The sequence below is a fragment of the Streptomyces sp. NPDC058257 genome, assembly GCF_042881845.1.
GTDB lineage: Bacteria > Actinomycetota > Actinomycetes > Streptomycetales > Streptomycetaceae > Streptomyces.
The window spans coordinates 1-57,671 of sequence record NZ_JBHVXJ010000032.1; the positions used below are offsets into that span (position 1 = coordinate 1).

Genomic DNA, 57,671 nt, shown 5'->3' on the forward strand with positions numbered 1-57,671 from the left:
GTTGTGGGTTTGTGGAGGAGCTGACGTTGGAGGCTCCGCTGGTTCTGCCTGTGCAGGGTGGTGTGCAGCTCCAGGTCACCGTGGGCGCCGAGGACGAGACCGGCCGCTGCTCATTGAGCATTCACTCGCGTGACGCGCAGGACTCCGAGGGGGCGTGGACCCGCCACGCCGAGGGAGCACTGTCCGCCGCTCAGGGCGGGGAACCGGTAGACCTGACCGAGTGGCCGCCGCCGGGCGCGGAGCTGATCGAGGCTACGTCCACCCTCTACGAGCGGCTCGCCGAGACGGGCTATGGCTACGGTCCCGTGTTCCAGGGGCTGCGGGCCGCGTGGCGGCGCGGCGACGAGATCTACGCCGACGTACGGCTGGGAGAGGAGCAGCGCGAGGACGCGGCTGCCTTCGCTCTGCACCCCGCCCTGCTCGACGCCGCCCTGCACTCCACGATGCTGCTGCCGGAGCGAGAGGACGGGACGGGACAGGGGCTCGGGCTGCCCTTCGCATGGAGCGGTGTGTCCTTGTACCGCGCGGGTGCGTCGGCGGTCCGGGTGCGCCTGGCCAGGGTCGGGTCGGACGCCGTCTCGCTGACGCTTGCCGACGCCGCCGGGCAGGCGGTGGCTTCTGTGCAGTCGCTGGTGTCCCGCCCGGTCGCGGCCGGCCAACTCGGCGGTGGTGCGGCGGCCGGGGACTCCCTGTTCCGCGTCGAGTGGTCATCGCTGCCCGGGAGTTCGGCGGCGCCGGACACAGCTACCGCACTGTCCGGGATTGAGGTGCTGGCCCTGACGGGTGGTGACGCCGAAGGATCCGTACCCGTATCGCCACCCGTACGTGCGGAAGCGGTGTCCGCCTTGCTCGCCGACGCTCTGAGCTCGGTGCAGGAGTTCCTGGCCGATGAGCGGCGTGAGGCGTCGCGGCTCGCTGTGGTGACGCGGGGTGCGGTGGCCACGGCCGATGGTGCGGCGGTGGATCCGGTGGGTGCGGCCGTCTGGGGTCTGGTGCGTTCGGCGCAGGTGGAGAATCCGGGCCGGTTCGTGCTGGTCGACGTGGACCCGGCCGCCGCTGAGACGGACGTGAACGATGCGGTGATTGCCGGGGTGTTGGCGTCCGGTGAGCCGGAGGTCGCGGTGCGGGAGGGTGTGGTGTGGGTGCCGCGTCTGGTCCGGGTCGCGGTGCCGGAGGCGGCTGTCGAGGAGGGCGGCTGGGGCGAGGGTACGGTCCTGGTGACCGGTGCTCTGGGTGGCCTGGGGCGGATCGTGAGCCGTCATCTGGCCGAGCGTCATGGTGTACGGGATCTGCTGCTCGTATCGCGACGTGGTGAGCAGTCACCCGGTGCGGACGAACTCCGTACGGAGATCGAGAAGCTGGGGACCGGGGTGCGTATCGCGGCGTGCGATGCCGCCGATCGCGAGGCGCTGGCCTCCCTCATCGCGGAGGTCGGCTCGGATCTGACGGCGGTCGTGCACGTGGCGGGTGTTCTGGACGATGGTGTGGTCACCTCGCTCACCCCTGAGCGGCTCGACACGGTCCTGCGTCCGAAGGTCGGCGCGGCCCTCAATCTCCATGAGCTGACGTCCGGACTCGATCTCTCCGCCTTCGTCCTCTTCTCCTCCGCAGCGGGTGTCCTGGGCAGCGCGGGGCAGGCCAACTACGCGGCGGCCAACGTCTTCCTGGACGCACTGGCCCAGCACCGCAGGGCGCAGGGCCTTCCCGCGACCTCGCTCGCCTGGGGCCTGTGGGCACAGGAGAGCGACATGACCGGGAAGCTGGACACCGGGGACTTGGGCCGGATGGCCAGGGGCGGGGTCGCGCCGCTCACGTCGGAGGAGGGGCTCGCGCTCCTCGACACCGCGGTTGGGTCCGTCGAGGAGTTGCCCGCAGTCCTCGTGCCGCTGCGCCTGGATGCCGCGTCGCTGCGCGCTGGCGCCGGTGCGGACGGGCTGCAGCCCGTGTTCTCGAAGCTGGTCCGCACGCCGGTGCGCCGGGCCGGGCGGGCTCTCGGACAGGCGGGGAACGGGAGCGCGGCGAGCGACGGGCCAACCCTCGCGCAGCGCCTCGCCGACCTCAGTGACGAGGAGCGGCAGCGCACCCTTCTCGAATTGGTCCGCGGGAATGTCGCCATGGTTCTCGGGCATTCCGGAGCCGAAGCGGTCGGCGCCACTCGTGGATTCCTGGAATTGGGAGTCGACTCGCTTACGGCCGTGGAACTCCGCAATCAGCTGAACTCCCTTTCAGGGCTGCGACTTCCGGCTACCCTCATCTTCGACTACCCCTCGCCGGCAGCGCTCGCCGCCCATCTGGACGAGAGTCTGCCGCGTGAGGGTGCCGGGGCGGCCGGTGGTGCGATGGGGCCGCGCGGCGGGGGTGTCGCCGCCGAGCTCGACGGACTGGAAGCGGCCCTGGTCGCAGGCCCATTGGGTGGTGAAGACAGGGCAGCCGTACGGAACAGGCTGCGTACGCTGCTCGGCAGGCTTGAGGGTGAGGAGCAGGGTTCCGTGGCCGCGGTCTCCATCGTGGAACAGCTCGAAGAAGCCGATGACGACGACATGTTCGACTTCATCGACAATGAACTCGGTCTTTCCTGAGGTGTAATTCCTGAGGGGTTCCATAGGGGGAGGGTAGGGGTTGTTGGCCCTACCCTCCCTATCTACAGTGATCCCTGGATATCGTGCAGAAACGAAAATGGGCGCGATTGGGTTCTGCTCATTTGAAGGAGTCGCACCGAATGGCGAACGAGCAGAAGCTCCGTGACTACCTCAAGCGAGTTACCGCGGACCTCCACCAGACGCGGCAGCGGCTGCAGGAGGCCGAGTCGGCGGACCAGGAGCCGATCGCCCTCGTCGCGATGAGCTGCCGCTACCCCGGTGGGGTCGGCAGCCCGGAGGATCTGTGGAAGCTCGTCGCCGAGGGCGGCGACGCCATTTCCCCCTTCCCGGACGACCGTGGCTGGGACGAAGACCTTCACGACTCCGACCCGGACCGCCCTGGCAAGAGCTACGCGCGCGAGGGCGGATTTCTGCACGACGCCGCGGAGTTCGACCCCGCATTCTTCGGTATCAGCCCCCGCGAGGCCCTCGCCATCGACCCGCAGCAGCGGCTGCTCCTGGAGACCACCTGGGAGGCGTTCGAGCGGGCGGGCATCGACCCGCTGTCGGCACGCGGCACCCGCACGGGTGTCTTCGTCGGCGTCATGTACGGCGACTACGGCAACCGTATCCTCAGCAACCCGGAGGGCCTGGAGGAGTTCGAGGGCTACCTCGGCAACGGCAGCGCGGGCAGCATCGCGTCCGGCCGGGTGTCCTACACCTTCGGCCTCGAAGGCCCCGCGGTGACGATCGACACCGCGTGCTCGTCGTCGCTGGTCGCCCTGCACCTGGCTGCGCAGGCGCTGCGGCAGGGCGAGTGCACGATGGCCCTCGCCGGCGGTGTGACGGTGATGTCGACACCGGACACCTTCGTGGAGTTCAGCCGTCAGCGCGGCCTGTCGGCTGACGGCCGGTGCAAGGCGTTCGCGGAGGCCGCGGACGGTACGGGCTGGGGTGAGGGTGCCGGACTGCTGCTCCTGGAGCGTCTGTCGGACGCGCGTCGCAACGGGCACGAGGTGCTTGCGGTCCTGCGGGGCTCCGCCGTCAACCAGGACGGCGCGAGCAGCGGACTCACGGCGCCGAACGGGCCGTCGCAGCAGCGGGTGATCCGGGCTGCGCTGGCGAGCGCGGGGTTGGCCGCGGGTGATGTGGACGCGGTGGAGGCGCACGGTACGGGCACGACGCTGGGTGACCCGATCGAGGCGCAGGCCCTGCTGGCGACGTACGGCCGTGAGCGCGGCGAGGGACGGGACCCGCTGTGGCTGGGCTCGGTGAAGTCGAACCTCGGCCATACGCAGGCCGCCGCCGGTGTCGCCGGTGTGATCAAGATGGTCATGGCGATGCGGGCAGGTGTGCTGCCGCCGACGTTGCATGTGGACCAGCCGAACTCTCATGTGGACTGGTCGGCAGGGGCCGTTGAGCTGCTGACGGAGGCGCGTACCTGGCCTGAGCGCGGTGACAGTCCGCGTCGGGCAGGTGTGTCGTCGTTCGGTGTGAGCGGGACCAACGCGCACGTGATTGTCGAGCAGGCGCCGGATCCCGTAGGGCCCGCGGAGGCGGCACCGGCCGAGGCCGGGTCGTCGACTGCGGCGCTGCTGCCGTGGGTGGTGTCGGCGCAGAGCGCGGAGGCGCTTCGGGGGCAGGTGGAGCGGCTGCGCGGATTCGTGGTCGACGAGGGCGAGTTGGATCCGGCGGACGTGGGCTGGTCGCTGGTTTCGGGGCGGGCGGAGCTTGAGCATCGGGCTGTGCTGCTGGGACGGCACGAGGTCTCGGGGGCCGTGGTGGAGGGCCGCCTGGGAGTCGTGTTCACGGGTCAGGGCAGTCAGCGGGTGGGGATGGGCCGTGAGTTGTATGAGGCTTTCCCGGTGTTCGCGGATGCGTTGGATGAGGTGTGTGGGCATCTGGACGCGGTCCTTGACCGGCCGCTGAAGGATGTGATGTTCGGTAACGATGCCGAGCTGCTTGAGCGGACGGGGTATGCGCAGCCTGCGTTGTTCGCGGTCGAGGTGGCGCTGTATCGGCTCGTTGAGTCGTTCGGGGTGTGGCCGGAGGTTGTTGGTGGGCATTCGGTGGGTGAGTTGGCTGCGGCGTATGTGGCTGGGCTCTGGTCTCTGGAGGATGCGGCTCGGTTGGTGGCTGCTCGGGGCCGGTTGATGCAGGCGTTGCCTGAGGGCGGCGCGATGCTGGCTGTGCAGGCGGCTGAGGCGGACGTACTGCCGCTCCTGGAGGGTCTGGAGGAGCGGGTTGGTCTGGCGGCGGTGAACGGTCCGTCGCAGGTGGTGCTTTCCGGTGAGCGTGAGGTGCTGGAGGGCCTGGCCGAGACGCTGAAGGCTCAGGGGCGCAAGGTGCGGTGGCTGAAGGTCTCGCATGCCTTCCATTCGCCGTTGATGGACCCGGTCCTGGATGACTTCCGTAAGGTCGCGCAGAGCCTGACGTACGAGGCTCCGAAGCTGCCGGTCGTCTCGAACCTGACGGGTGAGCTGGCCGAGGCTGCTGAACTTCAGGATCCGGAGTACTGGGTGCGCCACGTCCGCGAGGCGGTGCGTTTCCACGACGGCCTCAACTCCCTCACCGCATACGGGGTTTCGACGCTCCTCGAACTGGGTCCGGATGCCGTGCTGACGGCGATGGCGCACGACACTGTCACCGATCCGGCCGCTCAGTCGGGTCTGATCGCGGCCCTGCGTAAGGACCGTCCCGAGCCGGACACGTTCCTGACCGCCCTCGCTCAGGCCTACGTGCGCGGCGCGACCGTCGACTGGACGCCCCTCTACGCCCCGGTCGAGAACCGACGCCGCGTCGACCTGCCCACCTACCCCTTTCAACGCCAGAGCTACTGGCTCAATCCGCAGCAGCAGTCGGCCGCATACGGCGCGGTCGGCAGCGGTGACCCGGTCGACGAGAGCTTCTGGAAGGCCGTGGAGGCCGAGGATCTAGGCGCGCTGACGAGTGCCCTGGCCGTCGACGAGGAGGCTCCGCTGCGGTCAGTGCTGCCCGCTCTGACGGCGTGGCGGCGGCAGCGGAACGAGCAGTCCGCGCTCGACGGGTGGCGCTACCGCGTGACGTGGAAGCCCCTGAGCAGGGTGGCCCCCGTCAAGCCGAAGGGCACCTGGCTCGCTGTTGTGCCCGCCGGGGGTGCGGACGACCCGTGGCCGGCGGGGCTCGCCGGGCAGGGTATGCGGCTCGTGACCGTCGAGGTGGACGGGGCGGATGTCGCCCGGGACGCGTTCGCCGATCAGCTGCGTTCCGTGGCCGATGGAATCACCATTGAAGGTGTACTTGCGCTGGGCCTGGACGACGATCTCACGGCCACGCTGACGCTGATCCAGGCGTTGGGTGATGCTGGTGTGTCGGCTCCGTTGTGGTGTGTCACGCGGGGTGCGGTTTCGGTCGGGCAGTCCGATGGGGCGCCTGATGCGGGGCAGGCGGCTGTGTGGGGTCTTGGCCGGGTCGCGGCGTTGGAGTATCCGGAGCGGTGGGGTGGTCTGATCGATCTGCCCGGGGTGCCGGATGCCCGCGCTCTCTCGCGTCTTGCCGGGGTGCTCGCCGGAGGAGGCGGGGATAGGGAGGACCAGCTGGCTGTCCGGGGTTCGGGTGTTTTTGTGCGTCGTCTTGTGCGGGTTGAGTCGTTGGCTTCGGTTGGTTCGGTTGGTTCGGTCGGTGTGGGTGGTTCGGTTGGTGTGGGTGGGTCTGTTGGTGTGTGGGTGCCTGGGGGGACTGTTCTGGTTACGGGTGGTACGGGTGCGATTGGTGGGCATGTGGCGCGGTGGTTGGCGGCTGGGGGTGCGGAGCATGTGGTGTTGACGAGTCGTCGTGGGTTGGCGGCTCCGGGTGCGGGGGAGTTGGTTGCGGAGTTGGAGGGGTTGGGGGCCAGGGTTTCGGTGGTGGCTTGTGATGTGGCTGATCGGGGTGCGCTTGCGGGGGTGTTGGAGGGGATTTCTGGGGATGTGCCGTTGAGGGGGGTGTTTCATACGGCGGGGGTGTTGGATGACGGTGTTCTGGATGGGATGTCGGGTGAGCGTCTGGCGGCTGTGTTGCGGCCCAAGGCTGAAGCTGCTTTGAACTTGCACGAGTTGACCCGGGACAGTGAACAGCTGACGGCCTTCGTGCTCTTCTCCTCACTGACCGGCACGGTCGGTGCGCCCGGGCAGGGCAACTACGCTGCGGCCAACGCATACATCGACGCACTCGCGGAGCGCCGTACGGCAGAGGGCCTGCCGGCCGTCTCCCTCGCCTGGGGGCCGTGGGGCGGTACGGGTATGGCGGCCGACGAGGACGGGGCCGAGGCGCGCATGCGCCGGGCGGGCCTTCCCGTCATGGACGCCGGGCGGGCGACGGAGGTGCTGCGGCAATCGGTTCGGGCCATCGACTCCGGTCACCCCGGTCACTCCGATCGCTCAGGTCAGTCGGCCGTAGCCCAGGTCGGACACTCCGCGACGGTCGTCGCCGACGTCGTGTGGGAACGCTTCGCGGACGGCTTCACCGCCGCCCGGCCGAGCGCACTCTTCGACGACATCCCGGAGATCGCGGTCGCCCGTGCGACCAGCGGCGCCCCCTTCGGTGCGGAAGAGCCCGAGGGACCGGCCCTGAAGCAGCAGCTCGCGGCCCTGTCGCGTGCCGACGCCGAACGCACCCTGCGCGACCTCGTACGGTCCCAGGCCGCCACGGTCCTCGGCCACGGCGGACCTGAGGTGGTGGAGGCCGACCGGGCGTTCAAGGAACTCGGCTTCGACTCGCTCACCTCCGTGGAGTTCCGCAACCGCCTCGCCGCCACGACCGGCCTGACCCTCCCGGCGACGCTGGTCTTCGACCACCCCTCGCCCCAGGCGATCGCCGACTACCTGCACGCTGAACTTCTCGGCTCGGCGGCGGCCCTGGGCGGTACGGCCACAGTCACCGACGCCGACGTGGTGCGACCGGCACCGGCCCACGGGGCTGACGACGAGCCTCTCGCGATCGTGTCGATGAGCTGCCGGTTCCCGGGCGGCGTCCGGTCACCGGAGGACCTGTGGCGCCTCGTCGCCGACGGCGTCGATGCCCTGGGGGAATTTCCCGCCGACCGTGGCTGGGACACCGAGTCGCTGTACGACCCCGATCCGGACAGCTCCGGCACGACGTACACGAAGCAGGGCGGCTTCCTCGACGGTGCCGACCGCTTCGACGCCGACTTCTTCGGGATCTCGCCGCGTGAGGCGCTCGCGATGGATCCGCAGCAGCGGTTGCTTCTGGAGACGGCATGGGAGGCGTTCGAGCGGGCGGGCATCGATCCGTCGTCCCTGCGCGGTAGCCGTACGGGGGTCTTCGCCGGAACCAACGGCCAGGACTATCTGGACCTCCTGAAGGACGCCCCCGAGGTCGCCGAGGGCTACATCGGCACCGGCAACGCCGCGAGCGTCGTCTCGGGCCGGCTGTCCTACGCCTTCGGCCTTGAAGGCCCCGCGATGACCGTCGACACGGCCTGCTCATCGGCACTGGTCGCCCTGCACTTGGCGGCGCAGGCGCTGCGTCAGGGTGAGTGCGACTTGGCGCTCGCGGGCGGTGTGACGGTGATGTCGACACCGAGCGCCTTCCTGGAGTTCAGTCGTCAGCGGGGTTTGGCGGTGGATGGCCGTTGCAAGGCGTTCGCGGAGGCTGCGGATGGTACGGGTTGGGGTGAGGGTGTCGGGCTGCTCCTGTTGGAGCGGTTGTCGGACGCGCGCCGGAATGGGCATGAGGTGTTGGCGGTGGTGAGCGGTTCGGCCGTGAACCAGGATGGTGCGAGCAATGGGCTTACTGCGCCGAATGGGCCGTCGCAGCAGAGGGTGATCCGGGCTGCGCTGGCGAGTGCGGGGTTGGCTGCGGGTGATGTGGATGCGGTGGAGGCGCACGGTACGGGCACGACTCTGGGTGACCCGATCGAGGCGCAGGCCCTGCTGGCGACGTACGGGCAGGAGCGGGGTGAGGGGCGCGAGCCGTTGTGGTTGGGTTCGGTGAAGTCGAACATCGGTCATACGCAGGCCGCTGCGGGTGTTGCCGGTGTGATCAAGATGGTTATGGCGATGCGGGCGGGTGTGCTGCCGCCGACGTTGCATGTGGATCGGCCGAGCAGTCATGTGGACTGGTCGGCGGGGGCTGTTGAGCTGTTGACGCAGGCGAGGGAGTGGCCTGAGCGCGGCGACAGTCCGCGTCGGGCCGGTGTGTCGTCGTTCGGTGTGAGCGGGACGAATGCGCATGTGATCGTGGAGCAGGCGCCGATTGAGGCCGTCTCGGACAGTGACGCCGTGGTGAGTGCCCCGCCGTCGAGCGTGGTGCCGTGGGTGGTGTCGGCGAAGAGTGCTGATGCGCTGCGAGTGCAGGTGGAGCGGCTGAGTGAACGCACCGCTGGTGACGGTGAGTTGAGCCCGGCGAGTGCTGTCGATGTGGGCTGGTCTCTGGTTTCGGGGCGGGCGGTTCTTGAGCATCGGGCTGTGCTGCTGGGGGAGCGTGAGGTTTCCGGGGCTGTGGTGGAGGGGCGCCTGGGTGTTGTCTTCACGGGTCAGGGCAGTCAGCGGGTGGGGATGGGCCGTGAGTTGTACGACGCCTTCCCGGTGTTCGCGGATGCGCTTGATGAGGTGTGTGCGCATCTGGACGCGGTGCTGGATCGGCCGTTGAAGGATGTGATGTTCGGTAACGATGCCGAGCTGCTGTCCAGGACCGGGTATGCGCAGCCCGCGTTGTTCGCGGTCGAGGTGGCTCTCTACCGTCTGGCTGAGTCGTTTGGTGTGCGGCCGGAGATACTCGGTGGGCATTCGGTGGGTGAGCTGGCTGCGGCGTATGTGGCTGGGCTCTGGTCTCTGGAGGATGCGACCCGGCTGGTGGCCGCACGCGGCCGGTTGATGCAGGCGCTGCCCGAGGGCGGCGCGATGCTCGCCGTGCAGGCTACGGAGACGGACGTACTGCCCCTCGTTGAGGGGCTTGCGGACCGTGTGGGTATCGCGGCGGTGAACGGTCCTTCGCAGCTGGTGCTTTCCGGTGAGCGTGAGGTGCTGGAGGGCCTGGCCGAGACGCTGAGGGGCCAGGGGCGGAAGGTGCGGTGGCTGAAGGTCTCGCACGCTTTCCATTCGCCGTTGATGGACCCGGTTCTCGACGAGTTCCGCAAGGTCGCGCAGGGCATCGTGTATGGAACGCCGAAGCTGCCGGTGGTCTCGAACCTGACGGGTGAGCTGGCCGAGGCTGCTGAGCTTCAGGATCCGGAGTACTGGGTGCGGCACGTCCGCGAGGCGGTGCGCTTCCATGACGGCCTCAACTCCCTTACGGAGTACGGAGTGTCGACGCTTCTTGAACTCGGCCCGGACGCCGTGCTCACGGCGATGGCGCACGACACCGTCACCGAGCCCGAGGCCCAGTCGGGCCTGATCGCGGCCCTGCGTCGCGATCGCCCCGAGCCCGACACGTTCCTGACTGCCCTCGCCCTGGCGCACGTGCGGGGCGTCGACGTCGACTGGACGCCTCTCTACGAGCCCGTCGCCGCGCGTCGCCGCGTCGACCTGCCCACCTATGCCTTCCAGCACCAGCGCTACTGGCCCGAGGTGAGGAATGCGAACGGTGCCCTTCCGGCCGATGACGAGGCCGCCCGCGTCGACGGCGCGTTCTGGGACGTGGTCGAGCGCGAGGACCTGGAGGGGCTGACCGGGGTCCTGGAGATCGACGAGGAGGCCTCGCTGCGGTCGGTGCTGCCCGCGCTCGCCTCATGGCGGCGGAAGCGGCGTGAGCAGTCCGCGCTGGACGCGCTGCGTTACCAGGTCTCGTGGAAGCCGCTGACCGGCCTGCCGGACGGGACGGCTCTGTCGGGCACCTGGGCCTTGGTGGTGCCGGCAGCGCAGATCGCGCACCCGTGGTGCGTGGCCGCCGAGGAGGCATTGGCGGCGCGAGGCGTGAACGTCGAGCGGATCGTGGTCGGAGGGAGCGAGGGCGACGACGCGGTGGTCGCTGACCGCGCGGAGATGGCGCGGCTCCTCGACGGGGTCGGCGGACGAGCGTCCGGTGTGCTGTCGCTTCTGATGCTCGACGAACGCTCGTATGACGGCAGCACAGGCAGCACAGGCAGCACAGGCACCACTGAAAGCCCCGGGGGTTCCGGTGATCTCGCCTGGGGTGTAGCCGCGACGCTCACCCTCACTAAGGCCCTCGCAGACACGATGGCGTCCGCGAGGCTGTGGATCGCGACGTCCGGCGCCGTCTCCGTCGGCGCGAACGACCCTCTGCGCGGCGTCAGGCAGGCCCAGGTCTGGGGCTTCGGGCGGGTCGTGGGTCTTGAACACCCCCAGCTGTGGGGCGGGCTGATCGACCTCCCCGAGGCAATCGACCTCCCCGAGGCAGGGAAGGCCAAGAAGGATGACGTCGGGTCGCGTCTCGTGGACGTGCTCGCGGGGGCAGGAGGCGAGGATCAGCTCGCGGTCCGTGGTTCCGGTGTCTTCGCTCGCCGCCTGGTGCGCGCGGGCAGTGCGGCCCCGGCGGGTCTGCCGGACGCGACCCCGGCGAACAACCCGCAGGCGCCGCAGGCCCAGAGGCCCCTGGAGACCCCGGCGGAGCCCTGGCGCCCGCGCGGCACCGTGCTCGTCACGGGCGGCACCGGCGCACTCGGCGCGCACGTGGCGCGCTGGCTCGCGGGCAACGGCGCCGAACACCTCGTCCTGACCAGCCGCCGTGGCCCGGACGCACCCGGCGCTCTCGACCTGGAGTCGGAGCTCACCGCCCTGGGCGCGAAGGTGACCGTCACGGCCTGCGACATCGCGGACCGCGCGGCTGTCACGCGCCTGCTCGCGGACGTGCCTGCCGAACACCCGCTGACCGCCGTCGTACACGCGGCAGGCGTCGGCCAGGACCAGCTGATCGACGCGACGAGCCCGGCCGACTTCGCCGCCGTGGTGGCGGCGAAGACCACCGGCGCCACGCACCTGCACGAACTCCTCGGTGACGAGCCGCTGGACGCGTTCGTGCTGTTCTCGTCGATCGCCGGAGTATGGGGCAGTGGCGCCCAGGCCGCGTACGCCGCCGCCAATGCCCACCTCGACGCGCTCGCCGAGCATCGCAGGGCCCGTGGGCTCGCGGTGTCGTCGGTCGCCTGGGGACCCTGGGCGGGTTCGGGCATGGCGGGCGACGACGAGGCCGCCCGGCACCTGCGCAAGCGGGGCCTGCCCGTGATGCGGCCCGAACGAGCTCTCGCCGCCCTGCAGCTGATCCTCGATCGGCGCGACGCCCTGGTCACGGTGGCCGACGTCGACTGGCAACGCTTCGCACCCGCCTTTACCGTCCAGCGGCCGAGTCCGCTCCTTGACGAACTGCCCGAGGCCCGCGCGGCCCTCGACGCGGCGGCGGGCGGCGGACCGCACGCCGTCGGCACACCGGGCGCCCCGGGGCCGGACGAAGTCGCCGCCGCCCTGCGCGAGCGGCTCGCCAAGGCCGGGACCGCTGAGCGTGCGCGCACCGTCCTGAAGCTGGTGCGCACGGAGGTCGCCGCCGTGCTCGGGTACACGAAACCGGAGGCGGTGCAGGCCGACCGTGCGTTCAAGGAGTCCGGCTTCGACTCGCTGACGGCGATCGAACTGCGCACCCGACTGAGCGCGGCGACCGGCCTTCGCCTGCCAAGCACCCTGGTCTTCGACCACCCGACCGCCAATGAGCTCGCCCGCCACCTGCTGGCGGAGCTCCTGCCCGAAGGGGACGGCCCGGAAGGCGACATGGACCGCGGTGCGGGCGGTACGCCCGACACCCCCGCGGACACCGAAGTCCGCAAGGTCCTGGCAGCTGTCCCGATCGCCCGCATCCGAGAGGCCGGACTGATGGACGCCCTCCTGCGGCTCGCCGCGCCCGACGACGGCTCGGCGGTCACCACAGTGACTCCGGACGATGGCGACGACGCGTCCGCCTCGATCGACGCCCTGGACGTGGAAACCCTGGTCCAGATGGCCTTGGACAACAGTGACTCCTGACGAAGCGCATACAGCGCGTGCGCAGCACACACAGCACGCGCAGCAGAGGCAGCACCCGCAGCACGCAATGTGGAACGGAATGTGGAGCCGGACATGACGAGGCCCTCGGACACGGTTGTTGAAGCGCTGCGCGCGTCTCTGAAGGAGACCGAGCGGCTGCGACGGCAGAACCAGCAGCTCGCGGCGGCTTCGAAAGAGCCGATCGCGATCGTCGGCATGAGCTGCCGCTACCCCGGAGGCGTGAGCAGCCCCGAGGACCTGTGGCGCATCGTCGCCGACGGGACCGACGCGATCGGCGAACTGCCCGACGGCCCTGACGGCCGCGGCTGGGACATCGACGGCCTCTACGACCCCGACCCGGAGCGGCAGGGCACCTTCTACACGCGTAAGGGCGGCTTCCTCGACGCGGCTGGAGAGTTCGACGCCGCCTTCTTCGGCATCTCGCCGCGTGAGGCGCTCGCCATGGACCCGCAGCAGCGGCTCCTCCTGGAAACCGCGTGGGAGGCCTTCGAGCGCGCGGGCATCGACGTGGCGACGCTGCGCGGCACCCGCGCCGGAGTCTTCGTCGGTTCCGGCTACCAGGGGTACGGGGAAGGGGTCCGCCAGGCGCCGGAAGGCGTCGAGGGGCACCTGCTCACCGGCAACACCACCAGTGTCATGTCCGGTCGCCTCTCCTATGTCCTCGGCCTGCAGGGCCCGGCGGTGACGGTGGACACGGCCTGCTCGTCCTCCCTCGTCGCGCTGCATCTGGCCGCGCAGGCGCTGCGCCAGGGCGAGTGCACGATGGCCCTCGCGGGCGGCGTCACTGTGATGTCGTCGCCCGACACCTTCGTGGAGTTCAGCCGTCAGCGTGGACTGGCGGCGGACGGCCGCTGCAAGGCCTTCGCGGCGGGCGCCGACGGCACCGGCTGGGGCGAGGGTGTCGGCATGCTCCTCGTGGAGCGCCTCTCCGACGCCCGCCGCAACGGCCACAAGATCCTCGCGGTCGTACGGGGTTCCGCGGTCAACCAGGACGGTGCGAGTAACGGTCTGACCGCGCCCAACGGGCCTTCGCAGCGGCGTGTGATCCGCGCCGCTCTGGATAGCGCGGGGCTTACGACGAGCGATGTGGACGCGGTGGAGGCGCACGGCACCGGCACCACGCTCGGCGATCCGATCGAGGCGCAGGCGCTGCTCGCCACGTACGGCAAGAACCGTCCCGAGGACCAGGACCCGCTATGGCTGGGGTCGTTGAAGTCGAACATCGGTCATACGCAGGCTGCCGCCGGTGTCGCGGGCGTGATCAAGATGGTCATGGCGATGCGGGCGGGTGTGCTTCCGCAGACCCTGCACGTGGACGCCCCGACGGGTGAAGTGGACTGGGCGAGCGGGGCTGTTGAGCTGCTCACGGAGGCGCGGTCCTGGCCGGAGCGAGGCGAATCTCCGCGTAGGGCCGGTGTGTCGTCGTTCGGCATGAGCGGGACGAACGCGCATGTGATCGTGGAGCAGGCTCCGGAGGCCGACGAGTCGACGGAGGCTGGGTCCGCCGTGCCTGCTTCGGTGGTTCCTGGTGTGGTGCCGTTGGTGTTGTCGGGTCGTACTCCGGAGGCGTTGCGGGAGCAGGCCGCGCGGGTGCGTGAACTGCTGCTTGCTGATGCTGAGTTGAAGGTCGGCTCGGTTGGTTGGTCGCTGGCGGTTGCGCGGTCGCGCTTTGAGCACCGGGGTGTGGTGCTCGGTGGGGATCGCGATGAGCTGCTCGCGGGGCTTGAGCTGCTGGCTCAGGACGGTGCTGCGGGTTCCGGTGTCGTCGCGGGGCGCGTGGTTGGGGATGCGGGACAGGCCGTGTTTGTGTTCCCGGGGCAGGGTTCGCAGTGGGCCGGGATGGCCGTTGAACTCCTGGAGTCCTCCCCGGTGTTCGCCGGGCGGATGCGGGAGTGCGGCGAGGCGCTGTCGGAGTTCGTGGACTGGGATCTGTTCGAGGAGTTGAACGGCGACCGCTTCGATCGTGTCGATGTGGTGCAGCCGGTGTTGTTTGCGGTGATGGTGTCGCTGGCGTCGGTGTGGCGTGCGGCGGGTGTGGAGCCTGCTGCTGTGGTGGGTCACAGTCAGGGTGAGATCGCCGCCGCCTGTGTGGCGGGCGCGCTCTCCCTGGAGGACGCGGCCCGCGTGGTCGCCCTGCGCAGCCAGGCGATCCTGGAGCTGTCGGGCAGGGGCGGCATGGTGTCTGTGCCGCTGCCCGCCGAACAGGTACGCGAGCTGCTTCCCGAGTGGGACGGCCGCATCTCCGTCGCGGCGGTGAATGGTCCTTCGCAGGTGGTGGTGTCGGGTGTGCCTGAGGCTCTGCGGGAGCTGGTGGCGCACTGTGAGCAGCGCGAGATTCGTGCCCGTACGATCCCGGTGGATTACGCCTCGCACTCCTCCCATGTGGAGGCGATCGAGGCTCACCTGGCCGAGGTGCTCGCCCCGGTGGCGCCCCAGATGCCGCAGGTTCCGGTCTTCTCGACCCTGACCGGTGACTGGCTCGATGCTGCTAACACCCCGATGGACGCGGGGTATTGGTATCGCAACCTCCGTCAGACGGTCCTGTTCGAGCAGGCCACGCGCGGTCTCCTCGCTGACGGTCATGGTCTCTTCCTGGAGATGAGTCCGCACCCGGTCCTGACCGTCCCGGTCCAGGCCACCATCGACGCGACGGAAACCCCGGCTGTCACCTTGGGCTCGCTGCGGCGTGACGAGGGTGGCGCCCATCGTCTGGCGCGGTCGATCGCAGAGGCGCACGTCCATGGCGCCGAACTCGACTGGCAGGCACTCTTCCCTGCCGCCGACCGGACCACGGTCGACCTCCCCACCTACCCCTTCCAACGCCAGCACTACTGGCTCCAGTCGTCGGGCGCCGCAGGTGACGTCACGGCGGCCGGACTCGACGACGCCGGGCATCCGCTGCTCGGCGCCGCGGTGACGCTCGCGGACGGGGACGGACATTTGCTCACCGGGCGCCTCTCGCTGCGCACGCACCCATGGCTGGCGGACCACACCGTGGCGGGCGTCGTACTGCTACCCGCCACCGCGTTCGTCGAGCTCGCGGTACGCGCGGGTGATCAGGTCGGCTGCTCCCTCGTCGAAGAGCTCACCATGGAGTCCCCGTTGGCCGTGCCGACGGTGGGCGGCGTGCAGCTGCAGCTGACCGTGGGCTCCGCCGACGCGTCGGGGCGGCGGTCCCTGGTGTTCCACTCCCGCACGGAAAGCGGGCCCGACGCGACCGGCGCGGCTGAGCCGTGGACCCGACACGCCACCGGGACCCTCGCGGTGGCGGACACCGAGTCCGCTCCCTTCGATCTGGCGGAGTGGCCGCCCCGTGACGCGGCGCCCGTCGACGGTGCGGAACTGGGCTCCCTGTACGAGGAGTTCGCAGCCGCCGACGTCCGGTACGGCCCGGCGTTCCAGGGGCTGGCCTCCGCATGGCGGCGCGGCGACGATGTGTTCGCCGAGGTGCGGCTCCCCGAGGCCCAGCGCGAGGAAGCGGCTCGCTTCGGGCTGCACCCGGTGCTCCTCGACGCCGCACTCCAGGCGGCACACCTGGGACAGCGGCACAGCGGCGAGCGGGGCGACGCGGACAGAGAGGACAGCGAGGGCGGCCCCACGCTGCCCTTCTCCTGGAGCGATGTCACCCTGCACGCCACCGGCGCGACGACCCTGCGCGTCCACCTCTCTCAGCGCGCGGGCGGTGCCGTCTCCGTGCTGCTCGCCGACGAGACCGGCGCCCCGGTGGCGGAGGTCGGCGGCCTGGTGTCCCGCACTGTCGACACGGCGCAGGCCCGTGCGGACGCCGCCCAGCGCGCCCGCACGGAGCACCTCTACCGGGTCAACTGGGTCGAGAAGTCTGCCATTACGAGTCCGGCGACCGATGTCGCCTTCGCCTGGGCCGTCGTCGGAGCGGACCCCGCGTACGGCGGCGAGCTGTGCCGCCTCCTCGGCGAGCGAGGCATGGAAGCCGCGCACTATCCCACCCTCGCGGAGCTGACATACGCCGTGGACTCGGGCGCCGCCCCGCTGCCCGCCGTCGTCGTCGCGACATCACCCACCGGGCTCGTAGAGTCCACCGACCCCACCGACCCCACCAAGCTCACTGAGTACACGGACCCCACCGGGCCCGGCGCATCCGTGGCCGCCGTCCACGCCTCCGCCGGTCACGCACTCTCCCTCGCCCAGGACTGGCTGGCGGACGAGCGGTTCGTGTCCTCCCGGCTGCTCTTCCTGACCCGTGGCGCCGTGGCCGTGTCCTCCGATGAGCCGGTGGCGGGGCTCGCGGACGCGGCCGTGCTCGGACTGCTCCGCTCGGCGCAGTCCGAGGAGCCCGGCCGGTTCGTCCTCGCCGACGTGGACGAGGACCCGGAGTCGCTGTGTGCGCTTCCCCTCGCGTACGCCTTTGAGGAGCCGGAGTTCGCGATCCGCGCCGGTGCCGTGCTCGTCCCCCGCCTCACCCGCGACCTCGGCGGGGCCCTCTCCGAAGCCACGGAGTCCACCGCTTCCGCCGCTTCTTCCGCTTCCACCGCTTCCGCCGAAGCCACTAAGCCCATCGATTCCACCGCTTCTGCCGCGCTCGACCCGAACGGCACCGTCCTCGTCACCGGCGCCCCCGGGGGCCTCGGCGGTCTCGTCGCCCGCCACGCCGTCGCCGCGCACGACATCCGCCACCTGTTGTTCCTCGGCCGCCGTGGTCAGGAAGCCTCCGGAGCCGGCGAACTCGTCGCCGATCTTCAAGAGCTGGGCGTCGAGATCGACGTCGTCGCGTGCGACGCCGCCGACCGGGACGCCCTCGCGGCGGCGCTCTCACGGATACCCGCCGCGCACCCGCTCACAGCGGTCTTCCACACGGCGGGCGTCTTCGACGACGGCATCATCTCCTCGCTCACCACGGAGCAGCTCGACCGGGTCCTGCGGCCCAAGGTCGATGCCGCCGTCCACCTCCACGAGCTGACCCGGGAAGCGGGCCCCGACCTGGCCGCGTTCATCCTGTTCTCCTCCGTCGCAGGCGTCCTCGGCGGCGCGGGACAGGGCAACTACGCCGCCGGCAATACCTTCCTCGACGCCTTCGCGCAGCACCGCCGTGCCCAAGGGCTCCCGGCGACGTCTCTTGCCTGGGGCCTGTGGGCCGAACGCGGTGGCATGGCCGGCCAGATCAGCGCCGCCGACCTGGACCGCATGACCCGCTCGGGCATCGCGCCGCTCACCACCGAACAGGGCCTCGCCCTCCTCGACACCGCGCTCGGCCACTCCGCCGCCGCTCTCGTGCCCGTGCGGCTCGATCCGGCCGCGCTGCGTGCCACGCACGGACCGAACCTCCAGCCGCTCCTGAGTGAACTCGTCCGAGGACTGCCCCAGGGCCTCGCCGCCCGGCGGACCGCCGCGGGATCCGGCGCCCGTGCGGACGGCCAGGCCCCGGCCCTCGTACGCCGACTCGACGGCGTGCCGGAGAACGAGCGCGAGCGCACCGTGCTCGACCACGTGCAGGGTCTCGCCGCCGCCGTGCTCGGCTACACGTCCGGCGACGACGTGGAGGCCGATCGAGCCTTCCGTGACCTCGGCTTCGACTCGCTCACCGCCGTCGAACTGCGCAACCGGCTCAACGAGTCGAGCGGCCTCCGTCTGCCCGCCACCCTCGTCTTCGACTACGCAAGTCCGCTCGCCCTCGCCCGGCACCTCACGTCCGAACTGGGCGCCACCGGTACGGGTACCGGTCTCTCGGCGACCTCGAAGCGCACCGCCACTCGGGCCGATACCCAGGACGACCCGATCGCCGTCGTCGCGATGAGCTGCCGTTTCCCGGGCGGCATCAATGGTCCCGAAGCCCTGTGGCAGCTGGTCAGGGACGGCGCCGACGCCACCTCCGGACTGCCCGAGGGCCGCGGCTGGGACACCGGGTCCCTGTACGACCCCGACCCGGACCACCAGGGCACCACGTACTCGCGCGGCGGCGGCTTCCTGCACGAGGCGGGCGACTTCGACGCCGCCTTCTTCGGGATCTCGCCGCGTGAGGCGCTCGCCATGGATCCGCAGCAGCGGCTCCTCCTTGAGACCTCCTGGGAGGCCTTCGAGCGGCTGGGCATCGACCCGGCGAGCCTGCGGGGCAGCGCGAGCGGTGTCTTCGTGGGCGCTTCGTCGCAGGGGTACGGAGAGAGCATCCGGGAGATCCCGGAGGGCCTCGAAGGCCACCTCATGACGGGCAATTCCACGAGCGTCATCTCGGGCCGCCTCTCGTACTCCTTCGGCCTCGAAGGCCCGGCGGTGACCGTCGACACGGCCTGCTCGTCCTCCCTCGTCGCCCTGCATCTGGCCGCGCACGCGCTGCGGCGGGGCGAGTGCGACCTGGCCCTCGCGGGCGGCGCCACAGTCATGGCCACTCCCGACACGCTCGTCGCCTTCAGCCGTCAGCGCGGCCTCGCCGCCGATGGGCGCTGCAAGCCGTTCGCCGAGGGCGCCGACGGATTCGGCGTCGGCGAGGGCGTCGGGATGCTCGTACTGGAGCGTCTCTCCGACGCCCGCGCGAACGGCCACCCGGTCCTCGCGGTCGTACGCGGTTCCGCCGTCAACCAGGATGGTGCGAGCAACGGCCTCACCGCCCCCAACGGCCCCTCCCAGCAGCGCGTCATCCGCGCCGCCCTCACCGAAGCTGGCCTCACCGGCACCGACGTGGACGCTGTTGAGGCGCACGGCACCGGCACGCCCCTCGGCGACCCCATCGAGGCACAGGCACTGCTCGCCACGTACGGCAAGGACCGGCCGGAGAGCCAGGATCCGCTGTGGCTGGGATCGGTGAAGTCCAACATCGGCCACGCACAGGCCGCCGCCGGTGTCGCCGGTGTGATCAAGATGGTCATGGCGATGCGGGCGGGTGTGCTGCCGCAGACCCTGCACGCCGAGCACCGGTCCGCCGAAGTGGACTGGGACGCGGGGGCCGTCGAGCTCCTGACGGAGACGCGGGACTGGCCGCGGCGAGGAGGATCTCCGCGCAGAGCGGGTGTGTCGTCGTTCGGAATGAGCGGGACCAACGCACACGTGATCGTGGAGCAGGCCCCGGAGACCAAGGCGCCCGCGCAACCGGCCGACGACGGTGAGCCTTCGCCTGTGACACCCGGTGTGGTGCCGCTCGCCCTCTCCGCCAAGACGCCGGGCGCGCTGGCGGCTCAGGCCGCGCAGATTCGTGAACTGCTCATGTCCAGCGCGGAGTTGGGTGTATCCGAGGTCGGCTGGTCGCTCGCCGTGACGCGGTCGCGCTTTGAGCATCGGGGTGTGGTGCTCGGTGGGGATCGCGATGAGCTGCTGTCCGGGCTTGGGCGGTTGGCCGAGGGGGACACGGCGGCTGCGGGTGTGGTTGTGGGCCGTGCGTCTGGCGGCGCCCGTCCGGTGTTCGTGTTTCCGGGGCAGGGTTCGCAGTGGGCCGGGATGGCCGTTGAACTCCTGGAGTCCTCCCCGGTGTTCGCCGGGCGGATGCGGGAGTGCGGCGAGGCCCTGTCGCAGTTCGTGGACTGGGATCTGATCGAGGAGTTGAACGGCGACCACTTTGATCGTGTTGATGTGGTGCAGCCGGTGTTGTTCGCGGTGATGGTGTCGCTGGCTGCTGTGTGGCGTGCGGCGGGTGTCGAACCTGCTGCTGTGGTGGGTCACAGTCAGGGTGAGATCGCCGCCGCGTGTGTGGCGGGCGCGCTCTCCCTGGAGGACGCGGCCCGTGTGGTCGCCCTGCGCAGTCAGGCGATCCTGGAGCTCTCGGGCATGGGCGGCATGGTGTCTGTGCCGCTGCCCGCCGAACAGGTGCGCGAGCTGCTGCCCAAGTGGGACGACCGGATCTCCGTCGCGGCGGTCAATGGCCCCTCGCAGGTGGTGGTGTCGGGTGAGCCTGAGGCTCTGCGTGAGCTGGTGGCGCACTGTGAGCAGCGCGATATTCGTGCCCGTACGATCCCGGTGGATTACGCCTCGCACTCCTCCCATGTGGAGGCGATCGAGGCCCACCTGGCCGATGTCCTGGCGCCTGTCACCCCGCAGGTGCCGCAGGTCCCGGTCTTCTCGACCCTGACCGGTGACTGGCTCGATGCCGCCAACACCCCCATGGACGCGGGGTATTGGTATCGCAACCTCCGCCAGACGGTCCTCTTCGAGCAAGCCACGCGCGGCCTCCTCGCCGACGGCCATAACCTGTTCCTGGAGATGAGTCCGCACCCGGTCCTGACCGTCCCTGTCCAGGCCACCATCGAGGACGCCGACCGTGACGGTGCCGCCGTGACTCTCGGCTCGCTGCGTCGCGACGAGGGCGGCGCCGACCGCCTCGCGGCCTCCTTCGCCCAGGCGCACGTCCACGGCGCCGAGCTGAACTGGAAGTCCCTCTTCCCCGACGTGGCCGCCCGCACCACCGTAGACCTGCCCACGTACGCCTTCCAGCGTGACCACTATTGGCTGGTGGAGGACGAGTCGGAGGTGGCGCCGCTCGGGCAGGTGGACGAGGTAGAGGCGCGCTTCTGGGAAGCCGTGGAGCGTGAGGACCTGGAGGAGCTCGCCGCCGAGCTGGACACCGACGCGGCGAGCGCCGAACTGGGCGCCGTACTACCGGTGTTGTCGTCCTGGCGGCGCCAGCGCCGTGAGCGTTCGGCGGTCGACGCGCTGCGCTACCGCGTCGCCTGGAAGCCGCTGCCGGGCCGACTTCCGGCCACCGGTCTTTCAGGACGCTGGCTGCTGGTCATGCCCGAGGGGTCCACGAAGACCCCGGGCGGTGTGCGTGAGGCTCTCGCTCAGGCTGGGGCAGATCTCGTCGAGCTGTCGGTCGACGCGGGCAAAGTGACGCGCGCCGAGCTGGTCGAGCGTCTGCGGGAGCAGGGTGAGCTCGCGGGTGTGGTGTCGCTGCTCGGCTTCGACGAGTCCGCCCTCAGCGAGCACGAGGCGGTTCCCGCCGGGTACGCGGCCACGGTCGCGCTGGTGCAGGCACTTGGTGACGCGGAGGTCGGGGCCCGTCTGTGGGTGCTCTCCGGTGGTGCCGTTTCGACGGGCCGCAGCGACCGGGCGGCAAATCCCGTCCAGGCGCAGCTCTGGGGTCTTGGCCGGGTGGTCGCGCTTGAGCACTCTGAGCGCTGGGGTGGTCTCGTCGACCTGCCGGAGGCGTTGGACGCTCGGGCTGCCACCCGGTTCGCCGCGATTCTTACGGGGGTTGGGGGTGAGGATCAGCTTGCGGTGCGTGGTACGGGTGTGTTCGTGCGTCGTTTCGCGCATGCGTCTGTCGACGCTGGTGCGGGGGAGGGTGCGGCTTGGACGGCGCGTGGTACGGCGCTGATCACTGGTGGTACGGGTGCGGTCGGTGGTCATGTGGCGCGTTGGCTGGTGCGTGAGGGTGTCGAGCATCTCGTACTGACGAGTCGTCGTGGTCTGGATGCTCCGGGTGCCGCTGAACTCAAGGCGGAGCTGGAGGTTCTGGGGGCCGAGGTCACTGTCGCCGCGTGCGATGTGGCCGACCGGGATGCTGTGTCCGCGCTCTTGGAGCAGCTCGCCCGTGAGGGGCACACCTTGCGCTCCGTGTTCCACGCGGCAGGCGTCGGGCAGGAGCAGCCGCTGTCCGAGACATCGGTCGTCGACCTGGTGGACGTGTTCGGTGCGAAGACTGCGGGTGCAGCGCACTTGGACGAGCTGCTCGGTGACACACCGCTGGACGCGTTCGTGCTGTTCTCCTCCAACGCCGGCGTGTGGGGGAGTGGAAACCAGGGCGCGTACGCGGCCGCCAACGCTTCCCTCGACGCGCTCGCGGAGCAGCGCCGGGTCCGTGGGCTCACGGCGACTTCTGTCGCGTGGGGTCTGTGGGGCGGCGGGGGCATGGCCGGAGACGGAGCCGAGGAGCATCTGCGTCGTCGTGGTGTGAGGGCGATGGATCCGGAGTTGGCGGTTGCCGCGCTTGCGCAGGCGGTGGCGCGGGACGAGACATTTGTGGCGGTCGCGGATCTGGACTGGGAGCGGTTCGCTCCCGCTTTCACTTCCGTGCGGCCGAGCCCGTTCATCGGGGATCTGCCCGAGGTGCGGCGTGGTGTGGCCGCGCAGGAGGGTGCGGTAGTAGCTGGCGGTGCTCAGGGGCAGCCCGTGTCGGAGTGGGCGGGGCGTCTTGCCGGTCTCGCGGCGGGTGAGCAGGAGCGTCTGGTGCTGGAGCTGGTGCGGACGCAGGCGGCGGCCGTGCTCGGCTATGCGGGTGCGGAGGCTGTTGAACCCTCTCGTGCTTTCCGCGAGTTGGGCTTCGACTCGCTGACGGCGGTGGAGGTGCGCAACCGGCTGGCCGCTGCGACGGGTCTGAAGCTGCCCACGACCCTCGTCTTCGACTACCCCACCGCCAGCACACTCGCCGCCCACCTGCGGAACGAGACGCTGGGCCACGACACAACCACCGCGCAGCCCCTCGCCCTCACGGCGGCGGCCGCGGCGTCGGCAGGCACACCCATCGACGATCCGATCGCGATCGTGTCGATGAGCTGCCGCTACCCCGGCGGCGTACGGGCCCCCGAGCACCTGTGGCGCCTGGTGTCCGAGGGCTCGGACGCCATCTCCGTCTTCCCCGTCGACCGGGGCTGGGAGAGTTCCGGTGCGGCCGACTACAAGGCGGAGGGCGGATTCCTCTACGACGCCGCTGACTTCGACGCCGCCTTCTTCGGGATCTCGCCCCGCGAGGCCCTGTCGATCGACCCGCAGCAGCGACTGCTCCTGGAAACCTCCTGGGAACTGTTCGAGCGCGCGGGCATCGCTCCCACCTCCATGAAGGGCACGCAGGCCGGTGTCTTCATCGGCGCGGGCCATCAGGGTTACGGCGACGGCGTCCAAGAGCCGCCGGAGGGTGTCGAGGGCTACCTGCTCACCGGCAACGCCGGAGCCGTGGTCTCCGGCCGGCTGTCCTACGCGTTCGGTCTCGAAGGCCCGGCGGTGACGGTCGACACGGCGTGCTCGTCCTCGCTGGTCGCCCTGCACCTGGCGGCGCAGGCGCTGCGTCAGGGTGAGTGCGACATGGCCCTCGCGGGCGGCGTCACAGTGATGTCGACGCCCACCGCCTTCGACGAGTTCAGCAGGCAGCAGGGCCTGGCCGCCGACGGCCGCTGCAAGCCGTTCGCCGAGGCGGCGGACGGTACGGGCTGGGGAGAGGGCGTCGGACTGCTCCTGCTCGAGCGGTTGTCCGTCGCCGAGCGCAACGGCCACCAGGTCCTCGCGGTCATGCGAGGCTCGGCGGTGAACCAGGACGGTGCGAGCAACGGCCTCACCGCCCCCAACGGCCCCTCCCAGCAGCGCGTCATCCGCGCGGCGCTCGCCAACGCCCGCCTGACGGCCGCCGACGTCGACGCTGTTGAGGCGCACGGCACCGGCACGACCCTGGGCGACCCGATCGAGGCGCAGGCGCTACTCGCCACGTACGGCCAGGACCGCCCCGCCGACCGGCCGCTGCTCCTCGGCTCGGTGAAGTCCAACATCGGTCATACGCAGGCCGCCTCCGGCGTCGCCGGTGTCATCAAGATGGTCATGGCGATACGTGAGGGAGTGCTGCCGCAGACCCTGCACGTGGACCGCCCGAGCTCCCACGTGGACTGGTCGGCGGGAGCCGTCGAACTGCTGACCGAGACACGGTCCTGGCCCGGGCGGGAGGGCGACGTCACCGCTCCGCGCCGTGCGGGAGTGTCGTCGTTCGGTGTGAGCGGGACCAATGCACACGTGATCGTGGAGCAGGCGCCGGTCGAAGCCGCCCAGGATGACCAGGCGAGTCCCAGTCCCAGCCCCAGCCCCAGCCCCAGCCCCCGTCTCAGCCCCAGCATCAGCCCCAGCGCCCCGTCGCTGACCGAGGTGCCGTGGGTGGTGTCGGCGAAGAGCGCCGACGCGCTGCGCGAGCAGATCGAGCGGCTGCGTGCATTCGTGTCCGACAGCGGCGAGTTGAACCCCCTTGATGTGGGGTGGTCGCTGGTGACCGGGCGGGCGGAGCTTGAGCATCGGGCTGTGCTCCTGGGAGGCAGTGAGGTCTCGGGTTCGGTGGTCGAGGGTCGCCTGGGTGTCGTGTTCACGGGTCAGGGCAGTCAGCGGATCGGTATGGGCCGTGAGTTGTATGACGTCTTCCCGGTGTTCGCGGATGCGTTGGATGAGGTGTGTGCGCATCTGGACGCGGTGCTTGAGCGGCCGTTGAAGGATGTGATGTTCGGCGATGATGCTGAGCTGCTGTCCGGGACGGGGTATGCGCAGCCTGCGTTGTTCGCGGTTGAGGTGGCTCTTTACCGTCTGGCTGAGTCGTTTGGTGTGCGGCCGGAGATACTCGGTGGGCATTCGGTGGGTGAGCTGGCTGCGGCGTACGTGGCTGGGCTCTGGTCTCTCGAAGACGCGGCCCGGCTGGTGGCTGCTCGGGGCCGGTTGATGCAGGCGTTGCCCGAGGGTGGCGCGATGCTGGCCGTGCAGGCTACGGAGGCGGACGTACTGCCGCTCCTGGAGGGTCTGGAGGCGCAGGTCGGTCTGGCGGCGGTGAACGGCCCCTCGCAGCTGGTGCTTTCCGGTGAGCGTGAGGTGCTGGAGAGCCTGGCTGAGACGCTGAAGGGCCAGGAGCGGAAGGTGCGGTGGCTGAAGGTCTCGCACGCCTTCCACTCCCCGTTGATGGACCCGGTCCTGGATGACTTCCGTAAGGTCGCGCAGAGCCTGACGTTCAACACTCCGAAGCTGCCGGTCGTCTCGAACCTGACGGGCGAGCTGGCCGCGGTATCCCAGCTCCAGGACCCGGAGTACTGGGTCCGCCACGTCCGCGAAGCCGTTCGCTTCCACGAGGGCCTCAACTCGTTGACCACGTACGGAGTGTCGACCCTCCTCGAACTGGGCCCGGACGCCGTCCTGACCGCGATGGCGCACAACACCCTCACCGAACCGGCCGCCCAGTCGGGCCTGATCGCGGCCTTGCGTCGCGATCGCCCCGAACCCGACACGTTCCTGACCGCCCTCGCCCAGGCCCACGTCCGAGGCGCCGACGTCGACTGGACTCCTCTCTACGAGCCCGTCACCACCCGGCGCCGCGTCGACCTGCCCACCTACGCTTTCCAGCGTCGGCGCTACTGGCTGGAGTCGGCCCCGGCCGTGTCCCGCGCACTCGTCGGCGACGAGGTCGAGCAGCGTTTCTGGGAGGCCGTCGAGCGTGAGGACCTGGAGAGCCTCTCCTCGGAGCTTGACGCCGACGGAGCAGGAGCCGTCGCCGAGCTGGGCGCCGTGCTCCCCGTCCTGTCGTCGTGGCGGCGGCAGCGGCGGGAGGCCTCGACGCTGGACAGCTGGCGTTACCGCGTGACCTGGAAGCCGTTGGACGTGGGCGGCGCGCCCACCGCCGGGCTCGAAGGGACCTGGCTGCTTGTGCTCCCCGATCAGGGCGTGGACGAGGAGTGGCGGACTGCCGTCGACCGGGTTCTGCGCGGGCGTGGCGCCGACGTGCGGGTGCTGATCCTCGATGCCGCCGCGACGGGCGAGGCCGGTCGCGCGGAGTTCGCCGAGCGGTTGCGGGAGGAGAGCGCGGGTCGTGAACTGGCGGGCGTCCTCTCCCTGTTGGGGCTCGACGAGGAGTCGCACCCCGTCGCTGAGGGTGCGGTGAGCCGTGGCCTGTCCGGCACGGTGACGCTGGTGCAGGCTCTGCACGCCGCCGGTGTCGCCGCTCCGCTCTGGGTCGCCACCCGGTCCGCCCTTTCCGTGGGCGGCTCCGACCCGGCGCACCGGCCTGAGCAGGCGCAGCTCTGGGGGCTCGGCCGCGTGGTCGCCGTGGAGTATCCGCAGCTGTGGGGAGGTCTGGTGGACCTGCCGGAGGCGGTGGACGAGGAGGCCCTCGAAGGGCTTGTCCGCGTGCTGGCAGGCGCGGGCGGCGAGGATCAGCTCGCGGTGCGCCGCTCCGGCGTCCTCGGGCGGCGTCTCGTGCGCGCTCCGCTGGGTAGCGGATCGGCCGAGCCGTGGTCTCCGTACGGGACCGTCCTGATCACCGGTGGTACGGGTGCGATCGGGGGCCATGTCGCGCGGTGGCTGGCGCGCGAAGGCGCCGAACACCTCGTCCTGACGAGCCGTCGTGGCCTTGAGGCGCCCGGTGCCGCGGAACTCCGCACCGAATTGGAGGAGATGGGGGCGAAGGTCACCGTGACCGCGTGCGACGCGGCCGACCCGGAGGCACTCGCCCGCGTCATCGGCGATGTCCCCGACGACATGCCGCTGACCGGCGTGTTCCACACCGCCGGAGTCCTCGACGACGGAGTGCTCGACGGCATGTCGGCCGAGCGGCTCGCGACCGTGTTCCGCGCCAAGGTGCGGTCGGCACGGCTCCTGGACGAGCTCACCGAGGAACTCGGCCTGTCGGCGTTCGTGCTGTTCTCGTCGTTCGCCGGGCTCTCCGGCGGTGCGGGGCAGGGCAGTTACGCGGCGGCCAACGCCGCGCTCGACGGGCTCGTGGAAGCACGGCGGGCACGCGGTCTGGCTGCGGTCTCGGTCGCCTGGGGCGCCTGGGACGGCGGCGGCATGGCGGCGCCCGACGGAGCGGCGACAGAGGCGGCGCGCACGGGTGCGATGCCGCCGATGGCGCCGGAACGCGCCGTCGCCGCCCTGCGGCAGGCCCTCACGCAGGCGCGCACGCACGGCCCGTCGGCCACCGTGATCGCCGACATCGACTGGGCGCAGTACCTGCCCGGTATCGCCGTGCTCGCGCCCAACCGGCTCTTCGTCGACCTCCCCGAGGCGCGGGCACTGGCCGCCGCTGTCGGCAAGGACGCGGGAGAGTCGGTGGCCGCCGGCCCCGACCTGGCGGGGAGGCTCGCCACGCTCTCCGGGCCGGAGCAGGACAAGCTCCTGGAGGACCTGGTCCGCGACGAGGCGGCCGGCGTCCTCGGCTACCCCGGCCCCGAGCAGGTCGAACCCGGCCGCGCGTTCCGGGAGTTGGGATTCGACTCGCTGACGGCGGTCGAGCTGCGCAACCGCCTCGGCGCGGCCAGCGGCCTGCCGCTGCCGACCACCCTGGTCTTCGACCATCCGACACCGCTGGCCCTCGCCGCGTACCTGAGGGCCGAACTGCTCCCGGGCGGCGGCGCCGCGGCCGACGCGGCCGCGCCGCTCCTGGCGCAGCTCGACGGCCTTGAGCAGGGGCTCGCGGACATCGGCCCGTCGGCTGCCGAGCTCTCCACGGTCACCGAGCGGCTGCGGGTGCTGCTGGCGCAGTGCACCCGCGCACAGGAGGCGGAGGAGACCGCGGAGGTCGCGGGTGAGCTGGAGTCCGCGACGGACGACGAGATGTTCGACTTCATCAGCAAAGAGTTCGGCTTTTCCTGATGCGCCCGTACCTCCTCGGTATGTGGCGCCGGTACCCCCTTGGTATGTGGCGATCGGCCTGCGGCGATCTCTTGATGTGCCCGCACTTTTCGACTTGTTCTAGGAGCTAGGTCAGATGGTGAACGACGACAAAATCCGTCGCCTTCTCAAGCAGGTGACGGCGGACCTGCACACGACTCGTCGGAGGATGCAGGAGCTGGAGTCCCGCGAGTCGGAGCCCCTCGCGATCGTGGGGATGAGCTGCCGGTTCCCCGGCGGCGTGGCCACGCCCGAGGAGCTGTGGAGGCTCGTCGCGGACGGCGTCGACGCGGTCTCCGAGTTCCCCGCCAACCGCGGCTGGGACGTGGACGGGCTCTACCACCCGGACCCCGACCACCAGGGGACCACGTATGCCCGCGAGGGCGGCTTCTACTACGCGGCCGACGAGTTCGACGCCGGCTTCTTCGGGATATCGCCGCGCGAGGCGCGCGCCATGGACCCGCAGCAGCGGCTCCTCCTGGAAACCGCGTGGGAGGCGATCGAGCGGGGCGGCATCGACCCGCAGAGCCTGCGGGGCAGCCGCACCGGCGTGTTCACCGGCACCAACGGGCAGGACTACACGGCCGTCGTCGCGGAGGCCGCCGACAGTACCGAGGGCTACTCGGGCACCGGCAACACGGCGGCCGTGGTCTCCGGCCGCCTCTCCTACACCCTCGGCCTGGAGGGCCCGGCCGTCACCATCGACACGGCCTGCTCGTCCTCGCTCGTCGCGCTGCACCTGGCGGCGCAGGCCCTGCGGCAGGGCGAGTGCGGACTCGCCCTGGCCGGTGGCGTCTCGCTGATGTCGACGCCGACCGCGTTCGTGGAGTTCAGCAGGCAGCGCGGCATGGCACAGGACGGCCGCTGCAAGGCGTTCGCGGAGGCCGCCGACGGCACTGGCTGGGGCGAGGGCGTCGGCCTGCTCCTCCTGGAGCGGCTCTCCGACGCGCGCCGCAACGGCCACCCGGTCCTCGCGGTCCTGCGGGGCTCCGCGGTCAACCAGGACGGCGCGAGCAACGGCCTCACCGCCCCCAACGGGCCTTCGCAGCGCCGTGTGATCCGCGCCGCCCTCTCCGGGGCGGGCCTCTCCACGGGCGACGTCGACGCGGTCGAGGCGCACGGCACCGGCACGACCCTCGGCGACCCCATCGAGGCGCAGGCGCTCCTGGCGACGTACGGGCAGGGGCGTCCCGCGGACCGGCCGCTGTGGCTCGGCACGATCAAGTCGAACATCGGCCACACCCAGGCCGCCGCCGGTGTCGCCGGCGTCATCAAAATGGTCATGGCCATGCGGGCGGGCGTGCTCCCGCAGACCCTGCACGTGGACCGGCCGACCTCCCATGTCGACTGGAACGCAGGGGCGGTCGAGCTGCTGACCGAGGCGCGGGAGTGGCCGGAGACGGACCGCCCGCGCCGCGCGGGCGTCTCGTCGTTCGGCGTGAGCGGCACCAACGCGCACGTCATCGTGGAACAGGCACCGGCCGAGCAGGCGGTGGCCGCCGCCGAGGAGACGGAGGCCGGGCCCGAGTCCGTCGAGTCTTCCGGTTCCGCGGAGTCCGCCGAGCCCACCGGGCCCGCGGAGCTCCTTGAATCCTCCGTCGAGTTGTCGTCCGATGCCGTGGAGGGCGTCGTCCCGTGGCCCGTCTCCGGCCGGACCGCGCAGGCGCTGCGCGCCCAGGCGGGACGGCTGCGCGAACGCGTTCTCGCCGATCCCGGCCTTGCCGCGGACCACGCCGGACGCGCCGACATCGCCTGGTCCCTCGCCTCCGGCCGCGCCGCGCTCGAACACCGCGCGGTGCTGCTCGGACCGGACCGTGAGCAGCTCCTGACGGGCCTTCAGACCCTGGCCTCCGAGGCACCCGGGGCCGCACCGGGTGTCGTGGTGGGCGAGGTCGTCGAGGGCCGCCTGGGCGTCGTCTTCACCGGGCAGGGCAGCCAGCGCATCGGCATGGGAGCGGAGCTGTACGCGGCGTTCCCCGTGTTCGCGCAGGCCTTCGACGCTGTCTGCGCCCACCTCGACCCGCTCCTCGACCGGCCGCTGAAGGAGGTCGTGTTCGGCGCCGGTGATCCCGCGTCGGCCGAGGCCGAGCTGCTGGCACAGACCGGCTACGCGCAGCCCGCGCTCTTCGCCGTCGAAGTAGCCCTGTTCCGGCTCGCGGAGTCCTTCGGCGTACGGCCGGAGATCCTCGGCGGCCACTCCGTCGGCGAGCTCGCCGCCGCCCACGTCGCCGGGCTCTGGTCCCTTCAGGACGCGGCCAGGCTCGTGGCCGCCCGCGGCCGGCTGATGCAGGCACTGCCCCGCGGCGGAGCGATGCTCGCCGTCCAGGCAGCCGAGGCCGACGTGCTGCCGCTCCTGGACGACGTCTCCGAGTGGGCAGGCCTCGCCGCCGTCAACGGCCCCGCCCAAGTGGTCCTCTCCGGCGACCGGGGCGTCCTGGAAGACCTCGGCTCCCACCTGCGCGCCGAAGGCCGCAAGACCCGCTGGCTGAAGGTCTCGCACGCCTTCCACTCGCCGCTCATGGCGCCCATGCTCGACGAGTTCCGGGAGATCGCCCGCGGCCTGGAGTACGGCACGCCCGCCCTGCCCCTCGTCTCCAACGTGACGGGGCGCCTCGCCACCGCCGCCGAACTCCAGGACCCCGAGTACTGGGTGCGGCACGTGCGCGAACCGGTCCGCTTCCACGACGGGCTCGGCGCCCTCACCGGCTTCGGAGCGAGCACACTCCTTGAGCTCGGCCCCGACGCCGTCCTCACGGCGATGGCCCACGACACCCTCACCGACACCACCGCCCAGGCCGGACTCGTCCCGGCGCTGCGCCGCGACCGGCCCGAGACCGACACGTTTCTCACCGCGCTCGCCCGCGTCCACGTGCGCGGCGCCACCGTCGACTGGACGCCGCTGCACGCGCCCGTCGCCGCCCGCCGCCGCGTCGACCTGCCCACGTACGCCTTCCAGCGGCAGAGCCACTGGCTCGAGACGGCCACCCCCCAGACCCCCGGCACCGCCGCGACCGTGGTTCCCGCCGACGGCGCCGAGTCACGCTTCTGGGAGGCCGTGGAACACGCCGACCTGGCGGGCCTGGCCAGCGCGCTCGACGTGCGCGACGACGCGCCGTTCAGCGATGTGCTGCCCGCCCTGACGGCCTGGCGGAACAAGGAACGCCGCATCTCCGCCCTCGACAACTGGCGCTACCGCGTCACCTGGAACCCGCTGCCGCGCCCGGCTGACGCCATCCCCGCGCTCCCCGGCACCTGGGCGCTCCTGGTCCCCGCCGGACGCGACGGCCACCCGTGGACCAGGGCGGCCGAACAGGGTCTCACCGCACACGGGGCGCAACTCACCGTGGTGCGGGTGCCGGACGCCGCGGCGAGCGACCGCGCCGCCCTGGCCGAGCTGCTGCGCCCGCACGCCGCCGGACTCGACGGAGTCCTCTCCTTCCTCGCCCTGCCGAACGGCGCGGGCCTCTCCGACGACGCCGCGTTCACCCCGGCGGCCCGCACGATGACGCTGCTCCAGGCACTCGGCGACGCGGGCGCCACCGCCACGGTGTGGGCGGCGACCCACGGCGCCGTGACCACGAGCCCCGCCGAGGGCCCGGAGGACCCCGCCCAGTCGGCGGTGTGGGGCCTGGGGCGAGTCGCGGCCCTCGAACACCCGCAGACGTGGGGCGGCCTCGTCGACCTGCCCGACGCGGCCGACGACCAGACGGTCACGGACCTCGTCCGGGTCCTTGCCCCCGCCCACGAAGGCGAGGACCAGGTCGCGGTGCGCCGCTCCGGCGTCTTCGGGCGCCGCCTCGTGCGCGCCCCGCTCGGCGAGGCCCCGGCCGCGGAGTGGTCGCCGCACGGCACCGTCCTCATCACCGGCGGCACCGGCGCTCTTGGCGGGCACGTCGCGCGCTGGCTCGCCCGCGAGGGCGCGCGGCACCTCGTCCTCGCCGGACGCCGCGGCCCCGACGCCCCCGGCGCCACCGAACTCCGTGCGGAACTGGAGGAGTTGGGGGTGCGGGTGACCGTAGCGGCCTGCGACGCCGCCGACCGCGAGGCACTCGCCCGCGTTCTCGCGGACATCCCCGACGACGCCCCGCTGACCGGCGTGTTCCACACGGCCGGAGTCCTCGACGACGGCGTCATCGACGGCATGACCCCGGACCGTCTCGCCGCGGTGTTCCGCGCCAAGGTGCAGTCCGCCCGCCACCTGGACGAACTCACCGCAGACCACGGGCTGTCGGCGTTCGTTCTCTTCTCCTCGTACGCGGGTGTCGCGGGCGGCGCGGGGCAGGGCGGCTACGCCGCCGCCAACGCCTACCTCGACGGGCTCGCCGCGACCCGGCGCGCCATGGGCCGCACCGCGACATCCGTCGCGTGGGGCCCCTGGGGCGGCACCGGCATGGCCGCCGAAGGAGCCGCCGCCGAGCGGCTGCGGCACGGCGTGATGCCGCCCATGGAACCGGACCTGGCGATCGCCGCCCTGCAACAGACCCTCACGCACGGCCAGACCGCCACCGTCGTCAACGACATCGACTGGGAGCAGTACGCCCCCGGCTTCACGACGGTACGCGCGAGCCGCCTGTTCACCGACATCCCCGAGGTCAAGGTCCTCGACCGCACCCCGGACGTGGCGACCGTCGCCCCCGGCGGCGCCCTCGCGCAGCGCCTCGCAGGGCTCGCGCGGGCCGACCGTGAGGCGGCACTCCTGGACCTCGTCCGCGAACAGGCCGCGGGGGTCCTCGGCTACCCGAGTGTCGACGACATTCAAGTAACGCGCGCCTTCCGCGAGTTGGGCTTCGACTCCCTCACGGCCGTCGAGCTGCGCAACCTCATCGGCGCCGCCACCGGCCTCCAGCTCCCCACCACGCTCATCTTCGACCACCCGACCGCGACCACGCTCGCCGCGCACCTGCACGCCGAACTGTTCGCCGACGAGCCCGACACGGCGCTCCCGGCCCCGGTCACCCGGGCGGCCCCGGACGACGAGCCCCTCGCCATCATCGGCATGAGCTGCCGCTTCCCCGGCGGCGTGAGCAGCCCCGAGGACCTGTGGCGGCTCGTCGCGGACGGCGTCGACGCCATCGGCGCATTCCCCGCCGACCGCGGCTGGGACGTCGGAGCGCTCTACGACACCGACGCCGACCAGGCCGGTACGTCGTACGTCCGCGAAGGCGGATTCCTCTACGACGCGGGCGAGTTCGACCCGAAGTTCTTCGGCATCAACCCGCGCGAAGCCCTCGCCATGGACCCCCAGCAGCGGCTCCTGCTGGAGGCATCCTGGGAAGCCTTCGAGCGGGCCGGAATCGACCCGCTGTCGCTCGGCGGCAGCCAGATCGGCGTCTTCGCCGGAACCAACGGCCAGGACTACACCGCCGACCTCGACGCGGTCCCCGAGGAGGTCGAGGGATACCTCGGCATCGGCAACGCGGCCAGCGTCGCCTCCGGCCGCATCTCCTACTCGTTCGGCCTCGAAGGTCCTGCCCTCACCGTCGACACGGCCTGCTCGTCCTCACTGGTCGCCCTGCACCTGGCGGCACAGTCGCTGCGCCAGGGCGAGTGCACCATGGCGCTCGCGGGCGGCGTGTCGGTGATGTCGTCGCCGGGCACGTTCATCGAGTTCAGCCGCCAGCGCGGCCTTGCCACCGACGGCCGCTGCAAGGCCTTCGCGGCGGGCGCCGACGGCACCGGCTGGGGCGAGGGCGTCGGCATGCTCCTCGTGGAGCGCCTCTCCGACGCCCGCCGCAACGGCCACAAGATTCTCGCGGTCGTACGGGGTTCCGCGGTCAACCAGGACGGTGCGAGCAACGGTCTGACCGCGCCCAACGGGCCTTCGCAGCGGCGTGTGATCCGCGCGGCCCTGGCCAGTGCGGGACTCGCGGCCGGTGATGTGGACGCGGTGGAGGCGCACGGCACGGGCACCACGCTCGGCGATCCGATCGAGGCGCAGGCGCTGCTCGCCACCTACGGCAAGGACCGCCCGGCCGAACAGCCCCTGTGGCTGGGCTCGGTGAAGTCGAACCTCGGTCACACGCAGGCAGCCGCGGGTGTCGCCGGAGTCATCAAGATGGTCATGGCGATGCGCGAGGGGGTGCTCCCGCAAACCCTGCACGTGGACGCCCCCACGCCCCAGGTGGACTGGACGGCGGGCGCCGTCGAGCTGCTGACCCAGGCCAGGCAGTGGTCGGGCCGCGGCGAGGACACGCCGCGCCGCGCGGGTGTGTCGGCCTTCGGCGTCAGCGGCACCAACGCGCACGTCATCGTCGAGCAGGCCCCCGCCGACGCACCGGCCGCGCAGACCGGGCCCGCCGGGCCGCCGCTGGTGGCCGGCGTGCTGCCGCTGGTACTTTCCGGGCGTACTCCGCAGGCCCTGCGGGGGCAGGCCGTGCGCCTGCGCGAACACCTCGTGACGAACGACCAGTTGAGTATGGCGGAGGCCGGTTACTCCCTCGCCACCGCACGGTCGCGCTTCGAGCATCGGGGCGCCGTCGTCGGCCGGGACCGTACGGAGTTCCTCGCCGCTCTCGAACGGCTCGCCCGGGGCGACACCGACGCCGTGATCACGGGCCGCGCGGGAGACGGCGCGAGCCGACCCGTCTTCGTCTTCCCGGAAGACGGGAACCACCTGGCCCGGCCGATCACCGAACTCCTCGACACGAGCCCCGTGTTCGCCGAGCGGATGCGGGAGTGCGCCGACGCCCTTTCCGCCTTCGTGGACGGGGACCTGATCGAGGAACTGCGCGCCGAGAACTCCCATCGTGCCGACGCCGCACGAGACGCCGCACGAGACGCAGTACGGGATGCCGCCGTGCGTCTCGCGGTGCCGGTGTCCCTGGCCGCAGTGTGGCGCGCGGCCGGTGTCGAGCCGACCGGTGTGCTGGGCCACGGCCGGGGTGAGATCGCCGCGGCCGTCGTCGCGGGGATGCTCTCCCTCGAGGACGCCGCCCGTGCCGTGACGCTGCGGGACGAGGACGCCCCCGAGGTGCCTGTCGTGCCGCGACCGGCCGATGGCGATGGCCCGTTCGTCGAGATGACCCTGCACGAGGACGGCCCGGCCGGGCTTGTCGCCGCGCTCGCCGAGGCGCACGTCAACGGCGTCGAGCTGGACTGGCAGGCGCTCTTCCCCGGCGTCCGCACCCTCGTCGACCTGCCCACCTACGCCTTCCAGCGCGAGCACTACTGGCTGGTGGACGAGAGCGCCCGGGGCGCCGGCACGGCCGCCACCGCCGACGACGAGACCGAGGCACGGTTCTGGGAGGCCGTCGAACGCGAGGACCTGGAGGAACTCGCCGCCGAACTGGACGCCGAAGCCGCCGCCTCCGAACTGGGCGCGGTCCTGCCGGTGCTGTCGTCGTGGCGCCGCCAGCGCCGCGAACGCTCGGCCGTCGACTCCCTGCGCTACCGGGTGGCCTGGAAGCCACTGTCCGGCGGCGCCCTGCCGTCGCCCGTCCTTTCGGGGCGGTGGCTGGTCGTCATGCCCGAGGACGCGGCCGAGAACGCGTGGACGACGGGTGTCGTCGATGCCCTGTCCCGGGCCGGGGCCGAGGTGCACCATCTTCGCGTACGCACCGACGACCTGACGCGTGAAGGGCTGGCCGAGCAGCTGCGGCAGGCGGCTGACGCGGCTGACGCAGGTGACGCCAGTGACGCCGGTGACGGCGGTCTGTCGGGCGTGGTCTCCCTGCTGGCTCTGGCAGAGGACCTCCACCCCTCGCACGCCGTGCTGCCGACCGGACTCGCGGGCACGGTGGCGCTGGTGCGGGCGCTGGCCGAATCGAACGTCGACGCGCGGCTCTGGGCGGTGTCGAGCGGTGCCGTATCGACGGGCCGCAGCGACCGGCTCGCCCACCCCGTCCAGGCTCAGATGTGGGGTCTCGGCAGGGTCGTGGCCCTTGAGCACCCCGAGCTGTGGGGTGGTCTCATCGATCTGCCCGAGACGCTGGACGTCCGTGCGGGCGCCCGCCTCGCCGGGATACTCGCCGGAGCCGGGGACGAGGACCAACTGGCCGTACGCGGCTCCGGAGTCTTCGCACGCCGACTCGCGCACGCCCCGCTCGACGCCGGGGAGACCGGCGCCTGGACCGCGCGCGGCACCGCCCTGATCACGGGCGGCACCGGAGCGATCGGTGCGCATGTCGCGCGCTGGCTGGTGCGTGAGGGCGCCGAGCATCTCGTACTGACGAGTCGTCGTGGTCTGGATGCTCCGGGCGCCGCCGAACTCAAGGCGGAGCTGGAGGATCTTGGGGCCGAGGTCACTGTCGCCGCGTGCGACGTGGCCGACCGGGATGCCCTGTCCGCGCTCCTGGAGCAGCTCGCCCGTGACGGGCACACCCTGCGCTCCGTGTTCCACGCGGCGGGAGTGAGCCCCGCGCTCGCACTCGCCGACACCTCGGCGGCGGAGCTCGCGGAGGCCTTGGAAGCGAAGGCCGGAGGCGCGGCGCACCTCGACGAGCTGCTCGGTGACGCGCCGCTCGACGCGTTCGTGCTGTTCTCGTCCATCGCAGCCGTCTGGGGCAGCGGCGGACAGTCGGGCTACGCCGCAGCCAACGCGTTCCTCGACGCGCTCGCCGAGCGGCGCAGGGCCATCGGCCGCACCGCCACGTCCGTCGCGTGGGGCGGCTGGGGCGGCAGCGGCATGGCGGCGACCGCCGAGGCCGAGGAGCATCTGCGCCGCCGTGGCGTGCGGCTGCTCGCGCCCGACCGCGCCGTCGGAGCGCTCGCGCAGGCCCTCGCGTACGACGAGACGGCTCTGACCGTCGCCGACATGGACTGGGAGCGGTTCGCGCCCGCGTTCACCGTCGCCCGGCCGAGCGCCCTCATCGGCGCCCTGCCCGAACTGCGCCGCGAGCGCCCCACGACGGCCGCCGCGACCGCTGGAACCGCGGCACCGGCATCCGAGTGGGCACGCGGTCTCGGCGGGCTCCCGGCCGCCGAACAGGAGCGCCTGGCCCTCGACCTGGTGCGCGCCCAGGCCGCCGCCGTGCTCGGCTACGCCGACGCGGAGGCCGTCGAACCCACCCGCGCCTTCCGCGAGCTGGGCTTCGACTCGCTCACGGCCGTGGAGGTCCGCAACCGGCTCACCGCCGCCACGGAGCTGCCACTGCCGTCGACCGTCGTCTTCGACCATCCCTCGCCCGACGCCCTGGCCCGCCACCTCGTGGCGGCTCTCGCCGGGACGGGTACGGACGCCGCAGCGACCCCCGTACCCACCGGGTCCATGGCGGTGGACGACGACCCGATCGCCATCGTCTCGATGAGCTGCCGCTTCCCCGGAGGCGCCAACTCCCCAGAAGAGCTCTGGCAGCTGCTCGTCGACGGCACCGACGCCATATCGGTGTTCCCCGCCGACCGCGGCTGGGAGTCCGGCGCGGCAGCCCAGTACAAGCCCGAGGGCGGCTTCGTCTACGACGCGTCGCGGTTCGACGCCGGGCTCTTCGGCATCTCGCCGCGCGAGGCCCTGGCCATGGACCCGCAGCAGCGGATCCTCCTGGAGTCCGCCTGGGAGCTCTTCGAACGCGCCGGCATCGCGCCCAGGTCGCTGCGCTCCACCGCGACCGGCGTCTTCATCGGATCAGGACACCAGGGGTACGCGACCGGGCTCGACAGCGTTCCCGAAGGCGTCGAAGGACACCTCCTCACCGGCACGTCGGGCAGCGTCATCTCTGGCCGACTCGCCTACTCGTTCGGCCTCGAAGGCTCGGCGGTCACGGTGGACACGGCCTGCTCGTCGTCCCTGGTCGCCCTGCACCTGGCCGCGCAGGCGCTGCGCCAGGGCGAGTGCAGCCTCGCGCTCGCCGGTGGTGTCACGGTGATGGCGACATCGGGCGCCTTCGACGAGTTCAGCAGGCAGGGCGGCCTCGCGTCGGACGGCCGCTGCAAGCCGTACGCGCAGGCCGCCGACGGCACCGGCTGGGGCGAGGGCGTGGGCCTGCTGCTCCTTGAGCGCCTCTCCGACGCGCGCCGCAACGGCCACGAAGTACTCGCCGTCATGCGCGGCTCCGCGGTCAACCAGGACGGTGCGAGCAATGGCCTCACCGCCCCCAACGGCCCCTCCCAGCAGCGCGTCATCCAGGCCGCGCTCGCCAACGCCCGCATCGCACCCGAGCAGGTCGACGTCGTGGAGGGCCACGGCACCGGCACCACCCTGGGCGACCCGATCGAGGCCCAGGCGCTCATTGCCACGTACGGACAGGAACGGCCGGCGGGGCAGCCGCTGCTCCTCGGCTCAGTGAAGTCGAACATCGGCCACACGCAGGCCGCCGCCGGTGTCGCCGGTGTCATCAAGATGGTCCTCGCGATGCGCGAGGGCATGCTGCCCCGCACCCTCCACATCGACCGGCCGAGCTCCCATGTGGACTGGTCGGCCGGGACCGTGGAGCTCCTCACGGAGAACCGCGACTGGCCCGCCAGGGACGGCGCGCCGCGTCGTGCGGGAGTCTCCTCGTTCGGTGTCAGCGGCACCAACGCGCACGTCATCGTCGAGCAGGCCCCGAGGCGCGGCCGGAAGGCCGAGCGCCCGGAGGCCGGTGAGGTCGCCGTGAAGTCGGCACTGCTGCCGTGGGTGGTGTCGGCGCGCGACGCCGATGCCCTGCACGCGCAGGTGGACCGACTCCGTGAACACGCCGCTGCCGAACCGGAGCTGAACCCGGTGGACGTGGGCTGGTCACTGCTGTCGGGACGCTCGCTCCTCGAACACCGCGCCGTGTACCTCGGTGCGGACGGCGCACCCTTCCGGCACGAGATCACGGGTTCCGTGGTCGAGGGGCGGCTCGGGGTGGTCTTTACCGGACAGGGCAGTCAACGGATCGGTATGGGCCGTGAGTTGTACGAGACCTTCCCGGTGTTCGCGGACGCGCTCGATGAGGTGTGTGCGCATTTGGACACGGTGCTTGAGCGGCCGTTGAAGGACGTGATGTTCGGCGACGATGCCGAGCTGCTTGAGCGGACGGGGTACGCGCAGCCCGCGCTGTTCGCCGTCGAGGTGGCGCTCTTCCGCCTTGCGGAGTCCTTCGGGGTGCGGCCAGAAATCGTCGGCGGGCATTCGGTGGGTGAGCTGGCTGCGGCGTACGTGGCCGGACTCTGGTCCCTGGAGGACGCGGCCCGACTGGTCGCCGCTCGCGGCCGGTTGATGCAGGCGCTGCCCGAGGGCGGCGCGATGCTCGCGGTCCAGGTGGCGGAAGCCGACGTACTGCCGCTCCTCGACGGCTTGGCGGACCGCGTGGACCTGGCCGCGGTGAACGGGCCCTCCCAGGTGGTGCTCTCCGGAGAGAAGGCAGCCCTTGAGGGGATCGCCGAGGCCTTGAAGGCTCAGGAGCGGAAGGTGCGGTGGCTGAAGGTCTCGCACGCCTTCCACTCCCCGCTGATGGACTCGGTCCTGGCGGACTTCCGCAAGGTCGCGCAGGGCATCGCGTACGAGACGCCGACGCTGCCGATCGTGTCGAACCTGACCGGGCGCCTCTCGGAGATCAGTGAAGTGCGGGACCCGGAGTACTGGGTACGCCACGTCCGCGAGGCGGTGCGCTTCCATGACGGCCTCAACTCCCTCATGGAGTACGGGGTATCGACGCTTCTCGAGCTCGGCCCGGACGCGGTCCTGACCGCGATGGCCCACGACACCGTCACCGAGCCGGACCGGCAGACGGGCCTGGTCGGCGCCCTGCGCCGCGACCGCCCCGAAGCGGAGACGTTCCTGACCGCTCTGGCCAGGATCCAGGTCCGCGGGGCCGAGGTCGACTGGACGCCGCTCTACGCGCCGGTCGAGGCCCGGCGCCGCGTCGACCTGCCCACGTACGCCTTCCAGCGCAGCCACTACTGGCTGGAGGCGACGTCGGACAGCGCGGGCCACGAGAGTGCGGGCGCGGCCGACGAGGTGGAGTCGCGGTTCTGGGAAGCCGTCGAGAGCGCGGACCTCGCGGGCCTCGCCGGAGCCCTGGAAGTGGCCGACGACGCACCCCTCAGCTCGGTCCTGCCCGCCCTCACCGCATGGCGGCGGCAGCAGCGCGAGGCGGCCACCATCGACCGGTGGAGCTACCGCGAGTCCTGGAAGCCGCTCACCGACGCACAGCCGGGGGCGTGGTCCGGAACCTGGCTCGTCGTCGTGCCCGCCCCGGGCGCGGACGACCCGTGGCCGACGGGGCTCGCCGCGCTCGCCGGGCAGGACGTGCGCCTGGTCACCGTCGAGGTGGACGCAGCGGTCGGTGCGGACCGGGACAGGCTGACCGCACAACTGCGGGCGGCGGCGTCCGAGACAGCCGTCGACGGCGTGCTGTCGCTGAACGCGGGGGGTGGGCTCACGGCCACGCTGACGCTGATCCAGGCGTTGGGTGATGCTGGTGTGTCGGCTCCGTTGTGGTGTGTCACGCGGGGTGCGGTTTCGGTCGGGCAGTCCGATGGGGCGCCTGATGCGGGGCAGGCGGCTGTGTGGGGTCTTGGCCGGGTCGCGGCGTTGGAGTATCCGGAGCGGTGGGGTGGTCTGATCGATCTGCCCGGGGTGCCGGATGCCCGCGCTCTCTCGCGGCTCGCCGGGGTGCTCGCCGGAGGAGGCGGCGAGGACCAGGTGGCGGTGCGCGGGTCCGGAGTGTTCGGCCGCCGTGTCGTACGAGCCCCACTGGGCGATGCCCCTGCCGCGGAATGGTCCCCGCGGGGCACCGTCCTCATCACGGGCGGCACGGGTGCCCTTGGCGGACACGTGGCGCGTTGGCTGGCGCGCGAGGGCGCCGAGCATCTCGTCCTGACCAGCCGTCGTGGCCTCGACGCGCCCGGCGCCGCTGAACTCAGCTCCGAACTGGAAGGGCTGGGGTCCAAGGTGACGGTGTCGGCGTGCGACGCCGCCGACCGGGACGCCCTCGTCCGGGTCCTGGAGGAGATTCCCGGGGACATGCCGCTGACCGGGGTGTTCCACACGGCCGGAGTCCTCGACGACGGAGTGCTCGACGGGATGACGGCCGAGCGGTTCGAGACCGTGTTCCGCGCCAAGGTGCGCTCCGCCCAGCTCCTGGACGAGCTGACGGACGGCCTCGACCTCTCGGCGTTCGTCCTCTTCTCCTCAGTCGCCGGTGTCGCCGGCGGCGCGGGGCAGGGCAGCTACGCGGCGGCCAACGCCTCCTTGGACGCGCTCGCCGTGGCACGACGAGCGCGTGGCCTGGCGGCGACCGCCGTCGCCTGGGGTCCGTGGTCGGGCAGCGGCATGGCCGCCGAAGGCGTGGCCGCCGAGCGGCTGCGCGGGGGAGCGCTGCCGCCGATGGCGCCGGAACGCGCCGTCGCCGCCCTGCACCAGGTCCTCAACCACGGCCTGACCGCCGCCATAGTCAGCGACATCGACTGGGACCAGTACCACCCCGGCTTCACCGCGGTCCGCCCGAGCAGGCTCTACACCGAACTCCCAGAGGTGGAGCGGCTGTTGTCGGCGGCTCGGGCCCGGGGCGCCGGTGGCGCGGCCGAGGCGTCCGACACCGGTCCCGACCTGGCGGAGCGGCTCGCGGCGCTCCCGCGCGCCGAGCAGGACCGGCTGCTGCTCACCCTGGTGTGCAAGCAGGTCGCGGAGGTACTCGGGTACGGCGGTGCGGCCGCCGTCGAGCCGGTCAGGCCGTTCCGCGAGCTCGGCTTCGACTCCCTCACGGCCGTCGAACTGCGCAACCGCGTCAACGCCCTCACCGGCCTCGTCCAGCCGACCACGGTCGTCTTCGACCACCCGACGCCGACGGCCCTCGCCGACCACCTCCGCACGGAACTCGTCCGGGACGGAAGCGAGCCCACGGTGCTGGTCCTCAGCGACCTCGACCGGCTCGAAGGCAGCCTGTCGCTGGTCGAGTCGGCCGACGAGATCACCCGTACGAAGGTGGCGGTGCGGCTACAGGCCGCGCTCGACCGCTGGAAGAACGGCGGAGCCGACCCGGCGGGCGAGAGCGGCGACGGCGACGTCACGGACCGGCTCGCCGCCGCCAGCGACGACGAGATGCTCGACTTCATCAAGAACCAACTCGGCCGGTCATGAATCGGCCGGTCATGAAGGAGTCCCGTGAAGGAGCCGCGTGCTGGAGCGGACGGAGTCTCCGAAAAGAAGGTGGCATGAAATTGCGTGAGTGAGGTATAAGACTGTCGCCATGAATTAGGCTCATCAGCAGCCCCTATCCACCCCCTTTATCGAGCACCCGCCCCAGCCTCATTCCGAGGCAATCCCGTAGGGGCGGGTAGGGGACGGATAGGGGTTGTTGCCCATATAGGGCTCCCATAGCGTCTTGATGACGACCTGTTCGTAATCGAGAAAGACGACTACGGGCAGGTCGGTTGTATGCCAGCAGGTTCGGCACACGTCCTGAACAGGTGACTTTTTGATGGCGAATGAAGAGACGCTGCGCGACTACCTCAAGTGGGTTTCGGCGGACCTGCACCAGACGCAGCAACGCCTTAAGGACATCGAGGCGGCGGCTCAGGAACCCATCGCGATCACAGCGATGAGTTGCCGGTTTCCCGGAGGCGTGACCAGCCCCGAGGGGCTGTGGCACCTGCTGGCAGGCGGTCACGACGCGATCTCGGAACTTCCCACCGACCGCAACTGGGACCTGGAGTCGCTCTACGACCCCGACGCCGCGGGAAAGAACGGCACGAGTTCCACGGCCAATGGCGGATTCCTCGACCGCGTCGCCGATTTCGACGCGACGTTCTTCGGTATTTCCCCGCGCGAGGCCCTCGCCATGGATCCCCAGCAGCGACTGCTCCTGGAAACCGCCTGGGAATCCTTCGAACGAGCCGGAATTGACCCCGCGTCGGTACGCGGCAGCAAGACCGGTGTGTTCGTCGGTACCAATGGTCAGGACTACGCCCCCCTCCTCTTCGAAGCCGAAGAGGACGTCGCGGGATATGTGAGCACCGGCAATGCGGCCGCAGTCGAATCCGGCCGCATCTCCTACTCGTTCGGCCTCGAAGGCCCCGCCCTCACCGTCGACACCGCCTGCTCGTCCTCGCTGGTCGCCCTCCACCTCGCCGTGCAGGCGTTGCGCCAGGGCGAGTGCGGGATGGCACTCGTCGCCGGCGTCACCGTCATCTCCACCCCCGGTGTCTTCGTCGAGTTCAGCCGCCAGCAGGGCCTGGCCGCCGACGGCCGCTGCAAGGCCTTCGCGGCGGGTGCCGACGGCACCGGCTGGGGCGAGGGCGTGGGCATGCTCCTCGTGGAGCGCCTCTCCGACGCCCGCCGAGGCGGACGGCCCGTCCTTGCGGTCGTACGGGGCTCCGCCGTGAACCAGGACGGCGCGAGCAACGGGCTCACGGCGCCGAACGGGCCCTCGCAGCAGCGCGTCATCATGCAGGCCCTCGCCAACGCTCGCGTGACGGCGGCGGGCGTGGACGCGGTCGAGGCCCACGGCACGGGCACCATGCTTGGCGACCCCATCGAGGCGCAGGCCCTGATCGCCACGTACGGCCAGGAGCGGCCCGAGGGGCAGCAGCCACTGCTCCTCGGCTCGGTGAAGTCCAACATCGGCCACACGCAGGCTGCCGCCGGTGTCGCCGGTGTGATCAAGATGGTCATGGCGATGCGGGCGGGTGTGCTTCCGCAGACCCTCCACGTCGACGCTCCTACGCCTGAGGTGGACTGGTCGGCGGGCGCCGTCGAACTGCTCACGGAGGCGCGGGCCTGGCCGGAGCGGGAGGACGGCGCCCCGCGCCGTGCGGGTGTGTCGTCGTTCGGAGTGAGTGGCACCAATGCGCATGTGATCGTGGAGCAGGCTCCGGTGGTTCCGGTAGCTGAGGAGTCGACGGAGGCTGCGGGGGCTGGGTCCGCCGTGCCTGCTTCGGTGGTTCCTGGTGTGGTGCCGTTGGTGTTGTCGGGTCGTACTCCGGAGGCGCTGCGGGAGCAGGCCGCGCGGGTGCGTGAACTGCTTGTGGCTGATGCTGAGTTGAAGGTCGGCTCGGTTGGCTGGTCGCTGGCTGTGGCGCGGTCGCGTTTTGAGCACCGGGGTGTGGTGCTCGGTGCTGACCGTGCGGAGCTGCTGTCCGGGCTTGAGCGGTTGGCCGAGGGGGACACGGCGGCTGCCGATGTGGCCGAGGGCCAGGTGGTCACGGGCTCGGGGCGTCCGGTGTTTGTGTTCCCGGGGCAGGGTTCGCAGTGGGCCGGGATGGCTGTCGAGCTGCTGGAGTCCTCGCCGGTGTTCGCCGGGCGGATGGGGGAGTGCGGCGAGGCGTTGTCGCGGTTTGTGGACTGGGATCTGTTCGAGGAGTTGAACGGCGACCACTTTGATCGTGTTGATGTGGTGCAGCCGGTGTTGTTTGCGGTGATGGTGTCGCTGGCGTCGGTGTGGCGCGCGGCGGGTGTGGAGCCTGCTGCTGTGGTGGGTCACAGTCAGGGTGAGATCGCCGCCGCGTGTGTGGCGGGTGCGCTGTCCTTGGAGGATGCCGCCCGGGTGGTCGCCCTGCGCAGTCAGGCGATCCTGGAGTTGTCGGGCAGGGGCGGCATGGTGTCTGTGCCGCTGCCCGCCGAACAGGTGCGTGAGCTGCTTCCGGAGTGGGACGGCCGCATTTCTGTCGCGGCGGTCAATGGTCCTTCGCAGGTGGTGGTGTCGGGTGAGCCCGAGGCTCTGCGTGAGCTGGTGGCGCACTGTGAGCAGCGCGATATTCGTGCCCGTACGATCCCGGTGGACTACGCCTCGCACTCCTCCCATGTGGAGGCGATCGAGGCGCACTTGATCGAGGTGCTCGCCCCGGTGGCGCCTCAGGCGCCGCAGGTTCCGGTCTTCTCGACTCTGACCGGTGACTGGCTGGATGCCGCCAACACCCCTATGGATGCCGGTTACTGGTATCGCAACCTCCGTCAGACGGTCCTGTTCGAGCAAGCCACTCGCGGTCTCCTCGCTGACGGTCATGGTCTGTTCCTGGAGATGAGCCCCCACCCGGTGCTCACCGTTCCCGTCCAGGCGGTCATCGACGAGACGGACCAGTCCACCGCTGTCACCTTGGGCTCGCTGCGGCGTGACGAGGGCGGCGCCCACCGTCTGGCGCGGTCGATAGCAGAGGCGCACGTCCACGGCGCCGAACTCGACTGGCAGGCACTCTTCCCCGCCGCCGACCGGACCACGGTCGACCTCCCCACCTACCCCTTCCAACGCGAGCGCTACTGGCCGAAGTCCGTCCCCGCTGGAGCCGGGGACGTGGTGTTCGCCGGACTGCGGGCCGCCGGGCATCCGCTGCTCGGCGCCGCGGTGGCACTCGCGGACGTCGACGGGTACCTCTTCACCGGCCGGCTCTCCGTGCAGACGCACCCCTGGCTTGCCGACCACGCCGTGGACGGTGTGATCCTGCTGCCCGGCACCGCGTACGCCGAACTCGCGCTGCGCGCGGGCGACGAGGTCGGCTGCGGCTTCCTCGAAGAGCTGACGCTCGAAGCGCCGCTCGTCATCCCCGAACAGGGCGCCGTGCAGCTGCAGATATCGGTGAGCAGCCCCGATGCCTCCGGCAGGCGCGAGCTCGGTCTCTTCGCGCGGCCGTCCGACGGGTCCGACGACGTGGCATGGACCCGGCACTTCACCGGCAGCCTGCTGCCGAACGCCCCCGCGTCCACCGGCGCTCCCGCCGACTTCGACCTGTCCGTGTGGCCGCCCGCCGGCGCTCAGCGGATCGACATCGACGACCTGTACGAGCGGCTCACCGCGAACGGGCACGGCTACGGACCGGTGTTCCAGGGGCTGCGCGCCGCCTGGCGACAGGGCGGTGATGTCTTCGCGGAGGTCACGCTGCCGCAGGAGGCACACGCCGACTCCGAGGCGTTCGGCCTCCACCCGGCCCTGTTCGACGCCGCGCTGCACACCATCGGACTGGGCGACTTCATCGACCGCACGGACCGCGCCCACCTGCCGTTCGTGTGGTCCGGGGTCTCCCTGCACGCCACGGGCGCCACCACGCTACGGGTCCGGGTCAGCGCCGCCGGGACCGACACCGTTTCCCTGATCGCCGCCGATGCCGCCGGGCAGCCCGTCGTCTCGGTCGAGTCCCTCGCCCTGCGCGCCCTCGCCGAGGAGAGCCTCACCGGTTCGCCGCGGCGCGACGCGCTGTTCCAGGTGGAGTGGACGCGGATCGAGGCCCCCCACGACGGGGGAGCCGATTCGCCCGAGTCGTCCGAGACGGTGGTCCTGCCGCTGACCGCTGTCCCCGGCGACGAACTAGTCGCCGTACGAGACCTGTTGAACCGCGCCCTCGACGCCGTGCGCGGCTGGCTCGACGACGAGCAGTCCGCGTCCTCGCGGCTCGCCTTCGTGACACGGGGAGCCGCCGGAGATCTGGCGGCGGCCGCTGTGCGCGGCCTGGTCCGATCGGCGCAGTCGGAGCACCCGGGGCGCTTCGCCCTCGTACACCTGGAGGGCGAGCAGGCGGAGGGCGAGCAGGCGGAGGGCGAGCAGGCGGACGGCGCGTACGCGAAGGCGGGTTCCGAGTCGCTGGTCGCCGCCGCGCTGCGCACCGACGAACCCGAGACCGTCATCCGCGACGGTGCGGTGTGGGCCCCCCGCCTCACCCGGGTCCCCACCGATGACGCCGACGCGCGGGACACCGCCGACTGGGGCGACGGCACCGTCCTCGTCACCGGCGGCACCGGCACCCTCGGTGGCCTGGTGGCCAGGCAACTGGCCGAGCGTCATGGCGTACGGGACCTGCTGCTCGTATCGCGACGCGGCGAGGACGCACCCAACGCCCCCGAACTCCGCGAACAGCTTGAGGAGCTGGGTGCGCGGGTGCGCATCGTGGCGTGCGACGCAGCGGACCGCGAGGCGCTGGGCGCGCTGCTGGCCGAGGTCGGCTCGGATCTGACGGCGGTCGTGCACGTGGCGGGTGTTCTGGACGATGGTGTGGTCACCTCGCTCACGTCTGAGCGGCTCGACACGGTCCTGCGTCCGAAGGCCGACGCGGCCCTCAACCTCCATGAGCTGACGTCCGGACTCGATCTCTCCGCCTTCGTCCTCTTCTCCTCCGCAGCCGGAGTCTTCGGCACACCCGGCCAGGCCAACTACGCGGCGGCCAACGCGTTCCTGGACGCCCTGGCCCAGCACCGCAGGGCGCAGGGCCTCCCCGCGACCTCGCTGGCCTGGGGCCTGTGGGCACAGGCCAGTGAGATGACCGCCCACCTGGGCGACGGCGAACTCGACCGCAGGGCGCGCGTCGGAGCCGCGCCGCTCACCACGGACGAGGGCCTGGCCCTGTTCGACGCCGCCTGCGCCACGGACGCCGCGCTGCTCGTGCCGGTACGCCTCGATCTCGCTGGCCTGCGCGCCCAGGCGGCGTCGGCCGGAGTCCCGCCACTGCTGCGCTCCCTGGTGCGGGTGCCGGTCCGGCGCACCGCCGCAGGCGCCGAGAAGCAGGACGGCTCCGCGCTCGCCCAACGCCTCGCCGCGCTCCCCGGCGCGGAGCGTGAACAGGAAGTACTCACGCTGGTACGCGGGCACGCCGCCGCCGTGCTCGGCTACCCGAACCCCGACGCGATCGCGCCCGACCGGGCCTTCCGCGAGGTCGGCTTCGACTCACTCACCGCTGTGGAACTCCGCAACCGCCTCGCCGCCGCGACCGGCCTCCGCCTGCCCGCCACCCTCGCCTTCGACTATCCGGCCGCGTCCGTACTCGCCCGGCACATCCTCGAAGAGCTCCTCGGCGCCGACCCGACGGCGCCCTCCCGGACTCGGAGCGCACGCACCACCGCCACGGGCACCTCCGGCACGGACGACGACCCGATCGTGATCGTGTCGATGAGCTGCCGTTACCCGGGCGGCGTGGGCACCCCCGAAGACCTGTGGCGCCTCGCGGCCGACGGCGTCGACGCCATCGGCGCGCTCCCCACCGACCGCGGCTGGGACGTCGAGTCGCTCTACGACCCCGACCCGGAGCGCCCCGGCACCTTCTATGCGAGCGAGGGCGGCTTCCTCTACGACGCCGCCGCTTTCGACCCCGCTTTCTTCGGCATCTCCCCGCGCGAAGGCCTCTCCATCGACCCGCAGCAGCGGCTGCTCCTCGAAACCACCTGGGAGGCCTTCGAGCGGGCGGGCATCGACCCGACGACCGTACGAGGCAGCTCCACCGGGGTCTTCGTCGGCGTCATGTACAACGACTACGCCACGCACCTCCTCAGCGCCCCCGGCGGACTCGAGGACCTTGAGGGCTACGTCGGCAACGGCAGCGCGGCGAGCGTCGCGTCGGGCCGTATCTCGTACTCCTTCGGTCTTGAGGGCCCCGCCGTCACCGTCGACACGGCCTGCTCGTCGTCCCTCGTCTCCCTCCACCTGGCCGCGCAGGCGCTGCGCCAGGGCGAGTGCGACATGGCGCTCGCGGGCGGTGTCGCCGTGATGTCGACGCCGGGCACGTTCATCGAGTTCAGCCGCCAGCGCGGCCTGTCGGCTGACGGCCGCTGCAAGTCCTTCGCCGCGGGCGCGGACGGCACCGGCTGGGGCGAGGGCGTCGGACTGCTGCTCCTGGAGCGCCTGTCGGACGCGCGCCGCAACGGTCACAAGGTCCTGGCGGTCATCCGAGGCTCCGCGGTCAATCAGGATGGTGCGAGCAATGGGCTCACGGCGCCGAACGGGCCTTCGCAGCAGCGGGTGATCCGGGCCGCGCTGGCGAGCGCGGGGCTCGCGGCCGGTGATGTGGACGCGGTGGAGGCCCACGGCACGGGTACCACCCTGGGTGACCCCATCGAGGCGCAAGCCCTCATTGCCACCTACGGGCGCGAGCGTTCCGACAGCCAGGAGCCCCTGTGGCTGGGGTCGCTGAAGTCGAACATCGGTCACACGCAGGCTGCCGCCGGTGTCGCCGGTGTGATCAAGATGGTCATGGCGATGCGGGCGGGTGTGCTTCCGCGGACCCTCCACGTCGACGCTCCTACGCCTGAGGTGGACTGGTCGGCGGGCGCCGTCGAGCTGCTCACGGAGGCGCGGGCGTGGCCGGAGCGCGGGGACATTCCGCGCAGGGCCGGTGTGTCGTCGTTCGGCGTGAGCGGGACGAACGCGCATGTGATCGTGGAGCAGGCTCCGGACGATGAGGAGCCGACGGAGGCCACGGAGGCCGAGCCTGCCGGGTCCTCGTCGGTGGTGGCGGGTGTGGTGCCGCTCGCGCTGTCGGGACGGACCCCCGATGCGTTGCGCGGCCAGGCCGCACGACTGCGCGAACGCCTGCTTTCCGACACGGAGTTGGACCTGTCCGACGTAGGCCGCTCCTTGGCGATCGCGCGGTCGCGTTTTGAGCATCGGGGTGTGGTGCTCGGCGGGGGTCGCGATGAGCTGCTGTCCGGGCTCGGGCGGTTGGCCGAGGGGGACACGGCGGCTGCGGGTGTGGTCGTGGGCCGTGCGTCTGGCGGCGCCCGTCCGGTGTTCGTGTTCCCGGGGCAGGGTTCGCAGTGGGCTGGGATGGCCGTTGAACTGCTGGAGTCCTCGCCGGTGTTCGCCGGGCGGATGGGGGAGTGCGGCGAGGCGTTGTCGGAGTTCGTTGACTGGGATCTGTTCGAGGAGTTGGGCGGCGGCCGTTTCGATCGTGTTGATGTGGTGCAGCCGGTGTTGTTCGCGGTGATGGTGTCGCTGGCGTCGGTGTGGCGTGCGGCGGGTGTGGAGCCTGCTGCTGTGGTGGGTCACAGTCAGGGTGAGATCGCCGCCGCGTGTGTGGCGGGTGCGCTCTCCCTGGAGGATGCGGCCCGTGTGGTCGCTCTGCGTAGCCAGGCGATTCTGGAGTTGTCGGGCAGGGGCGGCATGGTGTCTGTGCCGCTGCCCGCCGAACAGGTGCGTGCGCTGTTGCCCAAGTGGGGCGACCGGATTTCTGTCGCGGCGGTGAATGGTCCTTCGCAGGTGGTGGTGTCGGGCGAGCCCGAGGCGCTCGAAGAGCTGGTGGCGCAGTGCGTGGCCCGGGAGATCAGGGCGCGCACGATCCCCGTGGACTACGCCTCGCACTCCGCTCAGGTCGAGGCGATCGAGGCGCACTTGATCGAGGTGCTCGCCCCGGTGGCGCCTCAGGCGCCGCAGGTTCCGGTCTTCTCGACCCTGACCGGTGACTGGCTGGATGCCGCCAACACCCCTATGGACGCGTGGTATTGGTATCGCAACCTCCGTCAGACGGTCCTGTTCGAGCAGGCCACGCGGGGCCTCCTCGCCGACGGTCATGGCCTGTTCCTGGAGATGAGCCCCCACCCGGTGCTCACCGTTCCCGTCCAGGCGGTCATCGACGCCACCGAGACCCCGGCGGCCACTCTGGGCTCGCTGCGCCGCGACGAGGGTGGCGCTCACCGTCTGGCGCGGTCGATGGCCGAGGCGCACGTCCACGGCGTCGAACTGGACTGGAGCGCCCTCTACCCGGGCGCCCGCACGATCGTCGACCTGCCCACGTACGCGTTCCAGCGCGAGCACTACTGGCCCGATTTCGCCGACCAGGCCGACGAGACGCCGCTGACGCGAGTGGACGAGGTCGAGGCACGGTTCTGGGAGGCCGTGGAGCGCGAGGACCTGGAGGAGCTCACCGCCGAACTGGACGTACCGGAAGGATCCGCCACCGGACTCGGTGACCTGCTCCCGGTGCTGTCGGCGTGGCGCCGTCAGCGTCGTGAGCGTTCCGTCGTGGACGGCTGGCGCTACCGGGTGACCTGGAAGCCGCTCTCCGGTGGTCTGCCCTCACCCGTGCTCGCGGGCCGCTGGCTGGTCGTCCTGCCCGAGGAGGCCGCAGGGCACGCATGGACGACGGGTGTCGTCGACGCGCTGGCCCAGGCGGGTGCCGAAGTCGACGAACTGCACGTCACCGCAGCACAGGTGAAGCTCGGACGCGAGTTCCTGGTCCAGCAGCTGCGGGAGAGGGAGCGCGGCGAGGGCAAGGGCGAGGGCAAGGGCGAGGACGAGGGCGAGGGTGGACTCGCGGGAGTGGTGTCACTGCTCGGCCTCGACGAGTCGGCGCACGAGGAGTACGGGACGGTTCCCGCCGGGCTCGCGGGGACGGTCGCACTCGTCCAGGCACTCGGTGACACCGCCGTCGACGCGCGGCTGTGGGTGGTTTCCAGCGGCGCGGTCTCGACCGGCCGCAGCGACCGGCTCGCCCGCCCCGTCCAGGGTCAGGTGTGGGGTCTCGGCAGGGTCGCGGCCCTTGAGCACCCCGAGAACTGGGGCGGGCTCATCGACCTGCCGCAGAGCGTGGACGCCCGCGCGGCATCCCGGTTCACCGCGATCCTCGCGGGAGCTGGCGACGAGGATCAGCTGGCGGTGCGTGGATCCGGAGTCTTCGTACGCCGACTGGTGCGGGCCGAGCCGACCGACGCCGCCGAGCCGTCCAGGCAGTGGGAGGCACGGGGCACCGCGCTGATCACCGGTGGTACGGGTGCGATCGGTGCGCATGTCGCGCGCTGGCTGGTGCGTGAGGGTGCCGAGCATCTCGTACTGACGAGTCGTCGTGGCCTGGATGCGCCGGGTGCCGCTGAACTCAAGGCGGAGCTGGAGGTTCTGGGGGCCGAGGTCACTGTCGCCGCGTGTGATGTGGCCGATCGGGATGCCGTGTCCGCGCTCTTGGAGCAGCTCGCCCGTGACGGGCACACCTTGCGCTCCGTGTTCCACGCTGCGGGTGTCGGACAGGCACAGCCGCTCGCCGGTACCGCCACGGCGGACATCGCCGGTGTGCTCGCAGCGAAGGCCGCGGGCGCAGCGCACTTGGACGAGCTGCTCGGTGACACGCCGCTGGACGCCTTCGTCCTGTTCTCCTCCAACTCGGGCGTCTGGGGTGGAGGCGGGCAGGGCGCGTACGCGGCGGCCAACGCCTACCTCGACGCGCTCGCCGAGCAGCGCAGGGCGCGTGGCCTGACGGCGACCTCCGTCGCGTGGGGCCTGTGGGCCGGTGGCGGCATGGCGGGAGAGGACGGCGAGGAACACCTGCGCCGCCGCGGGCTGCGCCCGATGGATCCGGCGCCGGCCGTCGGAGCGCTCGCACAGGCGGTCGTGCACGACGAGACGTTCATCGCCGTCGCGGATCTCGACTGGGAGCGGTTCGCTCCGTCGTACACATCGGTGCGGCCGAGCCCGTTCATCGGGGACCTGCCCGAGGTACGGCGCGGTCTCGCCGAACAGGAGACGGCCTCGGCCACCGCGTCGGCGGTCGGCCAGGGCGCGGGCTCGGGCTCGGAGTGGGCCGCGCGCCTCGCCGGTCTCGCGCCGGGAGAGCAGCAACGGCTGCTTCTCGACGTGGTGCGCGCACAGGCCGCGGCCGTGCTCGGCTACGCGGGCGCGGAAGCCGTCGAACCGACCCGGGCCTTCCGTGAGCTGGGCTTCGACTCACTGACGGCCGTCGAAGTACGCAACCGGCTCGCAGCCGCGACCGGACTGAAGCTGCCCACGACGCTCGTCTTCGACTACCCGACGTCGGCGGTCCTCGCCGGATACCTGCAAACGGAGCTGCTCGGCGACACGGCGGCGCCGGCGACGGCCGGATCCGCCGCCGCGCCCGCCGGGCGGGGTGTCGTGGACGACGACCCGATCGTGATCGTGTCGATGAGCTGCCGCTACCCCGGCGGCGTCGGCAGCCCCGAGGACCTGTGGCGGATGCTCGCCGACGGCGACGACGCGATCGCCGCGTTCCCCGGCGGCCGTGGCTGGGACCTGGACGGCCTCTACGACGCCGACCCGGAACAGCGCGGCACCAGCTACGTACAGCAGGGCGGATTCCTTTACGACGCCGACCAGTTCGACCCCGTCTTCTTCGGTATCTCGCCGCGTGAGGCCCTCGCGATGGACCCGCAGCAGCGGCTCCTCCTCGAAACCTCCTGGGAGCTCTTCGAGCGCGCGGGCATCGACCCTGGTGTCCTCCACGGAACCCCGGCGGGCGTCTTCGTCGGCGCCTCGTCGCAGGGCTACGGCTCGGGCCTGTCGCAGACCCCCGAAGGCGTCGAGGGCTATCTGCTCGCGGGCGGCGCGACCAGCGTGATCTCGGGCCGCCTCGCCTACTCGTTCGGCCTCGAAGGCCCTGCGGTCACGGTGGACACGGCCTGCTCGTCCTCGCTGGTCGCTCTGCACCTGGCGGCGCAGGCGCTGCGCCAGGGCGAGTGCGACCTGGCGCTGGCCGGCGGTGTCACCGTCATGGCCAACCCTGGCGCCTTCATCGAGTTCAGCCGCCAGCGCGGGCTGGCGGCGGACGGCCGCTGCAAGCCGTTCGCGGAGGCCGCGGACGGTACGGGCTGGGGCGAGGGCGTCGGCCTTCTCCTCCTTGAGCGACTGTCCGACGCCGAGCGCAACGGCCACCAGGTCCTTGCCGTGGTGAGCGGCTCCGCGGTCAACCAGGACGGTGCGAGCAATGGGCTCACGGCGCCGAACGGGCCTTCGCAGCAGCGGGTGATCCGCGCCGCGCTGGCGAGCGCGGGGCTCGCGCCCGGTGATGTGGACGCGGTGGAGGCGCACGGTACGGGTACGACGTTGGGTGACCCGATCGAGGCGCAGGCGCTGCTCGCCACTTACGGCCAGGAACGGCGGGAGGGGCGCGAGCCGCTGTGGCTGGGGTCCGTGAAGTCCAACATCGGCCACACTCAGTCCGCATCCGGCGTCGCCGGAGTGATCAAGATGGTCATGGCGATGCGCGCGGGCGTGCTGCCGCAGACGTTGCACGTCGATCAGCCGAGCAGTCATGTGGACTGGTCGGCGGGGGCTGTTGAGCTGCTGACGCAGGCGCGGGAGTGGCCTGAGCGCGGTGACACCCCGCGTCGGGCAGGCGTGTCGTCGTTCGGCGTGAGCGGGACCAATGCACACGTCATCGTCGAGCAGGCGCGGCACGCCGATGAGGACGCAGAGGCCGTGGCCGAGAGCGCGCCGCCTTCGACGGTCGTGCCGTGGGCGGTCTCGGCTCGGAGCGCGGACGGGTTGCGGGCGCAGGTGGAGCGGTTGCGTGAATTTGCCGCTGGTACCGATGAGTTGAGTCCCGTTGATGTGGGCTGGTCTCTGGTTTCGGGGCGGGCGGTTCTTGAGCATCGGGCTGTGCTGCTGGGGGAGCGTGAGGTTTCCGGGGCTGTGGTGGAGGGCCGCTTGGGAGTCGTCTTCACCGGTCAGGGCAGTCAGCGCGTGGGGATGGGCCGTGAGTTGTATGAGGCTTTCCCGGTGTTCGCGGATGCGCTTGATGAGGTGTGCGCGCATCTGGACGCGGTGCTGGATCGGCCGTTGAAGGACGTGATGTTCGGTAACGATGCCGAGCTGCTGTCCAGGACCGGGTATGCGCAGCCCGCGCTGTTCGCGGCCGAGGTGGCTCTCTACCGTCTGGCGGAATCCTTCGGGGTGCGGCCAGAAGTCGTCGGCGGGCATTCGGTGGGTGAGCTGGCTGCGGCGTATGTGGCTGGGCTCTGGTCTCTCGAAGACGCGGCCCGGCTGGTGGCTGCTCGGGGCCGGTTGATGCAGGCGTTGCCCGAGGGTGGCGCGATGCTGGCTGTGCAGGCTACGGAGACGGACGTACTGCCCCTCCTTGAGGGACTGGAGGCGCAAGTCGGTCTGGCGGCGGTCAACGGCCCCTCGCAGCTGGTGCTTTCCGGTGAGCGTGAGGTGCTGGAGAGCCTGGCCGAGACCCTCAAGGGCCAGGAGCGCAAGGTGCGGTGGCTGAAGGTCTCGCACGCTTTCCATTCGCCGTTGATGGACCCGGTCCTGGAGGACTTCCGCAAGGTCGCGCAGGGGATCGCGTATGGAACGCCGAAGCTGCCGGTGGTCTCGAACGTGACGGGTGAGCTGGCTGAGGCGGCGGAGCTTCAGGATCCGGAGTACTGGGTGCGTCACGTCCGCGAGGCGGTGCGTTTCCACGATGGCCTCAACTCCCTCACCGCATACGGGGTTTCCACGCTCCTCGAACTGGGTCCGGACGCCGTGCTCACGGCGATGGCGCACGACACCGTCATCGAGCCCGAGGCCCAGTCGGGTCTGATCGCGGCCCTGCGTCGCGATCGCCCAGAGCCCGACACGTTCCTGACCGCCCTCGCCGAGGCCCACGTGCGCGGCACGACCGTCGACTGGACGCCTCTCTACGAGCCCGTCGCCGCCCGACGCCGCGTCGACCTGCCGACGTACGCCTTCCAGCGCCAGAGCTACTGGCTCCAGCAGACCGGCACCGGCGTCGCGGACGTCGAGGCTGCCGGGCTCGCTTCGGCGGGGCACCCGCTGCTCGGTGCCGGAATGCCCTTGGCGGACGCGGACGGGTACCTCTTCACCGGGCGGCTCTCCACACAGACACACCCGTGGCTGGCCGATCACGCGGTGGCCGACCGGGTGTTGCTGCCCGGCACGGCCTTCGTCGAACTGGCCGTTCACGCGGGCAGCCAGATCGGCTACGGCACCCTCGACGAGTTGACGCTGGGTGCTCCGCTCGTCCTGCCCGAGCGCGGAAGCGTCCAGCTCCAGCTGCGGATCGAGGCCCCCAACGCCTCGGGCGGCCGACCGGTCAGCCTGCACTCGCGGCGGGAGCCGGCCAGTCCGCAGGGGCTGTCGGCCGACTCATGGACCAAGAACGCCACCGGCATCCTGACGGAGACCGTGCACGCCGTTCCTTCAGAGCTGGCCGTCTGGCCGCCGCAGGGCGCGGAGCAGGTTCCGGTCGACGGGCTCTACGAGAGCCTTGCCGCCGCCGGCTTCGACTACGGGCCGGTGTTCCAAGGCCTGCGGGCCGTCTGGCACCGAGGCGAGGAGATCTTCGCGGAGGTCACCCTGCCCGACGGCGAGCACACGGACGCGAGCGACTTCGGCCTGCACCCGGCGCTCCTCGACGCCGCCCTGCACGCCCGTGCAACGAGCCTGGTGACTACGGACCCGGGTGCGGATGCGGATGAGGGCGGAAGTGGGGCGGGCGGGCTGCCGTTCACCTGGACCGGAGTCACCGTGCACGCCGCTGGTGCGGCGACGGTGCGCGTCCGTCTGGTGCCGAATGGTTCCGACGGCGTCTCCCTGGACGTCGCGGATGCCGCCGGTGCGCCTGTGGCGACGGTGGACTCCCTGGTGTTCCGGCCGATGTCGAAGGCGCTCATCGAGCAGATGAGCGGCCCCGGTGCTGACTCGCTGTTCCGGGTCGAGTGGTCGCGGCTGCCGGAAAGCTCCGGAGAAGTGAGCGGCGGGACGCCGTCGGACGTGGAGGTGTTGTCGGTCGGCGACGTCGACGGCGCCGAGGGGCTGGTTGGCCCGGATACGGTGTCGGAAGCTCTGGCTGAAGTCCTGGGCTCAGTGCAGGAGTTCCTGTCTGATGAGCGGCGTGAGGCGTCGCGGCTCGTTGTGGTGACGCGGGGTGCGGTGGCCATGGCCGATGGTGCGGTGGTGGATCCGGTGGGTGCGGCCGTCTGGGGTCTGGTGCGTTCGGCGCGGTCCGAGCACCCGGGCCGGTTTGTACTGGTCGACGTGGACCGGGCCGCCGCTGAGACAGACGTGAACGACGCGGTGATTGCCGGGGCGTTGGCGTCCGGTGAGCCGGAGGTCGCGGTGCGGGAGGGCGCGGTGTGGGTGCCGCGTCTGGCCCGGGTCGCATCGCCGGACGCTGAGGCGGAAGTCAGCTGGGGCGAGGGTACGGTCCTGGTGACCGGTGCTCTGGGTGGCCTCGGGCGGATCGTGAGCCGTCATCTGGCCGAGCGTCATGGTGTACGGGATCTGCTGCTCGTATCGCGACGTGGTGAGCAGTCACCCGGTGCCGACGAACTCCGCGCGGAGCTTGGTGAGTTCGGTGCGCGGGTGCGTATCGCTGCGTGCGACGCGGCCGATCGCGAGGCGCTGGGCGGGCTGCTGGCCGAGGTCGGCTCGGATCTGACGGCGGTCGTGCACGTGGCGGGTGTTCTGGACGATGGTGTGGTCACCTCGCTCACCTCTGAGCGGCTCGACACGGTCCTGCGTCCGAAGGTCGGCGCGGCCCTCAATCTCCATGAGCTGACGTCCGGACTCGATCTCTCTGCCTTCGTCCTCTACTCGTCGTCGGCGGGCGTGTTCGGCAGCGCGGGGCAGGCCAACTACGCGGCGGCCAACGCGTTCCTGGACGCACTGGCGCAGCACCGCAGGGCGCAGGGCCTTCCCGCGACCTCGCTGGCCTGGGGCCTGTGGGCACAGGAGAGCGGCATGACGGGCGGACTCGCCGAGGCCGACCTGGGCCGCATGGCGCGCAGCGGCATCCTCGCCCTCGAAGCCGAGCAGGCGCTGGCGCTTCTCGACCTGGCCACGGCGAGCGGGCACCCGGCCCTCGTCCCCATCGCGATCGATACCGGCGTCCTGCGCACGCAGCCGCCGGAGGCGCTACCGGCCCTGTTCCGCGGGCTCGTCCGGCCATCCGTACGCCGCGCCCAGGCGGCGGAAGCCGCACCCGAGCGCGCCGAATCGTTCGCTCAGCGTCTCGCGGGCCGTTCGACGGCCGACAGGGAGCGCCTCCTGCTGGACCTCGTACGCGGTCATGTGGCGGGTGTCCTCGGATACGCGTCACCGAACGCCGTCGAGCTGAGCCGGGGCTTCCTGGAACTCGGCTTCGACTCCCTGACCGCAGTCGAGCTGCGCAACCGGCTCACGGCGGAGACGGAGCTGCGGCTCCCCACCACGCTGATCTTCGACTATCCGAACCCGGCGGTCCTCGCCGAGCACCTGTCGGATGAGCTGCCCACGGTCATCGCCGCGGTCGGTCCTCCTGCAGATGCCGGTGACCTGCACACAGAGCTCGACCGTCTGGAGAGCGTCCTGAAGTCGGCCGGTGACGGCACCGACGACGGCGAACGGGACCGCGTCGCCACCCGGCTCCGCGCGCTCCTCTCCACCTGGGACGCCTTTGGCACGGCAGGCGCTGGGGCGGCGGCCGCGGACAGGCAGGACCCGCACAGGCAGGACGCGGACCGGCAGGACGCGGATCGGCAGGACCTGGAGAGCGCGACCGCCGA

5 protein-coding genes (1 of these 5 running past the window's edge) are annotated in these 57,671 nt (G+C 71.5%); all 5 read left to right on the forward strand.

Annotated features, from left to right (window positions below; genetic code table 11):
- Nucleotides 1–2,579 (forward strand): SDR family NAD(P)-dependent oxidoreductase (locus ACFVXC_RS40360; RefSeq protein WP_389916466.1); only part of this gene is annotated, 2,579 nt, incomplete at its 5' end.
- An 83-nt stretch (nucleotides 2,580–2,662) separates the two neighbouring features.
- The gene (locus tag ACFVXC_RS40365) at nucleotides 2,663–12,529 is read left to right on the forward strand and encodes a type I polyketide synthase (RefSeq protein ID WP_389916468.1); all 9,867 of its coding nucleotides are present in this window, start codon (nucleotides 2,663–2,665) and stop codon (nucleotides 12,527–12,529) included.
- Between the two features lie 93 nt (nucleotides 12,530–12,622).
- Nucleotides 12,623–27,826 (forward strand): type I polyketide synthase, encoded by a 15,204-nt coding sequence (locus tag ACFVXC_RS40370; protein ID WP_389916470.1) that lies wholly within the window; start codon nucleotides 12,623–12,625, stop codon nucleotides 27,824–27,826.
- A gap of 115 nt (nucleotides 27,827–27,941) precedes the next feature.
- Nucleotides 27,942–41,825 carry a type I polyketide synthase gene (locus ACFVXC_RS40375; RefSeq protein ID WP_389916472.1) on the forward strand — a complete coding sequence of 4,628 codons (13,884 nt, stop codon included), beginning with the start codon at nucleotides 27,942–27,944 and terminating at the stop codon, nucleotides 41,823–41,825.
- Between the two features lie 340 nt (nucleotides 41,826–42,165).
- Nucleotides 42,166–57,671, forward strand: the 5' portion of a protein-coding gene (locus ACFVXC_RS40380; RefSeq protein WP_389916474.1) for a type I polyketide synthase. 82 nt of this gene lie beyond the right edge of the window; the window shows 15,506 of its 15,588 coding nt (coding positions 1–15,506); it begins with the start codon at nucleotides 42,166–42,168; its stop codon lies beyond the right edge, outside the window.

Excerpts from the sequence above, each read along its gene's own strand:
- ACFVXC_RS40370 (WP_389916470.1), top strand. The coding sequence starts at position 12,623 with ATGACGAGGCCCTCGGACACGGTTGTTGAAGCGCTGCGCGCGTCTCTG.
- ACFVXC_RS40375 (WP_389916472.1), top strand. The coding sequence starts at position 27,942 with ATGGTGAACGACGACAAAATCCGTCGCCTTCTCAAGCAGGTGACGGCG.